Origin of the sequence: Streptomyces sp. NPDC049627, assembly GCF_044465645.1 — a bacterium.
In the GTDB taxonomy this organism is placed as follows: Bacteria; Actinomycetota; Actinomycetes; order Streptomycetales; family Streptomycetaceae; genus Streptomyces.
Genome location: NZ_JBITLW010000007.1, coordinates 1 through 55,026 on the forward strand (window position 1 = coordinate 1; position 55,026 = coordinate 55,026).

Annotated in this window: 54 protein-coding genes and 1 rRNA gene; 31 read left to right on the plus strand and 24 right to left on the minus strand. The window is 70.4% G+C overall.

Annotated features, from left to right (window positions below; genetic code table 11):
* From rrf to ACIBU0_RS19615, 10 genes are all read left to right on the plus strand, one after another.
* Window positions 1–82 (plus strand): 5S ribosomal RNA (rrf, locus tag ACIBU0_RS19570); the annotation flags it as partial.
* A gap of 60 nt (window positions 83–142) precedes the next feature.
* Window positions 143–787, plus strand: coding sequence for an HAD family hydrolase (locus tag ACIBU0_RS19575; RefSeq protein ID WP_398819663.1), 645 nt, complete (start codon window positions 143–145; stop codon window positions 785–787).
* Window positions 788–856: 69 nt separating this feature from the next.
* Window positions 857–1,597 (plus strand): VC0807 family protein, encoded by a 741-nt coding sequence (locus ACIBU0_RS19580; protein WP_398819666.1) that lies wholly within the window; start codon window positions 857–859, stop codon window positions 1,595–1,597.
* A 93-nt stretch (window positions 1,598–1,690) separates the two neighbouring features.
* On the plus strand, window positions 1,691–2,950 hold the full coding sequence (locus tag ACIBU0_RS19585; protein WP_398819668.1) for an MFS transporter: 1,260 nt from the start codon (window positions 1,691–1,693) through the stop codon (window positions 2,948–2,950).
* Complete coding sequence (locus tag ACIBU0_RS19590) at window positions 2,901–4,073, plus strand: acetoin utilization protein AcuC (RefSeq protein ID WP_398819671.1); 1,173 nt, start codon at window positions 2,901–2,903, stop codon at window positions 4,071–4,073. The genes ACIBU0_RS19585 and ACIBU0_RS19590 overlap by 50 nt, the downstream gene beginning before the upstream one ends.
* 308 nt (window positions 4,074–4,381) lie before the next feature.
* Window positions 4,382–5,197, plus strand: coding sequence for a phosphatase (locus ACIBU0_RS19595; protein ID WP_398819674.1), 816 nt, complete (start codon window positions 4,382–4,384; stop codon window positions 5,195–5,197).
* 129 nt (window positions 5,198–5,326) lie between these two features.
* A complete protein-coding gene (locus ACIBU0_RS19600) occupies window positions 5,327–5,539 on the plus strand; it encodes a helix-turn-helix domain-containing protein (RefSeq protein WP_004984898.1) in 213 nt (70 codons plus the stop codon).
* A gap of 156 nt (window positions 5,540–5,695) precedes the next feature.
* Window positions 5,696–5,794 (plus strand): 30S ribosomal protein bS22, encoded by a 99-nt coding sequence (locus ACIBU0_RS19605; RefSeq protein WP_003948845.1) that lies wholly within the window; start codon window positions 5,696–5,698, stop codon window positions 5,792–5,794.
* A gap of 256 nt (window positions 5,795–6,050) precedes the next feature.
* Window positions 6,051–7,112, plus strand: coding sequence for an NAD-dependent epimerase/dehydratase family protein (locus ACIBU0_RS19610; RefSeq protein ID WP_398819677.1), 1,062 nt, complete (start codon window positions 6,051–6,053; stop codon window positions 7,110–7,112).
* 14 nt (window positions 7,113–7,126) lie between these two features.
* Window positions 7,127–8,179, plus strand: coding sequence for a lysophospholipid acyltransferase family protein (locus tag ACIBU0_RS19615; RefSeq protein ID WP_398819680.1), 1,053 nt, complete (start codon window positions 7,127–7,129; stop codon window positions 8,177–8,179).
* Window positions 8,180–8,454: 275 nt separating this feature from the next.
* Here the strand turns inward: ACIBU0_RS19615 and ACIBU0_RS19620 are convergent, their stop codons facing one another.
* From ACIBU0_RS19620 to ACIBU0_RS19630, 3 genes are all read right to left on the minus strand, one after another.
* Window positions 8,455–9,693, minus strand: coding sequence for a DUF5667 domain-containing protein (locus ACIBU0_RS19620; RefSeq protein WP_398819682.1), 1,239 nt, complete (start codon window positions 9,691–9,693; stop codon window positions 8,455–8,457).
* Between the two features lie 260 nt (window positions 9,694–9,953).
* Complete coding sequence (locus ACIBU0_RS19625) at window positions 9,954–10,727, minus strand: ECF subfamily RNA polymerase sigma factor, BldN family (protein ID WP_398819685.1); 774 nt, start codon at window positions 10,725–10,727, stop codon at window positions 9,954–9,956.
* 1,246 nt (window positions 10,728–11,973) lie between these two features.
* Entirely contained in the window at window positions 11,974–12,909 is a 936-nt protein-coding gene (locus tag ACIBU0_RS19630) for an HAD family hydrolase (protein ID WP_398819687.1), read from the minus strand.
* Between the two features lie 184 nt (window positions 12,910–13,093).
* Here ACIBU0_RS19630 and ACIBU0_RS19635 point away from each other — a divergent pair, with 184 nt between their 5' ends.
* The 6 genes from ACIBU0_RS19635 (at window position 13,094) to hemB (ending at window position 20,154) form a co-directional block, all read left to right on the plus strand.
* The gene (locus ACIBU0_RS19635; RefSeq protein ID WP_398819690.1) at window positions 13,094–13,381 is read left to right on the plus strand and encodes a glutaredoxin family protein; all 288 of its coding nucleotides are present in this window, start codon (window positions 13,094–13,096) and stop codon (window positions 13,379–13,381) included.
* A 302-nt stretch (window positions 13,382–13,683) separates the two neighbouring features.
* Window positions 13,684–14,463 carry a redox-sensing transcriptional repressor Rex gene (locus ACIBU0_RS19640; protein ID WP_398819693.1) on the plus strand — a complete coding sequence of 260 codons (780 nt, stop codon included), beginning with the start codon at window positions 13,684–13,686 and terminating at the stop codon, window positions 14,461–14,463.
* Window positions 14,460–16,238, plus strand: coding sequence for a glutamyl-tRNA reductase (locus tag ACIBU0_RS19645; protein ID WP_398819696.1), 1,779 nt, complete (start codon window positions 14,460–14,462; stop codon window positions 16,236–16,238). Before ACIBU0_RS19640 ends, ACIBU0_RS19645 begins: the two co-directional genes overlap by 4 nt.
* Entirely contained in the window at window positions 16,235–17,194 is a 960-nt protein-coding gene (hemC, locus tag ACIBU0_RS19650; protein ID WP_398819699.1) for a hydroxymethylbilane synthase, read from the plus strand. Before ACIBU0_RS19645 ends, hemC begins: the two co-directional genes overlap by 4 nt.
* On the plus strand, window positions 17,191–18,897 hold the full coding sequence (locus ACIBU0_RS19655) for a uroporphyrinogen-III synthase (RefSeq protein ID WP_398819702.1): 1,707 nt from the start codon (window positions 17,191–17,193) through the stop codon (window positions 18,895–18,897). The genes hemC and ACIBU0_RS19655 overlap by 4 nt, the downstream gene beginning before the upstream one ends.
* Before the next feature lie 258 nt (window positions 18,898–19,155).
* The gene (gene hemB, locus ACIBU0_RS19660) at window positions 19,156–20,154 is read left to right on the plus strand and encodes a porphobilinogen synthase (RefSeq protein ID WP_398819704.1); all 999 of its coding nucleotides are present in this window, start codon (window positions 19,156–19,158) and stop codon (window positions 20,152–20,154) included.
* Window positions 20,155–20,174: 20 nt separating this feature from the next.
* Here the strand turns inward: hemB and ACIBU0_RS19665 are convergent, their stop codons facing one another.
* Window positions 20,175–20,495: a hypothetical protein gene (locus tag ACIBU0_RS19665; protein WP_398819707.1), complete on the minus strand. Its 321-nt coding sequence runs from the start codon at window positions 20,493–20,495 to the stop codon at window positions 20,175–20,177.
* Window positions 20,496–20,766: 271 nt separating this feature from the next.
* On the opposite strand from ACIBU0_RS19665, the gene ACIBU0_RS19670 reads away from it, so the two are divergent.
* Complete coding sequence (locus tag ACIBU0_RS19670; protein WP_398819710.1) at window positions 20,767–21,993, plus strand: PLP-dependent aminotransferase family protein; 1,227 nt, start codon at window positions 20,767–20,769, stop codon at window positions 21,991–21,993.
* A gap of 19 nt (window positions 21,994–22,012) precedes the next feature.
* Here the strand turns inward: ACIBU0_RS19670 and ACIBU0_RS19675 are convergent, their stop codons facing one another.
* Genes ACIBU0_RS19675 through ACIBU0_RS19690 form a run of 4 tightly spaced genes read right to left on the minus strand, consistent with a single transcriptional unit; the run spans window position 22,013 to window position 24,635 of the window.
* Window positions 22,013–22,798 (minus strand): DUF4253 domain-containing protein, encoded by a 786-nt coding sequence (locus tag ACIBU0_RS19675; protein ID WP_398819713.1) that lies wholly within the window; start codon window positions 22,796–22,798, stop codon window positions 22,013–22,015.
* 42 nt (window positions 22,799–22,840) lie between these two features.
* Window positions 22,841–23,779: a DUF2690 domain-containing protein gene (locus tag ACIBU0_RS19680; protein WP_398819716.1), complete on the minus strand. Its 939-nt coding sequence runs from the start codon at window positions 23,777–23,779 to the stop codon at window positions 22,841–22,843.
* Window positions 23,776–24,318, minus strand: a complete 543-nt coding sequence (locus tag ACIBU0_RS19685) for a peptidoglycan-binding protein (protein ID WP_398819719.1) — start codon at window positions 24,316–24,318, stop codon at window positions 23,776–23,778. The genes ACIBU0_RS19680 and ACIBU0_RS19685 overlap by 4 nt, the downstream gene beginning before the upstream one ends.
* Complete coding sequence (locus ACIBU0_RS19690; protein ID WP_398819724.1) at window positions 24,261–24,635, minus strand: helix-turn-helix transcriptional regulator; 375 nt, start codon at window positions 24,633–24,635, stop codon at window positions 24,261–24,263. The genes ACIBU0_RS19685 and ACIBU0_RS19690 overlap by 58 nt, the downstream gene beginning before the upstream one ends.
* A gap of 317 nt (window positions 24,636–24,952) precedes the next feature.
* On the opposite strand from ACIBU0_RS19690, the gene ACIBU0_RS19695 reads away from it, so the two are divergent.
* Window positions 24,953–25,417, plus strand: a complete 465-nt coding sequence (locus ACIBU0_RS19695; protein ID WP_398819726.1) for a peptidoglycan-binding protein — start codon at window positions 24,953–24,955, stop codon at window positions 25,415–25,417.
* Window positions 25,418–25,493: 76 nt separating this feature from the next.
* Here the strand turns inward: ACIBU0_RS19695 and argS are convergent, their stop codons facing one another.
* A complete protein-coding gene (argS, locus tag ACIBU0_RS19700) occupies window positions 25,494–27,257 on the minus strand; it encodes an arginine--tRNA ligase (RefSeq protein WP_398819729.1) in 1,764 nt (587 codons plus the stop codon).
* A 247-nt stretch (window positions 27,258–27,504) separates the two neighbouring features.
* On the opposite strand from argS, the gene lysS reads away from it, so the two are divergent.
* A complete protein-coding gene (lysS, locus tag ACIBU0_RS19705) occupies window positions 27,505–29,247 on the plus strand; it encodes a lysine--tRNA ligase (protein ID WP_398819732.1) in 1,743 nt (580 codons plus the stop codon).
* A 59-nt stretch (window positions 29,248–29,306) separates the two neighbouring features.
* Here the strand turns inward: lysS and ACIBU0_RS19710 are convergent, their stop codons facing one another.
* The 3 genes from ACIBU0_RS19710 to ACIBU0_RS19720 form a co-directional block, all read right to left on the minus strand.
* On the minus strand, window positions 29,307–30,602 hold the full coding sequence (locus ACIBU0_RS19710; protein ID WP_398819734.1) for a DUF2637 domain-containing protein: 1,296 nt from the start codon (window positions 30,600–30,602) through the stop codon (window positions 29,307–29,309).
* 194 nt (window positions 30,603–30,796) lie between these two features.
* Window positions 30,797–31,693 (minus strand): DUF3558 family protein, encoded by an 897-nt coding sequence (locus ACIBU0_RS19715; protein ID WP_398819737.1) that lies wholly within the window; start codon window positions 31,691–31,693, stop codon window positions 30,797–30,799.
* Between the two features lie 138 nt (window positions 31,694–31,831).
* Window positions 31,832–32,728 carry a DUF3558 domain-containing protein gene (locus ACIBU0_RS19720; RefSeq protein ID WP_398819740.1) on the minus strand — a complete coding sequence of 299 codons (897 nt, stop codon included), beginning with the start codon at window positions 32,726–32,728 and terminating at the stop codon, window positions 31,832–31,834.
* 215 nt (window positions 32,729–32,943) lie between these two features.
* On the opposite strand from ACIBU0_RS19720, the gene ACIBU0_RS19725 reads away from it, so the two are divergent.
* On the plus strand, window positions 32,944–34,137 hold the full coding sequence (locus tag ACIBU0_RS19725; protein ID WP_398819743.1) for an RtcB family protein: 1,194 nt from the start codon (window positions 32,944–32,946) through the stop codon (window positions 34,135–34,137).
* Between the two features lie 40 nt (window positions 34,138–34,177).
* Here ACIBU0_RS19725 and ACIBU0_RS19730 read toward each other — a convergent pair whose 3' ends face one another.
* The 3 genes from ACIBU0_RS19730 to ACIBU0_RS19740 are packed head-to-tail and all read right to left on the minus strand — an operon-like array spanning window position 34,178 to window position 36,407.
* Complete coding sequence (locus ACIBU0_RS19730; RefSeq protein WP_398819746.1) at window positions 34,178–35,461, minus strand: GNAT family N-acetyltransferase; 1,284 nt, start codon at window positions 35,459–35,461, stop codon at window positions 34,178–34,180.
* An 11-nt stretch (window positions 35,462–35,472) separates the two neighbouring features.
* Complete coding sequence (locus ACIBU0_RS19735) at window positions 35,473–35,631, minus strand: hypothetical protein (protein WP_398819749.1); 159 nt, start codon at window positions 35,629–35,631, stop codon at window positions 35,473–35,475.
* A complete protein-coding gene (locus ACIBU0_RS19740) occupies window positions 35,631–36,407 on the minus strand; it encodes an SDR family NAD(P)-dependent oxidoreductase (RefSeq protein WP_398819752.1) in 777 nt (258 codons plus the stop codon). Before ACIBU0_RS19740 ends, ACIBU0_RS19735 begins: the two co-directional genes overlap by 1 nt.
* 116 nt (window positions 36,408–36,523) lie before the next feature.
* On the opposite strand from ACIBU0_RS19740, the gene ACIBU0_RS19745 reads away from it, so the two are divergent.
* Window positions 36,524–36,949, plus strand: coding sequence for an ester cyclase (locus tag ACIBU0_RS19745; RefSeq protein ID WP_398819755.1), 426 nt, complete (start codon window positions 36,524–36,526; stop codon window positions 36,947–36,949).
* A 22-nt stretch (window positions 36,950–36,971) separates the two neighbouring features.
* Here the strand turns inward: ACIBU0_RS19745 and ACIBU0_RS19750 are convergent, their stop codons facing one another.
* Together ACIBU0_RS19750 and ACIBU0_RS19755 are read right to left on the minus strand one after the other, a co-directional pair.
* Window positions 36,972–37,307, minus strand: a complete 336-nt coding sequence (locus ACIBU0_RS19750; RefSeq protein ID WP_398819756.1) for a YnfA family protein — start codon at window positions 37,305–37,307, stop codon at window positions 36,972–36,974.
* Between the two features lie 65 nt (window positions 37,308–37,372).
* Complete coding sequence (locus ACIBU0_RS19755; protein ID WP_398819759.1) at window positions 37,373–37,780, minus strand: winged helix-turn-helix transcriptional regulator; 408 nt, start codon at window positions 37,778–37,780, stop codon at window positions 37,373–37,375.
* A gap of 124 nt (window positions 37,781–37,904) precedes the next feature.
* Here ACIBU0_RS19755 and ACIBU0_RS19760 point away from each other — a divergent pair, with 124 nt between their 5' ends.
* Window positions 37,905–38,795, plus strand: coding sequence for an NADP-dependent oxidoreductase (locus ACIBU0_RS19760; RefSeq protein ID WP_398819762.1), 891 nt, complete (start codon window positions 37,905–37,907; stop codon window positions 38,793–38,795).
* A gap of 93 nt (window positions 38,796–38,888) precedes the next feature.
* On the opposite strand, the gene ACIBU0_RS19765 is transcribed toward ACIBU0_RS19760, so the two are convergent.
* Entirely contained in the window at window positions 38,889–39,704 is an 816-nt protein-coding gene (locus ACIBU0_RS19765; protein WP_398819765.1) for a DUF6597 domain-containing transcriptional factor, read from the minus strand.
* Between the two features lie 62 nt (window positions 39,705–39,766).
* On the opposite strand from ACIBU0_RS19765, the gene ACIBU0_RS19770 reads away from it, so the two are divergent.
* From ACIBU0_RS19770 to ACIBU0_RS19800, 7 genes are all read left to right on the plus strand, one after another.
* Complete coding sequence (locus ACIBU0_RS19770; protein WP_398819768.1) at window positions 39,767–40,360, plus strand: TIGR03086 family metal-binding protein; 594 nt, start codon at window positions 39,767–39,769, stop codon at window positions 40,358–40,360.
* Between the two features lie 79 nt (window positions 40,361–40,439).
* Complete coding sequence (locus ACIBU0_RS19775; protein ID WP_398819770.1) at window positions 40,440–41,528, plus strand: LLM class flavin-dependent oxidoreductase; 1,089 nt, start codon at window positions 40,440–40,442, stop codon at window positions 41,526–41,528.
* A complete protein-coding gene (locus tag ACIBU0_RS19780) occupies window positions 41,525–42,127 on the plus strand; it encodes an FMN reductase (protein ID WP_398819773.1) in 603 nt (200 codons plus the stop codon). The genes ACIBU0_RS19775 and ACIBU0_RS19780 overlap by 4 nt, the downstream gene beginning before the upstream one ends.
* 143 nt (window positions 42,128–42,270) lie before the next feature.
* Entirely contained in the window at window positions 42,271–42,999 is a 729-nt protein-coding gene (locus ACIBU0_RS19785; protein ID WP_398819776.1) for a response regulator transcription factor, read from the plus strand.
* Window positions 43,000–44,451 carry an ATP-binding protein gene (locus ACIBU0_RS19790; protein WP_398819779.1) on the plus strand — a complete coding sequence of 484 codons (1,452 nt, stop codon included), beginning with the start codon at window positions 43,000–43,002 and terminating at the stop codon, window positions 44,449–44,451. It begins immediately after the preceding gene.
* 65 nt (window positions 44,452–44,516) lie between these two features.
* Window positions 44,517–45,782 (plus strand): ArgE/DapE family deacylase, encoded by a 1,266-nt coding sequence (locus ACIBU0_RS19795; RefSeq protein ID WP_398819781.1) that lies wholly within the window; start codon window positions 44,517–44,519, stop codon window positions 45,780–45,782.
* Window positions 45,783–45,952: 170 nt separating this feature from the next.
* Window positions 45,953–46,534, plus strand: a complete 582-nt coding sequence (locus ACIBU0_RS19800) for a hypothetical protein (RefSeq protein WP_398819784.1) — start codon at window positions 45,953–45,955, stop codon at window positions 46,532–46,534.
* On the opposite strand, the gene ACIBU0_RS19805 is transcribed toward ACIBU0_RS19800, so the two are convergent.
* The 5 genes from ACIBU0_RS19805 to ACIBU0_RS19825 form a co-directional block, all read right to left on the minus strand.
* Window positions 46,531–47,133 carry an ABATE domain-containing protein gene (locus tag ACIBU0_RS19805; RefSeq protein ID WP_398819787.1) on the minus strand — a complete coding sequence of 201 codons (603 nt, stop codon included), beginning with the start codon at window positions 47,131–47,133 and terminating at the stop codon, window positions 46,531–46,533. The genes ACIBU0_RS19800 and ACIBU0_RS19805 overlap by 4 nt on opposite strands.
* A gap of 155 nt (window positions 47,134–47,288) precedes the next feature.
* The gene (locus tag ACIBU0_RS19810; RefSeq protein ID WP_398819789.1) at window positions 47,289–48,932 is read right to left on the minus strand and encodes a glycoside hydrolase family 13 protein; all 1,644 of its coding nucleotides are present in this window, start codon (window positions 48,930–48,932) and stop codon (window positions 47,289–47,291) included.
* A 39-nt stretch (window positions 48,933–48,971) separates the two neighbouring features.
* Window positions 48,972–49,811 carry a carbohydrate ABC transporter permease gene (locus ACIBU0_RS19815; protein ID WP_398819792.1) on the minus strand — a complete coding sequence of 280 codons (840 nt, stop codon included), beginning with the start codon at window positions 49,809–49,811 and terminating at the stop codon, window positions 48,972–48,974.
* Entirely contained in the window at window positions 49,808–50,854 is a 1,047-nt protein-coding gene (locus tag ACIBU0_RS19820; protein WP_398819795.1) for a carbohydrate ABC transporter permease, read from the minus strand. Before ACIBU0_RS19820 ends, ACIBU0_RS19815 begins: the two co-directional genes overlap by 4 nt.
* A 10-nt stretch (window positions 50,855–50,864) precedes the next feature.
* Complete coding sequence (locus ACIBU0_RS19825; protein ID WP_398819798.1) at window positions 50,865–52,160, minus strand: ABC transporter substrate-binding protein; 1,296 nt, start codon at window positions 52,158–52,160, stop codon at window positions 50,865–50,867.
* Window positions 52,161–52,490: 330 nt separating this feature from the next.
* Here ACIBU0_RS19825 and ACIBU0_RS19830 point away from each other — a divergent pair, with 330 nt between their 5' ends.
* The gene (locus tag ACIBU0_RS19830; RefSeq protein ID WP_398820823.1) at window positions 52,491–53,516 is read left to right on the plus strand and encodes a LacI family DNA-binding transcriptional regulator; all 1,026 of its coding nucleotides are present in this window, start codon (window positions 52,491–52,493) and stop codon (window positions 53,514–53,516) included.
* Between the two features lie 24 nt (window positions 53,517–53,540).
* Window positions 53,541–54,131, plus strand: a complete 591-nt coding sequence (locus ACIBU0_RS19835; protein WP_398819801.1) for a DUF1349 domain-containing protein — start codon at window positions 53,541–53,543, stop codon at window positions 54,129–54,131.
* Window positions 54,132–54,133: 2 nt separating this feature from the next.
* On the opposite strand, the gene ACIBU0_RS19840 is transcribed toward ACIBU0_RS19835, so the two are convergent.
* Complete coding sequence (locus ACIBU0_RS19840) at window positions 54,134–55,024, minus strand: LysR family transcriptional regulator (RefSeq protein WP_398820825.1); 891 nt, start codon at window positions 55,022–55,024, stop codon at window positions 54,134–54,136.
* Between the last annotated feature and the right edge of the window lie 2 nt (window positions 55,025–55,026).

The following is a 55,026-nucleotide window of genomic DNA, read 5'->3' on the forward strand; positions in this document are numbered from 1 at the left end:
CATTCCGAACCCGGAAGCTAAGCCTTACAGCGCCGATGGTACTGCAGGGGGGACCCTGTGGGAGAGTAGGACACCGCCGAACAATTCTTGAGAAAGGCCCACGCCATTTGGCGTGGGCCTTTCTGCGTTTATGCTCCAAGGCATGCGTTATGACCTCGTCATCTTCGACAACGACGGTGTGCTCGTCGACAGCGAACCCATCTCCAACAAGCTTCTGGCCGCCTACCTCACCGAGCTCGGGCACCCCACCTCCTACGAGGACTCCCTGCGCGACTACATGGGCGCCGCCATGCACCGCGTACACGACCTGGTGGAGGAGCGGACCGGGCAGCGGTTGCCGGCGGATTTCGACGACGTCTTTCACGCGCGGGTGTTCGCTGCCTTCGAGCGGGAGTTGAAGCCCGTGGCCGGGGCCATCGACGTACTGGAGAAGCTGGCGGCGGACCGGGTGCCGTACTGTGTCGCGTCCTCCGGGAGTCATGCGCGTATTCGGGTGGGACATCGGGCCACCGGGCTGGACCGGTGGTTCGGGGAGGAGCGGATCTTCAGTTCGCAGGACGTGGGGCGGGGGAAGCCGGCGCCCGATCTGTTCCTGTACGCGGCCGAGCGGATGGGGGTCGCGCCGGAGCGGTGTGTGGTCGTGGAGGACTCGCCGTTGGGGGTGCGGGCGGCTGTCGCGGCCGGGATGGACGTCTACGGGTTCACGGCCATGACGCCCGCCGAGCGGCTCGCGGGAGCCACTCAACTCTTCGTCGGCATGGACGAGTTGTCAGGTCTGCTGCACTGACATTTGTCATGCCGAGCTCCGGACGATCGTTTCTACTGGAGGACCCCGCCCGGACGACAAGCTAAGGGCATGACGACGAACACGGTGTCCCAGGGCCAGAGCAGCAACCAGACCCCCAGCATGCTCGACAACTTCCGTCCGCTGATCGTGGATGTGGCGCTTCCGCTCGGTTCGTATTACCTGTTCAAGGACGCCTTCGGGATGAGCACCTTCGCTGCTCTCGCCTGGAGCAGTGTCGTCCCGGCGGTACGGACCGCCTGGAGCCTGGTGAAGGAGCGCAGGACGAACGGGCTGGCGGGGCTGATCCTCGCCGTCAACGTGGTCTCCCTGCTGCTGAGCTTCGTCTCCGGCGACCCACGGCTGATGCTCGCCAAGGACGGTGCGGTCAGCAGCACGGTCGGCATCGGCATCTTGGTCTCGGTCGCGCTCGGCCGGCCGATGATGACCGCCGGCATGAAGCCCTTCCTGGTGAAGGGCGACCGGGCGAAGGAAGCCGCCTGGCAGCGCCTGGCGTCGGGCCGCGCGGCCGCCTCGGCGGACTTCCTGCGCAGGGAGCGGGTGTTCTCCGTGGTGTGGGGCGTGGCACTGCTCGCCGAGTGTGTGGCACGGGTCGTCGGGGCGTACACGATCCCGGTGGACACCATGGTCTGGCTCGGCGGGGTCATGATGGCCGGTGTGATGGCGGTGACCTTTGTCGTCAGCGGTGGTCTGGCCGCCGGGCCGATGGAGGCGATGATCCGCGACGAGGTGAAGGCCCAGGCGGACGCCGAGGAGGCGGACACCCGGACCGAGGTCGCCACCGCGGCGTGACGATCGTCGGTACGCGCTCGTCAGAGAAGCTGAGGAGAATTCATCTTTGGCTGGATCTACCCACCAGTACGCCGGGGCCCTACGCTCGCCGCCATGACAGATGTGCTGCGGCGCGGTAGGGCCTCGTTGGCGTTCAGCTTCTTTGCTCAGGGTGTCGCCTTCGCGCTGCTCGTGACCCGGATTCCGGCCATTCAGGACCGGTACGGGGTCTCCGACGCGCTGCTGCCCGCGTTCCTCGCCGCCGTACCGATCCTGGCCGGTGTCGGGAGTGTGGCGACCGAGCGGCTGGTGCGGCGCATACCGCCGAGTCGGCTGCTGCGGTGGTCCCAGCCCGTCGTGCTCCTGGCGCTGCTCGGGGTCGGGGCGGGTGAGCGGCTGGTCGAGCTGGGGGTGGCGCTCGCCGCGTTCGGGCTGGCCGTGGGCGGGCTCGACGCCTCGATGAACATGCTCGGGGTGAGTCTGCAGCGGTCGTACGGGCGGAGCATCATGCTCAGCTTTCACGCCGCGTACAGCCTGGGCGGGATTGTGGGGGCCTCGCTGGCCTGGGTGGGGGCGCACTGGGATCTGGCGCTGGTCATGTCGTATCTGCCGGTCGTCGTGGTGTTGTTGCCGGCCGCGCTCGTGGGGAGTCGGTGGTACGTCGACGGGGGTGGCGGGGGTAGTGAGAGGGATGAGGGTGTCAGGGGCGATGTCGTGGCGGGGGCGTCGGGGGGAAGTGGGCCTTTCGTCTTCAAGGTGCTGCTGCCGTTCTGTCTCGTGATGACCTTCGCGTACATCGGGGACTCGACCGTCTCCAACTGGAGTGCGAAGTATCTGCAGGACGTGCTCGGGAGCTCGGAGCAGATGGCGACCGTGCCGTACAACGTCTACATGATCACCACTCTGCTGGGGCGGGCCATCGGGGACCTCGGGGTGCGGCGGTTCGGGGCGGTCGCGGTGGTGCGGATGGGGGCGCTGGTGGCGGCCGGTGGGTTCGCGGTCGTGGCCGGGGCGCCGGGGGCGTGGGTCGGGATGCTGGGGTTCACGCTGCTCGGGGTGGGGTTGTGCGTGCTGGTGCCGCAGACGTTCGCGGCGGCCGGGCGGCTCGCTTCTGAGAGGTTCGGTCCTGGGGCTTCGGATGCGGCTATTGCGCGGCTCAATGTGTTCAATTACGTGGGGTTTTTGATCGGTTCGCCTTTGGTGGGGGCGCTGGGTGATGCGTGGAACTATCGCGGGGCCATGCTTGTGCCGATGGTGTTGGTGCTGGTGACGCTTGTGTACGCCCGGTCGTTCGCCGCTCAACCGGACCGATACGGTGGCGGGCATGAGCGGCCGCGCACAGCTGATGTGGGACGAGGCAGTAACGGGCTATGACTTCGGCCGGGACCATCCGATGGACCCGGTCCGGCTCGCCCTGACCAGGAGGCTCGTCGATGCCTTCGGGCTGGACAAGGACGTCGATGTCGTGGCGGCGCAGCCGGCCGGGGAGTCGACGTTGCGGCTGGTCCATCGGGAGGACTACATCCAAGCCGTGAAGGCGGCCTCGGTGGATCCGGCGGCGGCGGACCAGTCGTATGGGATCGGGACGCTGGATGATCCTGCCTTCGCGGGGATGCACGAGGTCTCCGCGCTGATCGCGGGGCAGTCGGTGGGGGCCGCGGAGGCCGTGTGGCGGGGGGAGGCGCTGCATGCGGTGAACTTCGCCGGTGGGCTGCATCATGCGATGCCGGGGGGTGCGTCGGGGTTCTGTATCTACAACGATGCGTCGCTGGCCATCGCCCGGCTGTTGGAGCTGGGGGCTGAGCGGGTCGCCTACATCGATGTGGATGTGCATCACGGGGACGGGGTGCAGGCCGCCTTCTGGGAGGATCCGCGGGTCCTCACGATCTCCTTGCACGAGCATCCGCGGACGTTGTTCCCGCAGACCGGGTGGCCGGAGGAGACGGGGGCCGATTCCGCGGAGGGTACGGCCGTGAATGTGGCGTTGCCGGCCGGGACCGGGGATGCGGGGTGGCTGCGGGCGTTTCATGCCGTGGTGCCGGAGCTGATCGCCGATTTTCGGCCGCAGGTGCTGGTGACTCAGCATGGGGCCGATACGCATTTCGAGGATCCGCTGGCCCATCTCGCGGTGTCGTTGGATGCGCAGCGGGCTGTGCAGGTGGCTTGTCATGATCTGGCGCACGAGTACGCCGGGGGGAAGTGGGTCGCGCTGGGCGGGGGTGGATACGCCGTGGTGGAGGTTGTGCCGCGGTCGTGGACCCATCTGGTGGGGATTGCGGCGGGGCGGCCGATTGCGCCGGAGGCGATGATTCCGGAGGGGTGGCGGCAGGAAGTTTTTGCGCGGACGCGGCAGTTGGGGCCGGTGCGGATGACTGATGGGCGGTGGCCTGTGGGGTGGGCCGGGTGGGAGGCGGGGTACGACCCCGCGGATCGGCTTGATCAGGCGGTGCTGGCGACTCGTAAGGCGGTGTTTCCGTTGCGGGGGCTGTTGGCGTAGGTGGGGGTGCGCTCGGTTTTTCTCGCCCCCGCCGCCCCTACCCGTCCCATCCCTGAAGGGGCTCCGCCCATTCCACCCCGCCAGGGGGCTGCCGCCTCCTGGACCCCCGCTTCGGCCCCGAAAGGGCCTCGTCCTCAAACGCCGGACGGGATGAAATACCCGGACCGGCGTCGAGGAGCGGACGCCTCCTGTGGGTGGGTGGGGGATTGGGATGGCTGTGCTCGGTTCTCCCGGATTCATTAGCCCGACTGTGCGGTGTTTCCCTGTTCCCGCGTCCCCTTGCGGTTCCCTCCGTCAGCATCGTTCGCGTGGTGAGTAGCGGAGCCCTTCGTGCGCATCTTGTGGCCGTTCGGCTTGCGGGGACTGTGGCTACCTCTCGGGAGGAGAGTCTCAGGAGTTATCGGCTCTTTGCTGCTCGTGATCCGCGTGTGCTCATGGGGCTCGATCCCGAGGGGAGCTGGGAGCAGCGGGATTTGATCGCGTTGATGGCCGACAAGTGTGGGGTTTCGGCCGATCCGGCGTGCACTTCCGGACTTGATGTGATCGATCCTGGGCGGACTTTGAGAGGTCTGGATGCGTTTTCCGATCGGATCGGTGCTGCCGCCCAGCGCAGCGCACCCGTGCTGCTGGGTACCGGGCATCCCCATCGACTGCTCGGTTTCTACGCCGCCTTGGCGGACGCGCTGTCGGCGGCGGGGTGTGCCGTTCTCACCCCCGCGCATGGTCGCTGTGTCGACATAACGACCCGGTTCGGCCTACGTACGTACAACCTTGACTACGTACGAGGAGTCGCGTTGGTGCGGGAACCCGGCGCTCCGAGCACCGGGCGTGAGACCGGCGCACACACGCACTCGCCCCTCCCGGTTCGTACCGCGCTCGCCGCCGCCGCGGAGGCCGGCGGGCCGCTGCCGGAGCTGGTGATCGGGGACCACGGCTGGGTCTGCGGGGCAGGTCAGCTGGGGTTTGAGGCCATTGGTCTCGCCGATACGAATGACCCCGCGCTCTTTGTGGGGCAGGCGGAGGGGGTCGTGTCCGCCGTCGTTCCGGTTGATGACGGTGTGCGGTCTGTTTACTACCGGCCGCTTACCCGCTACGTACTCAATCGAGCGTGTCTGTCACAGTAGGCCGCCGATGGGTGCACCTCTTCCCCACTCGCATCACCCGCCCCTACATTGGGGAGTGAGCACGCAGCGACGAAGAGTCACCGGAAGGGGAAGCCGGTGGCCGTCGAGTGCGGAAGGTTCAGGTGTGTCATGGCTGCAGCTGGCGAGAGGCCTCTGAACGAGGTTCAGTTCCTTACCGTGGCGGAAGTCGCCTCGGTGATGCGAGTGTCGAAGATGACCGTGTACCGGCTGGTGCACAGCGGTCATCTGCCCGCGATCCGGGTGGGGCGGTCCTTCCGCGTCCCCGAGCAAGCGGTTCACGAGTACCTCCGCGAGAGTTATGTGGGGGTGGAAACCGCCTGACGGCGTGGGCGAGGGGGGATCCTCAGGGCTGTTCAGGATTCCCCCGCGCCCCCTCGATTACGACCTCAGCGCTCGGGCGGGTAGGCTAGCCCCTCGTAGGTCGTGTGGGCCCATGGCGCCCAAACACCGAGTGATGAGAAGTGAGCGAGGGTAGTCGTGGGCTCTGTTATCAAGAAGCGGCGCAAGCGGATGGCCAAGAAGAAGCACCGCAAGCTGCTCAAGCGCACGCGCGTTCAGCGTCGCAACAAGAAGTAAGCGACGCCGCGGAAGCGGCGGCGTGCTTGTGGCCCCCCACCACATCGGTGGGGGGCCACATGTATATCGAGGTGGTGTACGAGGGGGCGAACCCTGTGCGTATGCCTGGACAAAGCCCTGACCCGTCTGGTCGTACGCAGGGAATTCTCGTCACTTCATGCATTGGGTGGTCATCACAGCGCAACATCGACCCGCTAGGTTGGCCACACACGGGGAACTCGGCAGGGGTACGAGTGCTGGAAGGAAGGCGCTGATCTTGGGCAAGGTCGTGCTCGTGACCGGAGTGGCCCGTCAACTGGGCGGCCGTTTCGTACGACGGATCCAGCGTGACCCACAGGTGGACCGGGTGGTCGCCGTGGACGCGGTCCCGCCCGAGCATCATCTGGGCGGTGCCGACTTCATCCAGGCCGACATCCGGCAGCCCACCATCGCGCGGGTGCTGGCCGAGAGCGGCGCCGACACGGTCGTACACATGGACGTGACCGGAACCGCGCTGGGCAGTGGCAGCCGGACCACGGTCAAGGAGACCAACGTCATCGGGACCATGCAGCTGCTGGGTGCGTGTCAGAAGTCGCCCACCGTGAAGCGGCTCGTGGTCAAATCCAGTACGAATGTGTACGGGTCCGCTCCCCGTGACCCGGCCGTGTTCACCGAGACCACCCCGCCCAAGTCGCTGCCCAGCGGCGGCTTCGCCAAGGACACGGTCGAGGTCGAGGGGTATGTGCGGGGCTTCGCGCGGCGGCGGCCGGACGTCGCCGTGTGCGTGCTGCGGTTCGCCAACATCCTCGGACCGAGTGCCGACACTCCCCTCGCCTCGTACTTCTCGCTGCCCGTGCTGCCGACCGTCTTCGGGTACGACCCGCGGCTGCAGTTCGTGCACGAGGACGACGTGATCGAGGTGCTGCGCATCGCCTCGCACGAGCCGGAGCGGGGCACGCTCAACAGCGGTACCTTCAACATCGCCGGCGACGGCGTCCTGCTGCTCTCGCAGTGCTCCCGGCGCCTGGGCCGCCCCACTGTGCCGCTGCTGCTCCCCGCGGTCACCTGGGCGGGCTCCCTGGTGCGTACCCTGGGCATGTCGGACTTCTCGCCCGAACAGATCCGGTTGCTCACGCACGGCCGGGTCGTGGCGACGGACCAGATGCGAGAGACGCTCGGATTCAAGCCGAAGTTCACGACGGCGGAGACCTTCGCGGAGTTCGCGCGAAGCCGCGGACCGGGTCTGCTGCCGCCGGAGGCCCTTGCGGGGGCCGTCGACCGGATCGCCGCGCTGCCCGTCCTGGGCGGCGGTCACCCCCCGACGCCTAGCGCCAACTGAGGAGCGCATCAACGATGGCGGACGCCAAGGTCATTCCGTTCGACGACGACCGGTCCCGCGGGAGCGCCGTGCAACGGCCGTCGCGGCGCCGGAGTGCGGGGAGCCGGCGCAAGAACGGTGAATCCGCGCTGGTACGCGAGGTCCAGCCCCTCCCCGGACGGTCCTTCGCGCAGGATGATGTTCCTGTGACACGTGAGGAACAGCCGCCCCAGAAGACACAGGACGACGGCGGCCTGGAGCGGCGCATCGCGAGCGGCCTGGCCTTCCTGCGCCGCCGCCTCACCGGCGACTACGAGGTCGACGACTTCGGGTACGACGAGGAGCTCACCGACCAGGTCCTGATGTCCCTGCTGCGCCCGGTGTACGAGAAGTACTTCCGGGTCGAGGTGAAGGGCGTCGAGAACATCCCGACCGAGGGCGGCGCGCTGATCGTCGCGAACCACTCGGGGACGCTGCCGCTGGACGGCCTGATGATGCAGGTCGCCGTGCACGATCACCACCCGACGGGCCGGCACCTTCGCCTCCTCGCCGCCGACCTGGTCTTCATGCTGCCGGTGGTCAACGAACTCGCCCGCAAGCTCGGCCACACCCTCGCCTGTGCGGAGGACGCCGAGCGGCTGCTGGGCGAGGGCGAGTTGGTCGGGGTGATGCCGGAGGGCTTCAAGGGCATCGGCAAGCCCTTCAGCGAGCGCTACAAGCTGCAGCGCTTCGGCCGCGGCGGCTTCGTCTCCACGGCCCTGCGCAAGGGCACGCCGATCATCCCGTGCTCGATCGTCGGGGCCGAGGAGATCTACCCGATGATCGGCAACGCGAAGACGCTGGCCCGCCTGCTGGGCTTCCCGTACTTCCCGCTCACCCCGACCTTCCCGTGGCTGGGCCCCCTGGGCGCGATCCCGCTCCCCACCAAGTGGACGATCCAGTTCGGCGAGCCGATCCCGACGGACGGCTATCCGCCGGAGGCAGCCGAGGACCCGATGCTGATGTTCAACCTGACCGACCAGGTGAGGGAACAGATCCAGCACACGCTGTACAAGTTGCTGGTGCAGCGGCGGTCGGTGTTCTTCTGACGCCGACGGAAGAAACGTTTGTACGACGCGGGGGTGCCTTCCTCGGTCGGTGCCGCCGGGCGGAGTCCGGCGCAGCTGTCCGCGGCCTGCGAAGCAGTGCAAGGGCAGCAGACAGGAGGGGCCCAGTTGCTGGTGCAGCGGCGGTCGGTGTTTTTCTGACGCCGACGGGGTGGCGCTGACCGAAGAAACGTTTGTACGACGATGAGGGCGCCCCCTGTGAGAGGGGCGCCCTCATCGTCGTACTCATGGCCGTACGAGTTGCTGCTTTGCGGCGGCTAGTTCGCGTCCTCGCCCTCGATGCCGAGGCCGGGCAGGAGGCCCGGGAGGAGCGGGGGAAGGGTGACGGCGGGGTCGGTGCTCGGGGTCGATGTGGACGGGGACGTGCTGCTGGTGTCCTTCGGCGGGTCGAGCAGGCCGCCCGTGTTTCCGCCGAGCAGGCCCTCGCCCTGGCTGCCGGAGCCTTCGGTCGACCTGCTCGGGCTGCTGGACTGGTTGCGGTCGGAGGAGCCGCTGCCCTTGCTGGGGCCGGCCGACCGGTCGGAGCCGGAGCTGCCGGTCGACGCCGATCCGGAGCCGCCTCGCCGCTTGCCGTCGCCGCCCTTGGCCGGGGGCTGCGGGAGGAGGGACTCCAGCGGGGCGACCTCTTCGTCTATGGCGTCGAACACCGACGACACCTTGGTACTGACGTCCACGAGCTGAAGGGGAAGCCGCTCGCGGAGGTTGCCCCACGCGGCGCGGTGCGAGCGGGAGAAGGCGGAGAGGGCCTGGATGGGGCCCAGGGAGTCGGGATGGCGCTGGTACGCCTCGCGCAGCAGGCGATGCCCCTCGGAGGCGTCGTGCTGCATGCCGGACAGTGCGCGGCGGATCTCGGCGAGCGACTCGTGGTCGAGCTGTCCGCCGCGGCCGCGCTCCATCAGCCGGCGGGCCTCGCTCAGCCGGGTGGAGGCCTGGTCGAGGTAGGTGCGCCCGCGCTCGTCGTCGCCGTCGGCCAGGACGTTGAGCTTGAAGTCCTCGATGCCGCGCTTGAGGGGGTAGAGGGAGTCGCCGGGCAGGGCGTCGGAACTCGCCGCGGCCACTCCACCGAAGGCTCCCGCGGCGACACCGACGCTGAGTCCGCCCGCGGTGAGGCCCTTGGCAAGCCGTGAACGGGGTCGCAACTTCCCCAGCGGGGAGGCCCGATGGGCTCCCCGTGCCCGGTCCGAACGCTGCTCGGGCAGGGCGGCGCCCGCCTCGCCTCCCACCGCGCCCTCCTGCAGCATGGCCTCCATCGCGGCCACGAGCTGGGCTCGCTGGACGACCTTGACCTCGGGGTCGAGTACGGGCTTGGGCAGCTCGCCGAGGCTCTCGGTGAGGGCCAACAGGCGCCTCTGCTCGGTCTGTTCCGCAGCAGCCGGTGACGGTGCCGATCCATCGGGCTGCTCGGCCTGCTCGGCCGCCGAGCCCCGGTCGGTCAGCTCCTCCAGGGCCTGGGCGAAGGCGTTCGCCCGCCGGTGTGCCGATACGTTCGCGATCACTGGCGGCACCTCCTCTCGTGATGACGGTCGACTCCCCAGGGGGTCCTGAGGGTTGCACGCCCTGACCACATCCACGCGATCGAGTGAACGAAGTCGGCCAGGGAGTGACCACAGGGAGCCTGCATCCCGCACAACGAGTGGCTCGGCACTTGGGTTACGGACGGCGGATGAACGAACCGCGAAGTCAACAGACTTTCACTTACGGTGAGTTGGCGATTGCGGAGTGTGTTGATTCAAGGAGGGGCGGGCGGGCGGCGTGGTCAGCGCGCGTCGTCCGGGAGGAGCCGGGCGAGCGTACGGACGGCCCGGTACTGGAGGGTCTTGATGGCGCCCTCGTTCTTGCCCATGACGCGGGCGGTCTCGGCGACCGAGAGGCCCTGGAGGAAACGGAGGGTGACGCACTCCTGCTGCTGCGGGTTGAGTCGTCGTACGGCGTCGAGGAGGGCGGCGTTGGAGAGCGACTCGAGGACGGAGTCCTCCGGGGAGCGCTCGACCTCGTTGGCGTCGAGCATCTCGCCCGTGGTCACTTCCAGTCGGAAGCGGCTGGACTTGAAGTGGTCGGCGACGAGGTTGCGGGCGATGGTGACGAGCCAGGCGCCGAAGTCCCGGCCCTGCCAGGTGAAGGTTCCGATGCGTCGCAGGGCCCGCAGAAAGGTCTCGCTGGTGAGGTCCTCGGCGGTGGCCTTGCCTCCGACTCGGTAGTAGATGTAGCGGTAAACGGTGTCGCTGTACTGGTCGTAGAGCCGTCCGAACGCGTCGGCCTCGCCGGCCTGTGCGCGTTCTACGAGATCCATCATGCGAGCGCTGTCGCTGTCCGCGGCGGGCCGCCGAGCGGTCGCCGCGCCGGCCGCGCGCCCGCGTCTGCCGACGGCGGCGCCGCCGTCGGCGAGCGCGTAGCACGGGCCTACGGGCACGGTGGTTACGGCGAGGGCGGGGACGGCGTACGCGGTGGGGACGAAGCCGCGCAACAGGTCTTGGACCGTTGCGCGCAGCGTAGCCAGGCCCGAGGCGTCAACCCCGACGTGTGGGTACACGGGACTCCCAGAGGCAGAGCTTCCATCACGTGCAGTGCGGGACCGTTCACCCGTCGTAGCGACGGAGGGGTACCGGTTTGCGTCTGAGGAGAATAACGCTTCGTGCAGGCACTGCTACGCCCAGTTGCTCAAATCACCGATTGCGTCTCTTCTGTAACCGATTGACGGTCGATCAAGTGCCGCAGGGTGACCGGTTGTTGATCGAATTCGTCCGGGTTCCGGCTGACTCCGGGGCGTGTTGTGGCCGTGTGCAGCCAAGGGGACTGGACAGGGGGTTGTGGGGGTATGGGGTGCGGATTGGCCGCATGGCCGGGCGTGGTCAACCCGGCGCCCCAGGGATTCGCCCCCGCCGCCCCTACCCGTCCCATCCTCCAGGGGCGCTGCCCCTTCGACCCCGGTCCCTGGGGGCCGGCGGCCCCCAGACCCCCGCTTCGGCCCTGAAGGGGCCTCGTCCTCAAACGCCGGACGGGCTGAAAGACGCGGGCCGGCGTCGAGCAGTGGCTGACCGCAGCGGGTGGGTGGGGATCGGGATGGCTGTGCTCGTCGTTGAACGCCGGACGGGCTGGATGGTGCGGGTCGGTGTCGAGAAGTGGTCGACCGCAGTGGGTGGGTGGGGATTGGGATGGCTGTGCTCGTCGTTGAACGCCGGACGGGCTGGATGGTGCGGGTCGGTGTCGAGAAGTGGTCGACCGCAGTGGGTGGGTGGGGATCGGGATGGCTGTGTTCGTCCTCGAACGCCGGACGGGCTGGGATGTCTGGGCCGGTGTGGAGAGGTGGACGCCCTCGCGGGTGGGTGGGGGTCAGGGATGGTGGGGCTCGGCCCCTGCCCCCCGGCGAAAGTCGCAGGCACCACGTGCGCCCCCAGGCGGCTGCCTGGGTCGCCGTAGGCATACCGGCACCCCCCCCAGCCGCAGAAGGGCGCCGCAGAGTTGCCCGTCCATTCCCATCCGGCCTCAGTTGCACCAAGAGGGCCAGCACGCCCGCGTGCTCGCGCCAGTCGCACCGCTGTCCAGCTGTGTGGCTGAGGCCTGCCCTCACTCGCCCTGCTGTTCAGCCGCATGGCCGAGGGGTCCCCCGCTCAGCCGCACGGCGAGGTGCCGGTGTGCCCGCATTTCCCGCGCAGCTCTGCGGTGCCGGTCAGCAGCTGACGTCGCCCCTCCCCGCGCGCTTCGGCAGTCGCGCTACGAGGCAAGCGTGGGGACGGGCGTGCGGGTCACGCAGGCCCGTGGGCCCCAGTCTCGCCCCGCTATCGCCGGCGTCGGTGCAGCGCGATGGCCGCGGCCGTTCCTCCGGCCACTGCGCCCACGCCGGCGGCCGCCGGGATGCCGACCTTTGCTGCCTTTCGGCCCGTGCGGTAGTCGCGTAGGCGCCAGTCCAGTTGGCGGGCGTGTTTGCGGAGTTTGGTGTCGGGGTTGATGGCGTAGGGGTGGCCGACGAGGGAGAGCATGGGGATGTCGTTGTGCGAGTCGCTGTAGGCCGCGCAGCGGGAGAGGTCCAGGCCCTCTGCCGCTGCCAGGGCGCGGACCGCCTCCGCCTTTGCCGGGCCGTGGAGCGGTTCGCCGACCAGTTTGCCCGTGTAGACGCCGTCCACCGATTCCGCCACCGTGCCCAGGGCGCCCGTCAGGCCGAGGCGGCGGGCGATCACCTGGGCGATCTCCACGGGGGCGGCTGTGACCAGCCACACCTTCTGGCCCGCGTCCAGGTGCGCCTGAGCGAGTGCGCGCGTGCCGGGCCAGATGCGCTCGGCCATGTACTCGTCGTAGATCTCCTCGCCGATCGACATCAGTTCGGAGACGCGGTGGCCCTTGACGATCGACAGTGCCGAGTCGCGTGCGTCCTGCATGTGCTCGGGGTCCTCGACCCCGGCCAGCCTGAACCACGCCTGCTGCCAGGCGAACTTGGCGAGGTCGCGGGTCTCGAAGAACTTCCGCTTGTACAGGCCCCGCCCGAAGTGGAAGAGGGCAGCACCTTGCATCACGGTGTTGTCCAGGTCGAAGAAGGCGGCGGCCTTCTCGTCGCCGAGTACCGGGAAGTCCGGTTCCGTCGAGGAGGTCTCCGGGACCTCCGAGGCCGTCGCTTCCTGCGACGACTTGCGCGCTGCCTCCGCAGAGGCCTCGCCTGCCAACACACTCCGCGCCGTGGCGGAGCGCCTACGGGGAGTGAGCCATCCGAGAGCGGCCATGACCGTGAGCATAGCCAGTTTGTTCGGTGCAACCGGAGTCGAGAGGTTTGAACGCTGTGAACTCTCCGCGACCGTGTCGTTAAAGGAGCGATCCGGCGGGCCGTCGGCCTGGCGGGGTTCGCTGGTGGTTCGCTCGTGGTTCTGTGGATCTCCCTCACGCCCTCGGCGTCCTCGGCGCGCGAGAATGGCTGACATGAGCCCTCTCTTTCGTCGCGGCGCGGCCAAGTCGCCCCAGGACCGGCTGGTCACGCTCATCCGCAAGCCCGGGTGTCATCTGTGTGATGACGCACAGATCGTCGTCGAGAGGGTTTGTGGGGATCTCGGGGTTCCCTGGGAGGAGAAGGACATCACCGAGGATCCTCAACTGCACGACCAGTACTGGGAGCAGATCCCCGTCGTCCTCGTCGACGGAGCCCAGCACACCTTCTGGCGCGTGAACGAAGATCGCCTCCGCAAAGCCCTGAGTGAGTAGTCCCAAGTACTGACCGACCAGTCCAACTGGGCCGGAAACTGGCTTAGGATCGACGGCGACTTGGTCTCGGGGGCGGGGATCGTTGAGGAGAGTGTGCGGTTTTGCCCCCAGGAGAAGAGGAACGGTGGTGCGAATGCGCCGGTTCCATACGAGCGCGCCGGGCGTGCGTGAGCCCGGTCACGTTGGGCGGGCAAATCGGACACCATCTTTGTGCACGCGTTCACAAAGACATAGCCTGCATTCGACGGGGCGGTCTGAGCACGACTGACCGCCGGCAGTCCCGCTCTACCCGCAGGAGCACCGTGGCAACTGGCCGAACTCACCGACCGGCGACCCGTAGCCGAGGGATTCCCGAGGCCACCGTCGCCAGGCTTCCGCTGTACCTCCGTGCGCTGACCGCACTGTCGGAGCGCTCGGTACCCACGGTCTCCTCCGAGGAGCTCGCGGCCGCGGCGGGGGTCAATTCCGCGAAGCTGCGCAAGGACTTCTCGTACCTCGGGTCGTACGGGACCAGGGGTGTCGGGTACGACGTCGAGTATCTCGTGTACCAGATCTCGCGTGAGCTGGGGCTCACCCAGGACTGGCCGGTTGTCATCGTCGGTATCGGTAACCTCGGCGCCGCCCTCGCCAACTACGGCGGGTTCGCCTCCCGCGGCTTCCGGGTGGCCGCGCTCATCGACGCCGATCCGGCCATGGCGGGCAAGCCCGTCGCCGGGATTCCGGTGCAGCACTCCGACGACCTGGAGAAGATCATCCAGGAGAACGGCGTGTCCATCGGCGTCATCGCCACGCCCGCCGGTGCCGCCCAGCCGGTCTGCGACCGGCTCGTGGCCGCCGGGGTCACCTCCATCCTGAACTTCGCGCCGACGGTGCTGTCCGTCCCGGACGGCGTCGACGTGCGCAAGGTGGATCTGTCGATCGAGCTGCAGATCCTCGCCTTCCACGAGCAGCGCAAGGCCGGTGAGGAGGCTGCCTCCGACGGCGCCGGACCGGCCGCCGTCACCCGCGAGGAAGCCGCCGACGCCACGGAATCCGCCGACCAGGGGCCCGACGGGGACGTACCCGCCGTGATGCCGGCATGAGTCTCCTCGTCGTAGGGCTGAGCCACCGCAGCGCCCCGGTCAGCGTGCTGGAGCGGGCGGCGCTGAGTGCGGACGCCCAGATCAAGCTGCTGCAGGACACGGTCGCCGCCGAGCCGGCCGCCGAGGCCGCCGTGCTGGCCACCTGCAACCGCATCGAGCTGTACGCCGACGTGGACAAGTTCCACGCCGGTGTCGCCGAGCTGTCCACGCTGCTCGCCCAGCACAGCGGGGTGGGGCTCGACGAGCTCACGCCCTATCTGTACGTCCATTACGAGGACCGGGCCGTCCACCATCTGTTCTCGGTGGCCTGCGGGCTCGACTCCATGGTCGTCGGAGAGGGGCAGATCCTCGGGCAGATCAAGGACTCCCTCGCCAAGGCGCAGGAGCTGCACAGCGCCGGTCGGCTGATGAACGACCTGTTCCAGCAGGCCCTGCGGGTCGGCAAGCGCGCCCACTCCGAGACCGGCATCGATCGCGCCGGGCAGTCCCTGGTCACCTTCGGCCTGGAGCAGCTGGCCGCCGGGACGGACGTCACGGCGTGGGCCCGCGGCAAGAAGGCCCTCGTCATCGGCGCCGGCTCGATGTCCTCCCTGGCCGCGGCCACGCTCGCGCGTGCCGGTGTCGCCGAGATCGTCATCGCCAACCGCACCTACGACCGCGCCGAGCGCCTCGCCCAGATCCTGACCGAGGCCGGTGACCTGGACGTGCCCGCCCGCGCGGTACCGATGGAGTCGGTGCCGGTCGAGCTGACACGTGCCGATGTCGCCGTCTCCTGCACCGGCGCGACCGGCCTCGTCCTCACGGCCGAGGAGATCGCGTCGGCGGTGGAGGGCCGTACCGGGCGGCCGGTCGCCTTCGAGGAGGCCGCGAGCGGTAGTCGTACGACTGACAAGGCGCCGGCTCCCCGGACGAACGCCGACTCCGCCGACGTACGACAGACTCCGCTCCCGCCCACCAGCGTCGGCACCGACGAGAACTGCCCGCTGGACCTCACCGCCGTGCAGGGAGGTTTCTCTGTCCTCGGGGAGGCCGCCGTCGCCGGTATGGACGCGGCCACGCTGGAGCAGCACGCGGCCTGGGCGGCGGGCAGCGCCGTCGACCGGCGGGGTGGGGGTACCTCCCACGCCTTTAAGGCAGCGGGGGACGCCCGGCGCAGCCCCGAGGCCGACGCCGAGCTGATCACCGCGCTCGCCGCGACCGTGGCCACCGTCGGCCGGATCCCCGAGCGCCGCAAGCCCGAGCCGGTCGCCGAGGCGCCCCGCCTCACGCCGGTCCTCTCCCTGCTCGACCTCGCCATGCCGCGCGACATCGACGCGGCCGTGCACCGGCTGGCCGGCGTGCGGCTGGTCGACATCGAGTCGCTGGCCGACGCTTCCGCCGACGCTCCGATGGCGGCCGACGTCGACCAGGTCCGCCGTATCGTCTCCGACGAGGTCGCGGCCTTCGGGGCGGCGCTGCGGGCCGCGCACATCACGCCCACCGTCGTCGCGCTGCGCACCATGGCCGCCGACGTCGTGGCCAGCGAGATCGCCCGTCTGGAGGGCCGCCTCCCGGGCCTCGACGACAAGCACCGCAGTGAGATCACGCAGACCGTGCGGCGCGTGGTCGACAAGCTGCTGCACGCCCCGACCGTCCGGGTCAAGCAGCTCGCGGCCGAGCCCGGCGGCGCCGGATACGCGGACGCGCTGCGCACCCTGTTCGACCTCGACCAGGAGACGGTGGCCTCCGTCTCCCGGGCCGAGGACAGCACCGAGAAGAACCGAGGCCCACGATGACTCAGCAGCCACTACGCCTCGGCACCAGGCGCAGCAAGCTCGCCATGGCCCAGTCCGGGCAGGTCGCCGACGCCGTGCGCCGGGTGACCGGACGGCCCGTCGAACTCGTCGAGATCACCACGTACGGCGATGTCTCCCGCGAGGCGCTCGCGCAGATCGGCGGCACGGGAGTGTTCGTCACCGCGCTGAGGGATGCGCTGTTGCGGGGCGAGGTCGACTTCGCGGTGCACTCCCTGAAGGACCTGCCGACCGCACAGCCCGAGGAGCTGATCCTCGCGGCCGTTCCCGAGCGGGAGGATCCGCGCGATGTGATCGTCGCGCGGGACGCACTGAAGTTCACCGACCTGCCGCGCGGGGCGCGCATCGGTACGGGTTCGCCGCGCCGGATGGCGCAGCTGAACGCGTATGCGCGCGCCCACGGGCTCGATATCGAGACGGTTGCGATTCGCGGCAACGTGGATACACGGATCCGGTTCGTGCGCGATGGTGAGCTGGATGCGGTGGTGCTGGCTGCGGCCGGGCTGAACCGCATCGGCCGCATCGAGGAAGTGACCGACTTCCTGTCGGTCGACACCGTTTTGCCCGCCCCCGGCCAGGGGGCTCTGGCGATCGAGTGCACCGCGGACAACGCGGACCTGGTCGCCGCGCTGGGCGAACTCGACGACCCGTTCACGCGGGTCGCCGTGACCGCCGAGCGGTCACTGCTCGCCGCCCTGGAGGCCGGTTGCAGCGCCCCCGTGGGCGCGTTGGCCGACCTGTTGGCCGACGGGCAGATTGTCAAGGAAATGCGCCTGCGCGGCGTCGTCGGCACGACCGACGGCACCCGCATGGTGCAGCTGTCCACCACCGGTCCCGTGCCCGAGACGCACGACCAAGCGCTGGCGCTCGGTCGCGAACTCGCCACCGAGATGCTTGCCCAGGGCGCGGCCGGTCTGATGGGGGAGCGAGCACAGTGAGCCCCACCACCCTTCCCGCCGGCCTCGATCACGGGCACGTCACCTTCCTCGGTGCCGGACCCGGAGATCCGGGACTGCTGACCCTGCGCGCCGTCGAGGCGCTGGCGAACGCGGACGTACTCGTCGCCGAGCATGAGGTGCTCGACGTCGTACGCCGGCACGCCAGAGCCGGTGTCGCCGAAGTGCACACGGACACGGGTCCCGATTCGGACGCCGCTCCGGGCACAGGCACGCCTCAACTAGCGGTTGTTGACGGCGCGTCAACGACCGCTGGGCTACCCGCGGTGCGGGATGCCGCACATCTTGTCATGGAGGCCGCGCGCAGCGGCAGGCGGGTCGTGCGTGCGGTGTCCGGGGATCCCGGGCTCGACGCGTACGCCGCCGAGGAGATGCTGGCGTGCGCCGCGGCGGGCGTGCCCTTCGAGGTCGTGCCGGGTGTGGCCACGGCCGTGGGCGTGCCCGCGTATGCCGGTGTGCCGCTGCGGGACGCGCAGGGCGCCGATGTGCGGTTCGTGGACGCGCGGACGGCTTCGGACCGGTGCTGGACCGAGGTCGGGGCGTCGGACGGGACCGTGGTCGTGTCGACGACGCTGGATTCCGTGGGCGCGGCCGCGGGTGAGCTGGTGTCGGCGGGGCGCAAGCCCGATACGCCGATGACGGTCACCGTCGCCGGTACGACGACTCGGCAGCGGACGTGGACCGCGACGCTCGGGACCATCGCCCAGACGCTGAAGCAGGCCAAGGTGCTGCCCTCGCCGGAGGGCGGGCGGCCGGTGATAGCCGTGGTCGGTGAGCGTTCCGCCGCCGCTCAGCGTGAGCAGTTGTCGTGGTTCGAGTCCAAGCCGCTCTTCGGGTGGCGGGTGCTCGTGCCGCGGACCAAGGAGCAGGCGGCTTCGCTCTCCGACCAGTTGCGGTCGTACGGGGCCGTTCCGCACGAGGTGCCGACCATCGCCGTCGAGCCGCCGCGGACGCCTCAGCAGATGGAGCGGGCGGTCAAGGGCCTCGTCACCGGGCGGTACGAGTGGATCGCCTTCACGTCGGTGAACGCGGTCAAGGCCGTGCGGGAGAAGTTCGAGGAGTACGGGCTCGATGCTCGGGCGTTCGCCGGGATCAAGGTCGCTGCGGTGGGGGAGCAGACCGCCAAGGCGCTGATTGCCTTTGGGGTGAAGCCGGATCTGGTGCCCAGTGGGGAGCAGTCGGCGGCCGGCTTGTTGGAGGACTGGCCGCCGTATGACCCGGTGTTCGATCCGATCGACCGGGTGTTCCTGCCGCGGGCCGATATCGCCACGGAGACGCTTGTGGCCGGGCTCATCGAGCTGGGCTGGGAGGTCGACGACGTCACGGCCTACCGGACCGTGCGGGCCTCGCCGCCGCCGGCCGAGACTCGGGAGGCGATCAAGGGGGGTGGCTTCGACGCCGTTCTCTTCACGTCGTCTTCGACCGTGCGGAATCTGGTGGGGATCGCGGGGAAGCCGCACAACGTGACGGTGATCGCCTGTATCGGGCCCGCCACCGCGAAGACTGCCGAGGAGCATGGGCTTCGGGTGGATGTCATGGCGCCGGAGCCGTCTGTGCACAAGCTGGCGGAGGCGCTTGCCGACTTCGGGATGCGGCGGCGGGCGGCTGCGGTGGAGGCCGGTGATCCGGTGACGCGGCCGAGTGAGCGGCGGCCGGGGGCTCGGCGGCGGCGGTCCACGACGTAGGTGGGGTGGCGGTGGGGGTTCTCGCCCCCGCCGCCCCTACCCGTCCCAGCCTCCAGGGGGCTCTGCCCCTTCGACCCCGGTCCCTGGGGGCCTGCGGCCCCCAGACCCCCGCTTCGGCCCTGAAGGGGCCTCGTCCTCAAACGCCGGACGGGCTGAATTGCGCGGGCCGGCGCTGGGAAGTGGTCGCTGGTTGTGTGGCGTGGGGTGCCGACGGATCGTCGGCAAAGGTGCTGCCGGGGCGGGCGTAGCGTAGGTGGCATGACGACGTACGGATCCTTCCCCGGCACGCGGCCGCGGCGTCTGCGGACCAGCCCCACCATGCGGCGCATGGTCGCCGAGACCAGGTTGCACCCCGCCGACTTCATCCTCCCGGCCTTCGTGCGCGAGGGCGTCAGCGAGCCGGTGCCGATCGCCGCCATGCCGGGCGTGGTCCAGCACACGCGGGACAGCCTGAAGAAGGCGGCCGCGGAGGCCGTCGAGGCCGGTGTCTCCGGGATCATGCTCTTCGGGGTGCCGGAGGAGGCGAAGAAGGACGCCCTCGGGACGCCGGGGACCGATCCGGACGGGATTCTTCAGGTCGCCATCCGCGATGTGCGGGCCGAGGTGGGGGACGACCTTCTCGTCATGTCCGACGTGTGCCTCGACGAGACCACCGATCACGGGCATTGCGGGGTGCTCGACGCGCAAGGGCGCGTCGACAACGACGCCACCCTGGAGCGGTACGCCGAGATGGCCCAGGTGCAGGCCGACGCCGGCGCCCATGTCGTGGGGCCCAGCGGGATGATGGACGGGCAGATCGGGGTCATCCGGGATGCCCTTGATCAGATCGGGCGGGAGGATGTCGCCATCCTCGCCTACACCGCCAAGTACGCCTCCGCCTTCTACGGGCCCTTCCGGGAGGCCGTCGCCTCCTCGCTGAAGGGTGACCGCAAGACGTACCAGCAGGACCCGGCGAACGCGCGGGAGTCGCTGCGGGAGCTCGCCCTCGACCTCGAAGAGGGCGCCGACATGGTGATGGTCAAGCCGGCCGGGCCCTACCTCGACATCCTGGCGCGGGTCGCCGACGCCGTGGACGTGCCGGTCGCCGCCTACCAGATCTCCGGCGAGTACTCGATGGTCGAGGCCGCTGCCGAGAAGGGCTGGATCGACCGGGACCGGGCGATCTTGGAGACCCTGACCGGCATCAAGCGCGCCGGTGCGCGCAACATCCTCACGTACTGGGCCACGGAGGCGGCGCAGAAGCTGGGGCGCCGGTAACGGCCGTACCCGTCGTCTCGTCACCGTCCGTCCGACGCCGTGGCCGTGGGGCTGGTCGGGGTGGAGGGGCCCTCGTCGCGCAGGCCCTTGCCGTCCTCGCACGCGGTGAGCGTGAGCACGGCGATGGCCACCAGGGTGGCGGCGAGCAGCCGGGGTGCTCCGCTGGTGATGCCGCGATTCGAAGTGCCGCGATGTGTTGTCGGGCGACCGCGGCGCCGTTGTGGTTGGTCGCGCCCACGCGGCGGTAGCCGCACATCGATGACAGCCCCGCGCCCCTTGAGGGCGTGGCAGTGCAGCGGCGTTTGTCCGACCTGCTCAGTGGGGTGTGCGGACGCGGACATGGGGCGGCCCTCTCCTTTGGGTGGGGTTGGGGTCGGTCCTCAGCCTGCTTGATCGTCCGTGCCGGGTGCCACCTTCTGCCGGGAATTCGGGACGCCCGGGTGGGGGGACCGTCGCTGACCTGCGGGGTTGGCATGTCCCGCAGGCTCGGTGTGGGACGCCGGACGGTGATGTCCGTATCCCGGAAACCTGCTTGTAGGTGGCATGTAGTTCTCTAGGCTGCCCGGCACGAGCTGTCACCCCCCTCGTCGTCGTAGCCGAAGGAGCCGTGCCATGACCGTCGTTGAACCCGCGCCCCACCCTCATCCTCACCCTCGCCCCCACACCGCCGCCCTGCCGTCGCCGGCCGCGCGGACCGGTGCGGTCGCTGGGTCGCCCGTGCGGGAGATCCTGGCCGTCACCGCCCGGCCCGAGGTCATCAACTTCGCGGGCGGGCTGCCGGCGCCGGAGCTGTTCGACCGGGAGGGCATCGCGGCCGCCTTCCGTGACGTGCTCGCCGAGACGCCGGCGCAGGCCTTGCAGTACTCCACGACGGAGGGCGAGCCGAGCCTGCGGGCGGGGCTCGCCGGGCGCATGTCGGCGCGGGGGCTCGCCACCGACGCCGACGACCTGCTCGTCACCACCGGCTCCCAGCAGGGCCTGTCGCTGCTCGCCACCGCGCTGCTGGACCCCGGGGACACCGTCCTCGTCGAAGACCCCTGCTATCTGGCGGCACTTCAGGCCTTCGGGCTCGCCGGCGCGCGGGTCGTGGCGGTCCCGGGGGACGCGGACGGGGTGGATCCGCGGGCGCTGGAGGAGCTGGTGGCGCGGGAGCGGCCGAAGCTCTTCTACACCGTGCCGACCTTCCAGAACCCGACCGGCAGAACCCTCCCCGCCGAGCGCCGGGCGGCCGTCGCGGAGGTCGCCGCCCGGTGCGGGGTGTGGATCGTCGAGGACGACCCGTACGGCGAACTCCGCTACGACGGTGAGCGCGTGCCCTGGATCGCCTCGTACCCGGGCGCCGAGGACCGTACCGTGCTGCTCGGCTCCTTCTCCAAGGTGATGGCACCCGGTCTGCGGCTGGGCTGGCTGCGCGCACCGGCCGCGCTGCGGCGTGCCTGTGCCGTCGCCAAGCAGGCCGCCGACCTGCACACCCCTACCGTCAACCAACTCGCCGCCGCCCGCTGCCTCACCGGCCTCGACGCCCATGTGACCCGCGTCAGGGACGTCTACCGCGAACGCCGCGACGCCATGCTGGCGGGGCTGGCCGAGGCGCTGCCGGACGGCTCGACGTGGAACCGTCCGCAGGGTGGCATGTTCCTCTGGGCCCGCCTGCCGGGGTCGTACGACACGACTGCCCTGCTCCCGAAGGTGGTGCAGCACAACGTGGCCTACGTCCCCGGCGCGCCCTTCTACGCCGGTGAGCCCGACCGGTCGACGCTGCGGCTGTGCTTCGTGACGCAGACGCCGCAGGAGATCGCGGAGGGGCTGAGGAGGCTGGGGGAGGGGTTGCGGGGCTGAGGGAGCCCCTCAGTGCCCGTCAGTCCCACCAGAAGTGCCAGGCGGGCTGGTTGAGCAGCTGGTGTGCGGCGTACGCGGTGAGAGTCGGGTCGCTGCCCTGCCAGATGTTGTCCGGGCAGAACGCGAAGTGCTCGACGGCCAGGGCCTCCGCCTCGGCGAGGGTGGTGGGCGGGGCGGCGACGGACACCAGCAGGGTGTCGAAGCCGAGCGCCACGACCCGTATGCCGAACCGGTCCTCCCAGGAGCGGAGCACCGCGGACAGACGGCCGGTGTCGTTCTCGTGGTTCGCCGGGCCCATCCAGCCGATCGCCGTGGGGATGTCGGCGCTGCGGCGGGCCGGGACGAGGGCGAGACGGGGGTCCTTGAGGGGGCCGCCGCCGTCGAGGAGGGAGTCCACGACGGCGGAGGCCGCGGACTCGGCGGATTCGGGGTCCGGGTCGTCGCCGGCGCCCTCGGTGCCGGACAGGCCGGGCCAGTCCGCGTCCTCCTCCGCGTACTCGTCCCAGAACTCCTCCAGCACCTCCTCGGCGTCGTGATCCCCCGGGTACGACATCTCGCCGGGCATCAACTCCCACAGCTCCGGCCCGCCGTGACCGGCGCCGACGTCCAGCACGACCGGGAGCAGACCGACGGACGGTGCCGTCCGCCGCAGCGCGGCCCAGTCGCCGGGAGCCGCCCGGCCGTCCGCCAGCCACAGCAGTGGCTCGTGCCACGGCCCGTCGTCCGTCGTATCGACCAGTCCGCCGGGTGGGAGCCGCAGACCGAGGGACGCGAGCCTCGGCAGCGGGTTGGGAAGAGTCGCCATGCCGGGGACTTTAGGCGGTGCCACTGACAATGAGCGGCCCGCTCACCCGGCCACCCGGCCGTCGAAGCACTCCCCCTCGCCGCCCGCCGCGGGACGGAAGCAGGCCCGCACGACGGTTCCCGGGCGGGCCCCGGTCATGGGGGTGTAGACGTAGGAGTCCGCGTCGACGGCGTCCTGGACCTCCGCGCTGCGGACGGGGCCCGCGGGATCCTCAGGCCCGTCCCGCCCCACCGCCGCCATCTCGATCCGGTCGCCGATCCGCGTCCCCCACATCCGAGCCCAACTCGCCCCGCACTCCTCGCTGTAGCGCAGTTCCATCAACGCCCCGCCCGCCGTGCGGTGCTCGGCGAGAGTCGTCGGCGCCGCCGCGCACTTCATCCTCATCGGGTCCTTGCCCTCACAGACCGCACCCCGGCAGCGCGGCTCGGCCGCGGCCGGAGGCGGGGACAGGGACGACCGCGGCTCGCCGTCCCGGTGCGGCAGCAGCAGAGCCACCGCGGCCACGCCCCCGACCGCCAGGGCACACACGGACGCGAGCACGGCCACGGCCACCGCGGTCCGGTGCACGGCACCGGCATGCGCAGCGCCACTTGCAGACGTGACCTCCAGGAGAGAGGGGGACGGAGCCGGTGGGGCGGGCGGAGGGGGAGATCCGGTGGGAGGCGGAGGTGCGGGCGGGGACGCGGGCGGGGTCCCGGGCGGAGACCGTCTCGCTTCCGGCGGCCGTCCGCCGCGCCCGCTCCCCTCCGCCTCCGCGATCTCCCACAGCGCCACGCAGCGCCCCTCCGGCTCGCCGGCGAGGCGGCACAGCTCCCGCACCGCGTCGCGCGGTGGCAGCGTCCTGCCGTGGAGGTAGCGGTCCCAGGAGGACTTGCTGAACGCGGTCTTCGCCGCGAGGCCGGCCAGGCTCAGACCGGTGCGGGCCTTCAACTCCCCCAGCGCGGCGGCCAGTCGGGCCCGTTCCGGTGACGGTGTCGTCATCGCCGCAGAGCCTTCCAGGTGTGCGGCCCGACGATGCCGTCCACGACCAGCCCCGCCCGCTCCTGCAGCTGTCTGACCGCGCGTTCCGTCAGCGGACCGAAGATCCCGTCGATGCCGCCCGGCGAGATGCCCGCCCTGCGCAGCAGGCATTGCACCTCGGCCACCTCCTGCCCGGCGTGGCCGTGCGCCAGGACGGCGTTCCGGGTGCGGCTGTTGCCCGCGTACCAGCGGCCGTCGATCCGCTCGATGCGGCACCGGTACGGCGGCTCCGAGGGCGAGTCCCCCTCAGGCACCGACGCGGCGGACGTGACGGGCCCGGCGGGCGCGACGACAGGAGCCGCCGCTCCCAGGCCCCCGCCGCCGGCCAGCCGTACGACGAGCAGCACCGCCGTGCAGACAGCCAGCACCAGTGCCACGGACCCCGCCACGAGCGCGACGCGCAGCGAACCGCCAGGGATCCGCACCCGGTTGACCTCGACCGTCAGGAGCTCCGGCCCAGTCGAGGCCGGTTCCGGCTCCGTCGTTCCCGGTGCCGCCATGTCGGGCATCGAAACGTCTCCGGGCCCGCCGCCGTCACGCCCCCGCGTCTCCTCGACCACGCCTCCGCGGCGACCTCGTGCAGCGCCAGCAACCGGGTCGGATCCTCGCCCCCCACCCGGGCCAGCGCCTCGACGGCTGCCCTCGGTGGCAGCGACCTGCCGCCCAGATACCGTTCCCAGGACTTCGGGCTGTACTCCGTCCTCCCCGCCAGCCCGCGCAGGCTCAGCCCGCTGTGGTCCTTCAGCCGGCGCAGCCGTACCACCAATTGCCGTACGCGCGGATCCAGTTCCGCGGGCAGCGCTGCCCAACGCGACATGTTCCCCCCACTCGCGTTCACGGTCCGGGCCCCTGGTCCGTGGTCAGCGGTCCCGCGCCCGGTCGCATTCTGCATCAGCATCCGCGGCCCCGCAGCGGAAGCGAGTTCCCGCCCGGGTAAGAAATCGGCCACCGTACGCCACAGCCGTCCCGCCGTGACGTCCCGGAGGGCGGCGTTCGCACAGCTCATCGGGTGGGACGTCCCGCGATGACGTCGGTTGTGCGGCACCTGTGGCGACCCCCACCGCCCGCCCCGCACTCTCGTCTCGCCAGCCGGCGGCAGGGACCGCCACCCGACCCGGAGCGAGAGGGAAACGCATGCGACCCAATGTCTGGACGAGGACCCTCGTCAGTGTCGGCGCCGTCGTCGGCCTTGCCGCCGGAGGCATCGCGACCGCGGGCACCAGCTTCGCCGCGCCCGCATCGAAGCCCGCCGCGAGCTCCGGGCGCTCCGGCGTCAGCGTCCTCGCGGTGAACAACCTCGGCCTGAGCACCACGGAGGCCAAGTATGTCCAGTGCTGGATCCAGGACTACTGGGGCTACACCGGCGCCCTCGACGGACAGCTGGGCACCAACAGCTGGAAGGCGCTGCAGCGCTGGCTGAAGGCGAACTGGGGCTACAACGACGACATCGACGGGATCGTCGGCCCCAACACCATCAAGGCCCTGCAACGTGACCTGAAGGCATACCACGGATACACCGGCGCGATCGACGGCATCGCCGGATCGGGAACCAAGGCGGCGTTCAAGGACTTCGCGGCGGACTCCAGGCAGTACTGCTGAGGGGCCGGCCCGAACCGACCGCGGCCCGTCCGCTCCCCGCGGGGAGCGGACGGGCCGCGCGCGTTTCCTCGGGCGCTCAGAGCCGCTCGGGCGTCCGGATGCCCAGCAGGGCCATGCCCTGGTGCAGGGTGCGGGCCGTGAGGTCCACCAGGAACAGGCGGTTCTCCGTCTGCTCCGGGGTGTCGGCCTTCAGGACCGGGCACTGGTCGTAGAACGTCGTCAGGTGCGTCGCCAGCTGGTACAGGTACGCGGCCAGCTTGTGCGGTGCGTACTCCGCGGCCGCCTCGAAGACCGTGTTGCCGAAGGCGTCCAGGTGCAGGCCCAGTGCCCGTTCCGCCGGGGCGAGTTCGAGGTCCGGGTGCGCGGCCGGGGCAGTCCCCTCGGCCTTGCGCAGGATCGACTTGATACGGGCGTACGCGTACTGGAGGTAGACCGAGGTGTCGCCGTTCAGCGAGACCATCTGGTCCAGGTCGAACTTGTAGTCCCGGTTCGGCGAGGTCGACAGGTCCGCGTACTTCACGGCGCCGATGCCGACGTACCGGCCGTTCTCGACGATCTCCTCCTCGGTCAGGCCCACCTTCTCGGCCTTCTCGCGCACGACCGCGGTGGCCCGCTCGACAGCCTCGTCGAGGAGGTCCTCCAGCCGGACGGTCTCGCCCTCACGGGTCTTGAACGGCTTGCCGTCCGCGCCGAGCACCGTGCCGTAGCCCATGTTGTGCGCGGTGACGTGCTCGCTCAGCCAGCCGGCCCGGCGGGCCGTCTCGAAGACCATCTTGAAGTGGAGCGACTGACGTACGTCCACGACGTACAGCAGCGTCGTCGCGTGCAGGTCGAAGACGCGGTTGCGGATCGCGGTCAGGTCGGAGGCCGCGTAGCCGAAGCCGCCGTCCGCCTTCTGCACGATCAGGGGCACCGGCTGGTCGTCCTTGCCGCGGATGTCGTCGAAGAAGACGACGAGCGCACCCTCGGAGCGCACCGCGACACCCATCTCCTCCAGGAGGCGGGCGGTCTCGGGCATCCCCTCGTTGTACGCGGACTCGCCGACAATCTCCTCGTCGCGGATCTCCATGTCCAGCTTCTCGAAGACGGAGTAGAAGTAGACCTTCGACTCGTCCACGAACTGCTGCCACAGTTCGAGCGTCTCCTTGTCGCCGGACTGCAGGGCGACGACCCGCTTGCGCGCCCGCTCCTTGAACTCCTCGTCCGCGTCGAAGACCGCGCGCGACGCCTTGTACACCCGGTTCAGGTTGCTCATCGCCTGCTCGCCGTCGACGTCGTCGGCCGGGGCCAGCTCGCCGGGGTGCTCGAACAGGTACTGGATGAGCATGCCGAACTGGGTGCCCCAGTCGCCGATGTGGTGCCGGCCGATCGTCTTCTCGCCGGTGAAGTCGAGCATGCCGCGCAGGGCGTCGCCGATCACCGCGGAGCGCAGGTGGCCGACGTGCATCTCCTTCGCCACGTTCGGCTGGGCGTAGTCGATGATCGTGGTGCCCGCGTTCTCCTTCAGCGGCACGCCGAGGCGCTCGCCGTCGGCGTACCGCGCGGCCAGGTTCTCGGTGATCGCCCGGTCGGAGAGCGTGATGTTCAGGAAGCCGGGCCCGGAGACCTCGACGTCCTTGATCACGTCACCGGTGACGACCTCGGAGACGACCTGCGTCGCCAGCTCCCTGGGGTTCGCCTTCGCCTTCTTGGCCAGCGCAAGGATGCCGTTGGCCTGGAAGTCGGCCCGGTCGCTACGTCGCAGCAGCGGGTCGACTCCGTCGGCTTCCGGGAGGGCGGAAGCGAGGGCGTCGGCGAGCTGCTTGTTGACGGAGTCGCTGAGGGATGTGACCGGGGCCATAGGAATGGGTGCCGTTCTCCTCGGGGGGATGGATAGACACGGTCAGTATCCCATGGGGGGTAAAGGGGTTTTTGCGGCTGCGAGCTCGGGGGGTGCTGTGCATGGCCGGGTGCGGGACGGTGGGGGCTTGTCGCGCCCACGCGGCGGAGCCGCATATCGACTCGTCCCGCGCCCCTGGTTGGCGGCTGCGCCGCCTAAACTGGGGGCGCCAGCCGTTGACCGTACGGCTGCCTGGAGAAAGAAGGACGTGCCGATCGTGGCTCAGAGCACCGAGACCACCGACTGGGTCTCCCGTTTCGCGGATGAGGTCATCGAGGAATCGGAGCGTCGGGCCCCGGGCAAACCGGTCGTCGTCGCGTCCGGGCTGTCTCCCTCCGGGCCCATCCACCTGGGCAACCTGCGCGAGGTCATGACCCCGCACCTCGTCGCCGACGAGATCCGGCGGCGCGGATATCAGGTCCGGCACCTGATCTCCTGGGACGACTACGACCGGTACCGGAAGGTGCCGGCCGGGATCGCAGGGGTCGACGACACCTGGGCCGAGCACATCGGCAAGCCGCTGACCTCCGTGCCCGCGCCGAAGGGCTCCGCGCACCCGAACTGGGCCGAGCACTTCAAGGCGGCGATGATCGAGTCGCTCGCCGAGCTCGGCGTGGAGTTCGACGGGATCAGCCAGACCGCGCAGTACACCTCCGGCGTGTACCGCGAGCAGATCCTGCACGCCATGAAGCACCGGGGCGACATCGACGCCGTTCTCGCCCAGTACCGCACCAAGCCCAAGGCCGGTGCCAAGAAGTCGCAGAAGCCGGTCGACGAGGCCGAGCTGGAGGCCGCCGAGGGGTCGGGCGCGGCCAGTGAGGACGACGGCAGCTCCGGGTCCGCCGGGTACTTCCCGTACAAGCCCTACTGCGGCAACTGCGAGAAGGACCTCACCACCGTCACCTCGTACATCGACGACACCACCGAGCTGTCGTACACCTGCAACGAGTGCGGCTTCGCCGAGACCGTCCGGCTCAACGAGTTCAACCGCGGCAAGCTGGTCTGGAAGGTCGACTGGCCCATGCGGTGGGCGTACGAGGGCGTCGTCTTCGAGCCCAGCGGCGTCGACCACTCGTCGCCGGGGTCGAGCTTCCAGGTCGGCGGGCAGATCGTCGGGATCTTCGGCGGCCAGCAGCCCATCGGGCCCATGTACGCCTTCGTCGGGATCTCCGGCATGGCGAAGATGTCGTCCTCGCGCGGTGGGGTGCCCACCCCCGCCGACGCGCTGAAGATCATGGAGCCGCAGCTGCTGCGGTGGCTCTACGCCCGGCGCAGGCCCAACCAGTCCTTCAAGATCGCCTTCGACCAGGAGATCCAGCGGCTCTACGACGAGTGGGACAAGCTGGACGCGAAGGTGGCGGACGGGTCCGCCCTCCCCGCCGACGTCGCCGCGCACTCCCGTGCCGTGCGCACGGCCGCCGGTGAGCTGCCGCGTACGCAGCGGCCGCTGCCGTACCGGACGCTCGCGTCCGTCGCCGACATCACCGCCGGGCACCAGGACCAGGCGCTGCGGATTCTGAGCGAGCTGGACCCGGAGAACCCGCTGAGCTCCCTGGACGAGGCGCGGCCCCGGTACGACAAGGCCGAGGCGTGGATCAACACGCACGTTCCCGCCGACCAGCGGACCATCGTGCGTGACGAGCCCGACGCCGAGCTGCTGAAGTCCCTCGACGAGGCGTCCCAGCAGTCGGTGCGGCTGCTGCTCGACGGGCTCGCCGAGCACTGGTCGCTGGACGGGCTGACCCACCTGGTGTACGGCGTGCCCAAGGTGCAGGCCGGGTTCTCCGCGGACGCGACGCCCAAGGAGCTGCCCGCCGAGATCAAGACGGCTCAGCGGTCGTTCTTCGCGCTGCTGTACCACCTGCTGGTCGGGCGGGACACCGGGCCGCGGCTGCCCACGCTGCTGCTGGCGGTGGGGCAGGAGCGGGTGCGGCGCCTGCTCGGCGAGTAAGGCTGTAAGCGGTACGGGAAAGGGGCCCTCGGATCGAGGGCCCCTTTCCCATGTACCGGTCAGGCGATGTGTTCGTCCGTCAGTTCCGCGTTGAGGCGGTTGGAGAAGCGGTTCACCATGCGCTTGGCCTCGGACTCGTCGAGCGTGACGCCGTACGTCGCCTCCACGTCGGCCATCAGGCCGCGCGGGGTGGGCGCGCCGTTCCCGCTCTTTATCGACTCACGGAAGACCAGGTAGTAGTCCTCCTCGGTCGGCTCCGGAGTGCCTCCGCCCTCCCCGAGCTCACGGGTGCGGCCGGGAGTCACCGGGATGGGAAAGGTGCCGGTCTCCTCCGGAGCGGGCTCCTGGACCGGCGGCTCCTCCTGGTACTGGTCCTGGTACTGCTCCGCCTGGAGCTGCTCCTGGTACCAGTCCTCGTAGTGCTCCTGGGGCTCGTACGTCGGGTTGTAGCCGCCGTGGTACTCGACCTGGCGGGGGGTGTTGAACCAGTCCTGTACGTATTCGGGCTGTTCGGCGTCCTGGCTGCCGGCCAGCTGGGGGCGCTGCTCGCCGGGAGGTGCCGCCCTCTGCGGGACGGGCGCCGCCCCAGCGGCACGACTGCCCGCAGCGGGAGCGGCCACGGCCGCATCGGCCATCTCGGCCGCAGGCGCCACGCTCAGGGCCTGCTTCGGTGCCGGGGGCAGCAGCGCGGGCTCGATGCCCGCCGCCGCGAGCCCCGCCGGAGCCGTCTCGGCCAGCGGGACGCCGTAGCGCGCCAGACGCAGCGGCATCAGCGACTCCACCGGTGCCTTGCGCCGCCATGCCCGGCCGAAGCGGGAGCGCAGACGGGCCTGGTAGACCAGGCGCTCCTGCTCCAGCTTGATGACCTGCTCGTAGGAGCGCAGCTCCCACAGCTTCATGCGACGCCACAGCAGGAACGTCGGGACCGGCGACAGGAGCCAGCGGGTCAGGCGGACGCCCTCCATGTGCTTGTCGGCCGTGATGTCCGCGATACGGCCGATCGCGTGCCGGGCCGCCTCCACCGCCACCACGAAGAGCACCGGGATCACGGCGTGCATGCCCACACCCAGCGGGTCCGGCCAGGCCGCGGCGCCGTTGAAGGCGATCGTCGCCGCCGTCAGCAGCCACGCCGTCTGGCGCAGCAGGGGGAACGGGATGCGGATCCACGTCAGGAGCAGATCCAGGGCCAGCAGGACGCAGATGCCCGCGTCGATGCCGATCGGGAACACATAACTGAAGTTCCCGAAGCCCTTCTTGATGGCCAGCTCCCGGACGGCCGCGTACGAACCGGCGAAGCCGATGCCGGCGATGACTACGGCGCCGAACACGACCACGCCGATGAGAACGCGGTGCATCCGAGTCAGCTGCGGTGGCGCGGCCACTCGTACTCCCCTCCCAATGCGTGTTGTTGCGCGCAACAGAGTGGCACATCCGTGCGGCGAACGGATTGCCGGTACGGCACGAGCCCGGTCCCTGGTGGAGACCGGGCTCGTGCGACAGACGGGGCTGAGCTGCGCGTTGTGACGCAGTGGTGGGGCAGGTGTGACGGTCAGCTCTTCTTCGACGCTGACGTGGACGGGGACTTGGACGCCGTCTTCGAGGGGCTGCCGGACGGGGACTTCGAGGGAGACTTCGAAGCCGACTTCGAAGGGGTGCTGCTCGGCGTGCCCGCGCTGCCGCCGCCGCTGCCGTTGGCCTTCGTCACCGCGGCCACGGCCTCCTTGGCCGCCTTCTGCGCCAGCTTGTTCAGCGTGTCCGCGCTCGGGGTCTTGTCACCGGCCAGGCCGGCGCCGTTGTAGTCGAGGGTGACGACGACGTTCTCCACCCGGGCCACGACCGCCTGCTGCTTGAAGGAGCCCTCCTTCTTCTTCAGGTCGTAGCGCACCGCCGTCGCCTCGTCGCCCACCCCGGCGACCGGCTCCGACTTCACGTTCTTCGCGCCGCTCACCGACCGGGCGTCCTGGACCTGCGTCTCGTAGTAGTCCCGCGCCAGCTTGTCGGCCGACCCGCGCGTGACGTCCGAGTCGAAGCGCAGCAGGGAGACATTGAGCCAGCGGAACTGCGAGCCCTTCACGCCGTTGTTGTCGAGGCTGCTCCAGGAGCAGGAGCCACGCGACTGGCCGTCGTCCGACGAGCCCTTCTTGCCCGACTTCGCCTTCGGGACCAGGTCCTCCAGCGTCTTCTTCGCCAGCACCTTGCACGGCTCCGGCAGCGCCGCGTACGCGGCCGCCTGCACCGTCGGCGACGGGCTCTCGGACGCCGACGCCGAGGTCTTCGCGCTGCTGTCGGTGGTGCCCTCGTCCGAACCGGAGTCCGACGAACAGGCCGCGGCCATCAGCATCACGGGGACGACGCCTGCGCCGACAAGGACCCGGTGAAGGCCCTTCACCCGCCGCTCACGCTGCTCACGCCGGTCACGCTGCTCTCGCTCTGCTGCTCGCTGCATGGTTCCTTCACTCATGACTGACACTCGTGGTTCCTGCGGTCGGATCGGGGTCCGAGGGGCCACGGTACGCGGTGAAGAAGCTGTGTGGTCTCGTTTCGGTTACGCCGCATGCGGGTGCACGAGGGCTGCCGCAAGGCGCTACTCGGCCAGCGCGTCCGCCAGTTGCGCGGCCAGATTCCGGGCGCTGTCCTGCATTTCCTCGCTGTCCGGGACCGCGCCGACGGTCGCCGGCTGCTCCTCGTACACGATCCTCACGATCACGTTGGACGTGCGGAACGCCACAGTCACCGTGCGCTGCTGCGCCGTGGAACCGGAGCCGCCGAGCTCGTCGTCGAGGAACGCCTCGTCCCCGAGATCGTCAAGGACGCGGGGCTGAAGCTCGGCCGAGGTCACGCCGTCGGTGGAGCTGGAGGCGGAGGGAACGGAGGAGGTGGAGGAGGAAGAGGGCGAACCGGATGAACCGGATGAAGTGGATGAAGTGGACGTGGATGCCGAAGCCGAGGCCTTCGGGGAGGGCGATCCGCTCGGACCGGCGGACGAGCCCCCCTCGCCGCTGTCGGCGTCCGCGGCGACGGAACTCGTCGGCACCGGAAGGTCGGCCGCCTCCTGCTGCTTCGCGAAGAGCTGCTCGGCCTCGCTGTCGTCGCTGACCGTCTTGTCGTACGACACCACACGCTCGAAGTCGACGAAGAGGTGATCCGTCGCCTCCGTCGACTCCACCTTCCAACGGCAGCCGACCTTGCGGTCCGTGTCGAAGGTCAGCGTCGGCGTGCCCTCGTACGCCTTCTCCTGCTGCTCCGCGTCCGGGATCTGCTTGATGCCGGGCAGCAGCGCGTCGAGCGTGTCCTCGTCGATCACCCCGCACGGCTCGGGCAGTGTGCGGTACCGGCCGGGCTCGGCCGCCGCGGTCGCCGTACCGGCGTCGCCGGGGTTGGAGTCGTCCGTCGCGCCGCCGTCGTCGGAGCCGCCGGTGCAGCCGGCCAGCAGCGCCGCGAGGAGCGCGGCGACGCCGGTTACGTACGCCTTCCGCTGCACGGTCAGGCTCCTCTCGACGGTGGTCGTATGGCCGGTGCGTTGCCGGTCTCCCAGTGTCCCCGCTGGTTATTCGCTTGCTGCGCGGGGGCGCTCCCTGGAGACAATGTGTATCGCACGCACTGCCGTGGACGCCGGTCCGTTGTCCCATTTCGCCGACCTGGCGCCGGTTTTGCGATTTCAGACTTGTGTTTTGTTTCCGGGGGATAGAGGACGATATGTCGTACGTGGAGATGCCGGGCGCCAAGGTCCCGATCCGTATGTGGACCGACCCGGCGACGGTCGAGGACGTGGCCCTGCAGCAGCTGCGCAACGTCGCGACCCTGCCGTGGATCAAGGGCCTCGCCGTGATGCCGGACGTGCATTACGGCAAGGGGGCGACGGTCGGGTCCGTCATCGCCATGCAGGGGGCCGTGTGTCCTGCGGCGGTGGGGGTGGACATCGGATGCGGGATGTCGGCGGTCAAGACGTCCCTTACCGCGAATGATCTGCCGGGGGATCTGTCCCGGCTGCGGTCGAAGATCGAGCAGGCCATTCCGGTGGGGCGGGGGATGCATGACAGTCCCGTTGAGCCGGGGCGGTTCCATGGGGTGGCCACCGGGGGGTGGGATGACTTGTGGGGGCGGTTCGACCGGGTCGCTGAGGCGGTCAAGTTCCGGCGGGAGCGGGCCGGTTTGCAGATGGGGACGCTCGGATCCGGGAATCACTTTGCAGAAGTAAATGTATGTGATTCTGGATCTGTGTGGCTGATGCTGCACTCCGGTTCCAGGAACATCGGCAAGGAACTCGCCGAGCATCATATCGGCGTAGCCCAGAAGCTCCCGCACAACCAGGGTCTGGTAGACCGTGACCTCGCTGTCTTCGTGGCGGACACTCCGCAGATGGCGGCGTACCGCAACGACCTGTTCTGGGCGCAGGAGTACGCCAAGTACAACCGCACGATCATGATGGCGCTCCTGAAGGATGTCATCCGCAAGGAGTTCAAGAAAGCAAAGCCGACCTTCGAGCCGGAGATCTCCTGTCACCACAACTACGTGGCGGAGGAGCGGTACGAGGGCATGGACCTGCTCGTGACCCGTAAGGGCGCAATTCGGGCCGGCTCCGGCGAGTACGGGATCATCCCGGGTTCCATGGGAACGGGCTCGTACATCGTGAAGGGCCTCGGCAACGAGAAGGCCTTCAACTCGGCCTCGCACGGTGCCGGTCGGCGCATGAGCCGTAACGCGGCCAAGCGTCGCTTCACGACGAAGGACCTGGAGGAGCAGACGCGGGGCGTGGAGTGCCGTAAGGACTCCGGTGTCGTGGATGAGATTCCGGGTGCCTACAAGCCGATCGAGCAGGTCATCGATCAGCAGCGGGACCTTGTGGAGGTCGTGGCGAAGCTGAAGCAGGTCGTCTGTGTGAAGGGCTGACGAGTGAGGCCCCCGGCGGGAACCGGGGGCCTCACTCGTCTCACTGATCGCCTGTGAGGTGCGCGAGCCGCTTCTCCAGCAGCGTCACCGCGTACGGGCTGCCCAAGCCGTCCTCCTTCGCGCGCTGTTCGCCGGCGACCGTGTAGCCCGCCGCTTCGTAGTACGCGCGCAGGCGGGGGTTGGAGGCGAGGCAGTCCAGGCGGGCGTAGGGGCGGCCCGTTGACGCGATGCGCTTCTCCGCCTCGGCCAGCATCCGGCGGCCCGTTCCTGGCGGAGCCGTGTGCGGGGTCGTCATCAGGCGGTGGATGTAGCCCGCGTCGGGTGGGCGGGGGCCCCAGGCGGCCGGGTCGGTCCACCAGAGCTCCCAGGCGCCGGCCAAGTGCTCATCCGCGTAGGCCAGCCAGACTTCGCCCTCCTCCATGCGCCGGCGGAAGTGGGCCTCGTCCTTCTCGCCGGGGCGCCATTGGTCGATCCCGCGGGCGAGTTGCCACAGGGCCGCCGAGTCGCGGAGGTGGACCAGGAGGGCGGCGTCGGAGGGGGTGGCCTTGCGGTAGGTCAGGGGTGGCCAGGTCGCCGGGGCGGGTTCCAGGAGGTGGGTGCGGAGGGTTTGGGCGAGGGAGGGTGCGTCGAGGCCCAGGGTCTGGGTGACGTAGTCCTCGATCGAGCCGTGGTGCGTGGTGAGGGACGACAGGAACAGGCGCATCACCGACGCCGGAGCCCGGCCGAAGCCGAGCCATGTCGGCTCTCGGCCGCCGTTCTTCGCCCGCCAGTCGGAGAGGAGCGCCGGGGCCGCCAGCTCCGTGAGGGTGAAGTCCTCGACGAGCGTCGTCTCGTCGACGCCGAGCAGGGCCAGGACCAGCGCCGCCAGCAGGCCCGTGCGGTCCTTGCCGGAGGCGCAGTGGAAGGCCAGGGGTTCGTCCGCCTCCGCCGCTTCCGCCACGAGCTCCAGGGCCCTGCGGATCTCCTTCGTGCCGTCCTGTGCCACCTCCAGGTAGCGCTCGGCCAGGTAGGGGCCGACGTCCACCCCCGGGTCCAACGCCGCCTGGTTGTACGGGCGGTGCTCGATGCTGAGGTTGTGGTAGGTGAAGGAGGCGTCGTGCGGGATGCGGCCGTTCCTCTCGATCTCCCAGGGATAGCGCAGATCGATCACCGTGCGGATGCCCAGGGAGAGGAACCGGGACCAGTCCGGGGTCGCTTCCGCCAGCTTGCCCAGGGAGTCCGCGCGGTAGAGGCGGCCGGGGCGGATACGGCGGCCGTCCGCGGCCGGATAGCCGCCCAGGTCGCGGAAGTTGCGCAGGGCGTCGAAGCGTATGTGTCTGTCCACCCTGCGTGAGCCTACTTCTTCGGTGCGTGCGTCACCGCGTAGATCATCACGAACGCCACGATGTGGATGCCGAAGAGGAAGTAGCCGAGCCACCACCACATCTGGCGCTCGTTGTGCGGGTCCTTGCCTTCGCTCTTGGCCTTGTTGGCGTCTGTGCCCTTGTCCGGCATCACAACTCCCTGTGGACCTTCGTGTTGGACGCCTGGGCGCGGGGGCGGACGACGAGGAGGTCGATGTTGACGTGGTGGGGGCGGGTGACCGCCCAGGTGATCGTGTCGGCGACGTCGTCGGCCGTGAGGGGTTCGGCGACGCCCTGGTAGACCTTCTCCGCCCTCTCCTTGTCGCCGGCGAAGCGGGTGAGGGCGAACTCGTCCGTCCTGACCATGCCGGGCGCGATCTCGATGACGCGGACCGGCCGGCCGACGATCTCCAGGCGGAGGGTCTCGGCGAGGACGTGGGCGCCGTGCTTGGCCGCGACGTAGCCCGCGCCGCCCTCGTAGGTGGCGTGGCCCGCGGTCGAGGACACGACCACGACCGTGCCGTCGCCGCTCGCCTCCAGCTTCGGGAGCAGGGCCTGGGTGAGGTTGAGGGTGCCGATGACGTTCGTCTCGTACATCGTGCGCCAGTCGGCCGGGTCGCCGGTGGCGACGGGGTCGGCGCCGAGTGCGCCGCCCGCGTTGTTGACGAGGACGCCGATGGTCTTGAAGGCCGTGGCGAACTCGTCGACCGCGGTGCGGTCGGTGACGTCCAGCTGGTACGCCGTCGCCGATCCGCCGCTCGCGTCGATCTCTTCCGCCAGCGCCTCGATACGGTCCTTGCGGCGGGCGGTCAGGACGACGCGGTAGCCGGCCGCGGCGAGCTGTCGTGCCGTGGCGGCACCGATTCCGCTGCTCGCACCGGTGACGACGGCGATGCGGGAGGCGGCGGACGGGGCGGCGGTGGGCATGGCTGCTCCTGCGTGGTCGAGTCGAGTGTGGTCGGGTCGAGAGACTGTCTCGCCAGGATAGGCGGGCGCTGCGGTGGGACAATGAGACGGGTGATCGCCTGGAGCGGAGGTGGATCATGGGACAGGCACGTGAGGTCATGGACCGGCTCACGGACGTGATCACGCACCCGGATCTGAAGACCCTCGGCGAGCTGTATGCGGAGGACGCGGTCGCCGTCACCCCCGACGGCGGTGAGATCCGTGGGCGCGACGGCATCGTCGCGTACTGGCGTCAGATGACGGACGCGATTCCGGACGGGACGTACGAGTCGCTGCACGCGTACGAGGTCGGGGACACGGCCATCGACGAGGGGTTCTTCAGCGGACGGAACACCGGGCCCATTCAGTTGCCCACCGGGGAGACCCTTCCCCCGACCCAGAAGGAGATCAAGATCCGCGGGGTGGACCTCGCCACGGTCAAGGACGGCAAGATCGTGGAGTACCGGCTCTACTTCGACGAGATGGACTTCCTGGAGCAGCTGGGGCTGCTTCCGCCGTCCTGAGCCGTAGGGTCCGTGGGTTGGGTCAGTTGCCCCGTGGCGCGTACATGATCACAGCCATGCCCGCGAGGCAGATCAGTGCGCCCGCCACGTCCCAGCGGTCCGGCCGGTAGCCGTCGGCGATCATGCCCCAGGCGAGGGAGCCGGCGACGAAGACGCCGCCGTACGCGGCGAGGACGCGGCCGAAGTCGGCGTCGGGCTGGAGCGTGGCGACGAAGCCGTAGACGCCGAGGGCCATGACGCCCGCGCCGATCCAGAGCCAGCCGCGGTGTTCGCGCACGCCCTGCCAGACCAGCCAGGCGCCGCCGATCTCGAAGAGCGCGGCGACGACGAACAGGGCGGCGGACCGGAGAACGAGCATGGGGGCAGCTTCGCACGCCGGCCGGCGGGGCCCTGAGTCACCTGTCGGACGGCGCCTGCCGGCGGTCAGTCGTCGGGGTTCTCGCCGTCGTACCGCTCGCGAGCATCCCGGACCTGGTCGAAGTGCGTCTCCGCCCAGTCCTTCACCGCCGTCAGCAGCATGGCCAGGCTGTGGCCGAGCGGGGTGAGTTCGTAGTCGACGCGGACCGGGACGGAGGGGGTGACGGTGCGGGTGAGGAGGCCGTCGCGTTCCAGAGAGCGCAGGGTCTGGGTCAGCATCTTGGGGCTGACGCCGGCGATCTTGCGGCCGAGATCGCTGTAGCGCAGGGGGCCGGGGGCGAGGGCGGAGACGATGAGGCTGACCCACTTGTCGCTGATGCGGTCCAGGAGCTGGTTGGTGGGACAGCTCTTGAGGAACGCGTCGTACTCGACGCGGGCCTGTTCGCGCCGCTGGGCCGCCGTCATGGTCGCCATGGGCTCACCTCCGGGGTACGTACGCACTCTCAGGTAACTACTTACTGATAGATAGTAACTCTTCCTAGGGTTGTTGGCAGTCAACGGGAGAGCATCCCGAATGCCGACCATCAAGGAGAGCGCTGTGCGTGCTGTTGTGGTGAACTCGTTCGGCGGGCCGGAGGCCGTGGAGGTCGTGGAGACCGAGGTACCGGAGCCCGGTGCACGTCAGGTGCGGATCAGGGTCGCGGCGGCCGCGCTGAATCCCGTGGATGCGGGGGTGCGGGCCGGGGTCTTCGGGGGTGCGGGCAAGCAAATCGGGCTCGGGTGGGACGTGGCCGGGACGGTGGACGCGGTGGGTGTGGCCAGCTCGTGGAGTGTCGGGGACGAGGTGGTGGCGCTCGACCACGGCATGGTCAAGCCGCTCGGGACCCATGCCGAGTACGTCGTCGTGGACACGGATGCCGCGGCCAAGGCGCCGGCCACGGTGGACGCCGTCCATGCGGCGACGCTGCCGCTGAACGCGCTGACCGCCGTACAGGCTCTGGATCAGCTGGAGTTGGCGCCGGGGCAGTCGCTGTTGGTGACGGGGGCGGCGGGGGCGGTCGGTGGGTACGCCGTCCAACTGGCCGCGCATCGGGGGATATCGGTGACCGGACTGGCGCGGGAGGGGGACGAGGAGTTCGTACGGTCGCTGGGGGCGGTGGAGTTCGTGAGCGGCGCGGTGGGGGCGGGGAGCGTGGACGCGGTGCTGGATGCGGCGGTGCTGGGGGAGTCGGCGTTGGGGTGGGTGCGGGACGGGGGCGTGTACGTGGGGGTGATTCCGCAGACCCAGCCTGGGTCTGTGCGGGGGGTGCGGACCGGTGCGGTTGAGGTGAGTGCCGATGGGGGGCGGTTGGCGGAGTTGGTGCGGCTCCTGGATGGCGGGGTGCTGACTACTCGGGTGGCTGAGACGTTTGCGCTGGACGACGCGGCCAAGGCGCATGCGCGGCTTGAGGGAGGTGGCATTCGGGGGCGCCTGGTGCTGGTGCCGTGAGGCGGAGTGCCGTGGGTGGGTCGGGCCGGTCCGGGCCGGGTGCGCGGCGTTGTGGCCGGCGCTGGGTGGGGTCGCTGCGCCTGCCGCGTCGGCTCACCGCACCCCCTGCGCATAAGCCGTCGGCGGTACCCCCACCGTCCCCGTGAAGTCCCGGATGAGATGGGCCTGGTCGGCGTAGCCGAGGTCGGTGGCGAGGGTGGCCCAGTCGACGTTCTGCCGGGTGCCGGCGAGTTCCAGGGCCTCGTGGATGCGGTAGCGGAGGATGCACCACTTGGGGCTGACACCGACGTAGGCCGAGAAGAGCCGTTGCAGGGCCCGCACCGACAGGCCCTGTGCGCGGGCGAAGTCGCCGACGCGGCGCACGGTGCGGTCGGTGCGGATGCGCTGGACGAGGCCCTTGGCGAGGTCGGCCTGCGGATCGGCGGCCGGGTCGAGGGACAGCAGGAAGGCGTCGAGGGCGGCCACTCGGGCGGCGTCGTCCGGGTGGCTCACGACGGTCCGGGCGATGTCGGGCGTGGCCTGCGGGAACGCCTCGTGGGCGGGCAGTGCGCGGCCCGTCCAGTGCGACACGGGTGCCTGCGGCGCGTACGGCCGGAACGCGCCGGGCCAGAACTTCGCCCCGCACACCCGCCCCCGCCCCGTCAGCTTGCGGGTGTACAGGCCGAGCGCGACGCCGGTCAGCTCCCCGTAGGGCGGGCCCTCGTCCTCGTCCCATTGGAAAGTGAGGTTGACCGAGGGGTGCGGGACGATGTGCGAGGCGTAGGGCTCGGGCAGGTCCCAGTCGATGAGCCAGTACCACTCGACGTACCGGCGCAGCGGCTCGGCGGGCTCGTGGCGGCGGAACCGCACGCGGCTCAGCAGCGCGGACGGGTCGACGATCCCGCGGGTGTCGTGGCGGGGTGCGGCCATGGCCGGATCGTACGTCGCGTTTCTTCAAGAGGGGCAGGCCTGTGCGTCCCTACGGTCGGGGTATGGACACGAACGATGTGAAGACGTACGGCATCGGTGAGCTGCTGGGCATGGCGCGGGAGCGGGCGGTTCCGGTGGTGCGGGGCGTTCCCGACGAGGCGCTCGCCGCCCCCACGCCCTGCGTCGAGTATGACGTGAAGGCCCTGGTCAATCACCTCTTCCAGGTGATCGTGCAGTTCCAGAAGCTGGCCGTGAAGGAGGCGTCGGACTTCGGTGAGACCCCCGACCGGGTCGCCGAGGGCTCCGAGTGGCGTGAGCGTCTTGTGGCTGAGGCGGACCGGCTGGTGGCTGCCTGGTCCGCGCCCGGCGCCGAGGACGGCAGGACCGGCGGGATGAACATGCCCGCGCGGCTCGTCGGCTCGATGGCGCTGCTCGATCTGACCGTGCATGTGTGGGACCTGGCGCGGGCGACGGGCCAGGACTACCCGGGCGCCGACGAGGCCGTCGTGGCGGAGCTGGCGGGCGCGGTGGACGAGCTGGCGCCGACGGCTCGCAAGATGGGCGTGTTCGGCGACGCGGTGCCGGTGGCGGAGGGTGCGTCGGCGTTCGAGCGGCTGCTCGCGCAGACCGGGCGGGACCCGCACTGGAAGGGGTGAGCGGGAGCGGAATAGTCGTGGGGCGGTCACGGTTCTCCGGGTATAGTTGAACGGTCAACAACCTGGAGGGTGAGCGACCATGCAGTTCGGAATCTTCAGCGTCGGCGACGTCACGCCGGACCCCACGACGGGCCGTACGCCGACCGAGCGCGACCGCATCAAGGCCATGGTCGCCATCGCGCTGAAGGCCGAGGAGGTCGGCCTCGACGTCTTCGCGACCGGCGAGCACCACAACCCGCCGTTCGTGCCGTCGTCCCCGACGACGATGCTCGGCTACATCGCGGCACGGACCGAGCGGCTGGTCCTGTCCACCTCCACCACACTGATCACCACCAACGACCCGGTGAAGATCGCCGAGGACTTCGCGATGCTTCAGCACCTGGCCGACGGCCGGGTGGACCTGATGATGGGCCGCGGCAACACCGGCCCGGTCTACCCCTGGTTCGGCCAGGACATCCGGCAGGGCATCAACCTGGCCATCGAGAACTACGCCCTGCTGCACCGGCTGTGGCGCGAGGACGTCGTGGACTGGGAGGGCAAGTTCCGCACGCCGCTGCAGGGCTTCACGTCCACCCCGCGCCCGCTGGACGGCGTACCGCCGTTCGTCTGGCACGGCTCGATCCGCTCGCCGGAGATCGCCGAGCAGGCGGCCTACTACGGCGACGGCTTCTTCCACAACAACATCTTCTGGCCGGCCGACCACACCAAGCGCATGGTCGAGCTCTACCGGACCCGGTACGCCCACTACGGCCACGGCACGCCCGAGCAGGCCATCGTGGGCCTCGGCGGCCAGGTGTTCATGCGGAAGAACTCCCAGGACGCGATCCGCGAGTTCCGGCCCTACTTCGACGTCGCGCCGGTCTACGGGCACGGGCCCTCGCTGGAGGACTTCATGGACCAGACGCCGCTGACCGTGGGCTCCCCGCAACAGGTGATCGAGAAGACGCTGTCCTTCCGCGAGTACGCCGGTGACTACCAGCGCCAGCTGTTCCTGATGGACCACGCCGGGCTGCCGTTGAAGACCGTGCTGGAGCAGCTCGACCTGCTCGGCGAGGAGGTCGTGCCGGTGCTGCGCAAGGAGTTCGCGAACGGCCGTCCGGCGGAGGTGCCGGAGGCGCCGACTCATCAGTCCCTGCTCGCCGACGCCACGAAGGAGGTCGTCGCATGAGGCTCGTGGTCGTGTCCGCGGGACTGAGCGTCCCGTCGTCCACCCGGCTGCTCGGCGACCGGCTCGCCGCAGCAGTCGGCCGGCAGGCCTCCGGTCCGGTCGACGTCCAGGTCGTCGAGCTGCGAGACCTCGCGGTCGAGATCGCGCACAACTTCACCAACGGCTTCCCCGGGAGGAAGCTGGCCGTCGCGATCGAGGCGGTGACCTCGGCGGACGGCCTGATCGTGGTCACGCCCGTGTTCTCGGCGTCGTACAGCGGGCTGTTCAAGTCGTTCTTCGACGTGATCGACAAGGACGCCCTGACCGGCATGCCGGTGCTGCTCGCGGCGACCGGCGGCACGGCCCGGCACTCCCTGGTCCTGGAACACGCGCTGCGTCCGCTCTTCGCCCACCTGCGAGCCGTGATCGTCCCGACCGGTGTCTACGCCGCCTCGGAGGACTGGGGCGCCGAGGGGCTGGACGGTCGTATCGAGCGGGCGGCGGGGGAGCTGGCCGGACTGATGGCCGGGCTGTCGGCGGGGCGGAGGGTGAAGGACGACCTTGCGGTGGTGCCGTTCGCCGAACAGCTGGCGGCGCTTTCCAGCCCGTCCGGCGCTTGAGGACGAGGCCCCTTCAGGGCCGAAGCGGGTCTGGGGGCGGCAGCCCCCGGAGACGGCCCTGTGACGGTGAGAGCCCAGTAAGAAGGGTGACCGTAAGCCCCCTCACACGGCCGAACCGCCGGAGGCCTTGGCACTATGAACCCGTGCCCCAGACTGTGCTCCTCGCCGAAGACGACCGCGCCATCCGCAACGCCCTGGAGCGCGCGCTGACCCTGGAGGGCTACCAGGTCACCGCGGTCGCCGACGGGGTGGAGGCGCTCGCGCAGGCCCACAAGACGCCCCCGGACGTGCTCGTCCTCGACGTGATGATGCCCGGCATCGACGGGCTGCAGGTCTGCCGGGTGCTGCGCGCCGAGGGCGACCGCACCCCGATCCTGATGCTGACGGCGCTCGTGGAGACCCAGGACCGGATCGCCGGCCTGGACGCGGGCGCCGACGACTACGTGGTGAAGCCCTTCGACGTCGAGGAGGTCTTCGCCCGCCTGCGCGCCCTGCTGCGCCGCACCACGGAGACGAACGACGCCCCCGTCGACGTACCGAAGCAGGCCCCCGACGCTCCCGCGGCGTCCGGCCGGCTGATCGAGGCGGCCGGGCTGCGGATGGATCCGCAGGCGCGGCGGGCCTGGCGGGGCGCGCGGGAGCTGGAGCTGACGCGGACCGAGTTCGAGCTGCTGGAGCTGCTGGTCCGCAACGCCGGCATCGTCCTGGACCACTCCACCATCTACGACCGCATCTGGGGCTACGACTTCGGCCCCGGCTCCAAGAATCTCGCCGTCTACGTCGGCTACCTGCGCCGCAAGCTCGACGAGCCCGGCGCCCCGCAGCTGATCCACACGGTCCGCGGGGTGGGTTACGTGCTGCGGGAGGACTGAGTGCGCCGCGTCCGCCACCGTCTCGGGCGGCTGCTGACCGGGCGGCGCAGAAGCGGGCTCGGCACGACCTTCGCCGTGTCGTTCGCGGCCGTGACCGCCGTCGTCACCGTCCTGGTCGGTCTGCTGTCGTACACCGCCGCCGCCCGGCTGGTGCGGGTGGACCAGGAGTCCGTGTTCGACCAGGTCGTGCAGGACCTGCGCGGCGAGGTGCGGCAGCGTCCGATGACACCGGAGGACTTCTCGTCCTCCGCGCCCGGCCACGATCTCGTACGGCCCGCCCGGACCGATGTGCAGGTGCTGGCCTCGGACGGTGCCGTGGCCGACCCGGGCCGTCCCGGGCTGCCGGTCACGGCCGCGGACCGGCGGATCGCGGGTGACGCGACGGCCGGGCGGATGGTCCAGTACAAGGACATCGGCGTCGGCAGCGACGTCTACCGCATCGCGACCGTCGCGCTCGGCGGCGGGCGGGGCGCGGTGCAGGTGGCCCAGGAGTTCAGCGACACGGAGGACCTGCTGCGGGCGCTGCAGCAGCGGACCCTGCTGCTGATGGCGGCGGTGGTCACGCTCGCGGGACTCTTCGGCTGGTGGCTGGCCCGGCGCATCACGCGCCGCCTGGTCGTCCTCACCGCCGCCGCCGAGGACGTCGCCCGCACCCGGCGGCTCGGCATCCAGGTGCCGGTCACCGGACACGACGAGGTCGGCCGGCTGGGCCGCGCCTTCGACCGCATGCTGGGCCGGCTGGCCCAGTCGGAGGAGGACCAGCGGCGCCTGGTGCAGGACGCGGGCCACGAGCTCCGCACCCCGCTGACGTCCCTGCGGACGAACATCTCCCTGCTGCGCCGCATCGACGAGCTGCCGCCCGCCACCCGGGAGGAACTGGTGGCGGACCTCAGCCAGGAGGCGCGCGAACTGACCGACCTCGTCAACGAGTTGGTCGACCTCGCGGCCGGGCAGTCCGACACCGAGCCGGCCCAGCGGGTGGACCTCGCCGACATCGCCGAGGACGTGGCGGGGCTCGCCCGGCGGCGCACGGGACGGCGGATCGAGGTCCGCGCGAGCGGCGACACGACGACGGACGGGCGGCCGGGGATGCTCCAGCGGGCGCTGACCAACCTCGTCGAGAACGCCGCGAAGTTCGACCGCGCCGGCACGGCACCGATCGAGATCAGCATCGCCGGGCCCGCCCGTCCCGGGACGGTCCGGGTGGAGGTCCTCGACCGGGGGCCGGGCATCGCCGACGACGACCTGATCCGCGTCTTCGACCGCTTCTACCGCGCCGCCGACGCACGGTCGCTGCCGGGGTCGGGGCTGGGGCTGTCGATCGTGCGGGAGGTGGCGCTGTCACACGGGGGAGCGCCCTTCGCCTTCCGGCGGGACGGGGGCGGGACGGTGATCGGGTTCACGGTGGGCGGTTCCGTCCAGGCCCTGTCGACTCCCCTCGGGTATGGGTGACGATCGGTCCGGCGTGCCGCGCGCGGCGGCCCGTGTCCGTCCGGGCGAGGGGGAGGGGCGTCATCGTGCTCAGTGACGTGGAGAGCGCCGTCCTGGCGGAGATCGACGAGGCCCGGATCGGGCGGACGCTGCTGGAGCTGATCGCGGTGCCGAGTGTCATCGGCAGCGCGGCCGAGTCCGAACTGCAGCATCTGCTGGCGGGGCGGCTGGAGCGGCTCGGGCTGGACGTCGACCTGTGGTCCATGGACCTGGAGACTCTGCGCGCGGACCCCGAGTTCCCGGGGACGGAGGCGGAGCGGGACGAGGCCTGGGGCCTGGTGGGTGTGACGGAGGACGGCGGAGACGGGCCCGCCTTCATCCTGCAGGGGCATGTGGATGTCGTCCCGCCCGGGGATCCGGAGGCGTGGGCCGGGGATCCGTTCGTGCCGAGGGTGACCGGGGATGTCGTACACGGTCGCGGTGCCTGTGACATGAAGGCCGGGCTGGTCGCCCACCTCGCCGCGCTCGCCGCGATACGGGCCGCCGGGGTGCGGCTGCGGGGACGGGTGGGCGTGCACTTCGTGGTGGGGGAGGAGGACGGCGGGCTCGGTGCCTTCGGCACGTTGCGGCGGGGGCACGGGGGTGATGTGTGCGTCATCGCGGAGCCGACGGGGGGCGCGCTGGTCACCGCCAACGCCGGGGCGTTGACCTTCCGTCTGGCCGTGCCCGGCAAGGCGGCTCATGGCAGTGCGCGGGATCAGGGGGTGAGCGCGATCGATGCGTATGTGCCGCTGCACCGGGCGCTGGGGCGGTTGGAGGCCGAGCGGAACCGGGATGCGCATCCGTTGATGGCCGAGCATCCGATTCCCTATGCCCTGTCGGTGGGGACCGTGCGCGCCGGGGACTGGGCCAGCAGTGTGCCCGATCTGCTGGTGGCGGAGGGGCGGTTGGGGGTGCGGCTGGGGGAGGATCCGGCCGAGGCGCGGGCCGCCTTTGAGCGGTGCGTGGCGGAGGCGTGTGCTGGGGATCCCTGGTTGCGGGAGCATCCGGCGGTCGTGAGCTGGCCGGGCGGGCAGTTCGCGAGTGGGCGGTTGCCGGAGGGGCATCCGCTGCCGGGCGTGATACGGGGTGCGTATGCCGACGCCGTGGGCGGCGGCGGGTTGCGGAAGTGCGGGGCGCCGTACGGGAGTGATCTGCGGCTGTATGCCGGGGCGGGGATTCCTGCGTTGCAGTTCGGGCCGGGGGATATTCGGGTGGCGCACAGTGCGGGGGAGCGGGTTTCGCTGGGCGAAGTGGTGGGGGTGGCGCGGGCGTTGGCGGTGACGGTGTTGCGGGCGGTGGGGACGAAGTAAGCGAAGCCGGCGAAGCTCGCCGGGTACGACCTCGCCCTCAAGGCCCCCGCACCCCCGCCGACGACACCCGTGTGCATTACTCACCGCGCATGATCCATTGCCGAATGTTTGGCTGAGCCGAGGGCGCCGCCCTTGGCACCCTCTCCCGAAGCAAGGAGAGAAGCGCAAGCATGAAGATCGCGAAGTGTTCTCTGTTGCGTACGGCCGCTCCGGTGCTGGTCGCGAGCGTGTCCCTGGCCGCGTTCGCCGTACCGGCCGTCCCCGCCGCCGCGCAGGAGACTCCCGGCTCCGTGGTGGACCGGGTCGACGGCACCGTGCGGATCCTGGCCTTCCCCAACGCGGCGAACAGCATGAGGGTCAGCGTCGCCACCGACGGACCACGGCAGGGGCATCTGATCGTCGAGGACGACGCGCACATCCTCGCCCGCCCGGGCTGCACGGCGGTGCCCGGCACCGACGGCACCGCCGCCGACTGTGGCATCGCCTACGGGACGGGCGGCGTCACCCGCATCAACGCCGCGCTGGGCAACTTCGGTGACAGCTTCTTCTCCACGGCCCCCATCAGCACCGTCATCAACGCCGGAACCGGCGGCGACTTCGTCCGCACCGGCGGCGCCAACGACACGATCGACCTCCGCGACGGCGTGGTCGGCAACGACTCGGCGGACTGCGACGGCGGCGGCAACGATGCCGTGGTCGCCAACCTCCGCGACCTGATCGCCGCGAACTGCGAGCGGCGGGTGAGGGTCTAGTCGGGGCGGTCCGGCATGGGCCGCGTGCGCCGGGCGTACGCACGTGCCGCGCGGGCGCGGTCGCCGCAGCGGGTGGAGCACCAGTGGCGGCGGCCGTGCCGGAGCAGGTAGCGGTTGCAGGGTGCGGAGCCGCAGGCCGTGAGGCGTTCGGCGTCGGGCGAGGTGAGCAGGTCGGCGGCGTCGGCGGCGAGGGTGGCCAGGGCGTGGTCGACGATCGCGGTGGTGGGGTGGGGCGCCGCCCGATAGGGGCCGTTCTTGTCGTCCCACTGGAGGAGCGGGGCCGTGGGGACCCTGGTCAGCGCGTCGTTCACCGCGGACAGGGCGGCCGGGAGGGCGGGGAGCGCCGCGACGCGCGAGTCGAACAGCGACCGGATCTGTTCCCGCAGCGCACGCAGCTGCGCCGCGCACATCTCCCGCATTCCGGCGTCGACGGGAGCGAGCCCGAGGCCGACCAGCCAGCGGTTCGCGGCGGCCGGGGTGCCGAGCAGATCGACGTAGTGGCCGCCCGGCAGCGCGATGACGCTGTTGACGAGGGCGAGCGACGGGTACTGCTCCGCGCCCGGCGCGGGCGGCAGTGGCGGCTCGACGGGCTCCTTCATGGCTGTCATGGTACGGAATGCCGGCATCCGTGAGAAAGCCGCAGTAAGTCGCGGTAAGCCGCGGTGATGTCCCTTGGGCGCCCCGAGGCCCAGGGGGGCGAGGCACACCCCGCCCCCCTTCTCGCCGACTCTCGCCGATCGTGGCTCGCCGATCGCTAGACCGCCAGCCACGCCGCCTGGTCCGGCGCCAGTACGCCGCCCTCGACGGGCCCGCTGGCCAGCAGGACGGCCCTGTGGCCGGGCAGCCGGTACGGCTCGGCCGACAGGTTGACCACGCACACGAAGCCGGGCTCGCGGCGGAAGGCGAGCACCCCGTCGGGGGCGTCCAGCCAAGCCAGGGTTCCCTCACCGAGGGCAGGTGTGTCGCGGCGCAGGCGCAGAGCCGTGCGGTAGAGCTCCAGCATCGAGGCCGGGTCGCCGGTCTGGGCGGCCACGCTGCGCCCGGCCCAGTCGGCCGGCTGGGGCAGCCAGGGTGCGGCGGTCGCGTCGTCGGGGCTGAAGCCGTACGGCGTGCTCCGCCCGGACCACGGGATCGGCACCCGGCAGCCGTCACGGCCGCGCTGGGTGTGGCCGGAGCGCTCCCATATGGGGTCCTGCAGGACGGACTCGGGCAGGTCCTCGACCTCGGGCAGGCCGAGCTCCTCGCCCTGGTAGACGTAGGCGCCGCCGGGCAGGGCCAGCATCAGGAGGGCCGCGGCACGGGCGCGGCGGGTGCCCAGGTCGAGGTCCAGGGGGCCTTGGGGGCGGTAGACCTCGTTGGCCACCCAGCGCCGGGCGGGGGTCGGGCGGCCGTAGCGGCTGGGGTGGCGTACGACGTCGTGGTTGGACAGGACCCAGGTGGCCGGCGCGCCCACCGAGCCGAGCATGGCGAGCGAGTCGTCGATGACCGTGCGCAGCTCCTTCGGGTGCCATGTGGACATCAGGAAGTCGAAGTTGAACGCGGTGTGCAGGCCGTCCGGGCGGACGTAGGCGGCGAGCCGTTCGGGGGTGTCCGCCCACGCCTCGGCGACGAAGCACCGGTCGCCGGGGAACTCGTCGGCCACCTTGCGCCAGGCACGGTAGATCTCGTGGACCTCGTCGCGGTCCCAGTGCGGGTGGTCGACGTGCTGCCAGGGCCGCCCGTCGACCGGGTCCTGGCGGGGCGGCAGGTCGGGGAGTTCCGGGTGCTTGATCAGCCCGTGGGCGACGTCGATACGGAAGCCGTCCACGCCCCGGCTGAACCAGAACCGCAGGATCGACTCGAACTCCTCGCGCACCTCGGGGTGTTGCCAGTTGAGGTCGGGCTGCTCGGGCGCGAACAGGTGCAGGTACCAGTCGCCGTCGGGCAGCCGGGTCCAGGCCGGGCCGCCGAAGCTGGACACCCAGTCGTTGGGCGGCTCGGAGCCGTCGGGGCCGCGCCCCGGCCGGAAGACGTAGCGCTCGCGCTCGGGGCTGCCCGGGCCCGCGGCCAGCGCCGCCCGGAACCAGGCGTGCCGGTCGGAGGTGTGGTTGGGCACGATGTCGGGGATGACGCGGATGCCGTGCTCGTGCGCCTCGGCGATGAGCCGCTCCGCCTCGGCCACCGTGCCGAAGAGCGGGTCGATCTCGCGGAAGTCGGCCACGTCGTAACCGTGGTCCGCCATCGGCGACTTGTACCACGGGTTGATCCAGACGGCGTCCACGCCGAGGGACTTGAGATACGGCAGCCGGGAGCGCAGGCCGGCGATGTCGCCGACGCCGTCGCCGTTGCCGTCGGCGAAACTGCGGATGTAGACCTGGTAGATGACGGCGCTGCGCCACCACGGTGCGGTGGGGGACACGGGTGTGTTGCTCCTCGGGAGTCGAAGGGGTGGGCGTGTCTACTTCGCCGCGCCGGCCGTGAGCCCGGCGACGATACGGCGCTGGAAGACCAGCACCATGACCACCAGCGGCACCGTGACGAGGACGCCCGCGGCCATCTGGCTGCCGAACGGGGTCTCGTACGTCGTCGCGCCGGTGAACTTCGAGATGGCGACCGGTGCGGTCTGCATGCCGGGCTTGTTGGTCATCGACAGGGCGATGAGGAACTCGTTCCAGGCCGCGATGAACGTGATGATCGCGGTGGTGAAGATGCCCGGCGCCGCGAGCGGGATGATGACCTTGCGGAACGCCTGGCCTCGGGTGCAGCCGTCGACCATCGCGGCGTGCTCCAGCTCGTCCGGCATCTGGCGGAAGAAGGTGGTCAGGTTCCACACCGCCAGCGGCAGCGCGAAGGACATGCTCGGCACGATCATCGCCTGGTAGGTGTTGATCCAGCCGATGTCCGTGAACAGCTTCAGCAGCGGGACCACGATCGACACCACCGGGAACATCGAGGTGGCGATGATCAGGGTCAGGATCAGCCGCTTGAAACGGAACTCCAGCCGCGCCATCGCATACGCCGTGAAGGTCGCCAGCAGCAGGGCCAGCACGGTCGTGATCCCGGCCACGACCAGGCTGTTGAGCAGCGCGCGGCCGAACCCCTGCGCGGGGTCGAACACGGCGCGGTAGTTCTCCAGCGACACCACGGAGGGGAAGAGCGAGGTGTCGAAGATGTCCGAGGTGCGGCGCAGGCTGGAGACCAGCATCCAGTAGAACGGGGCCATGCAGTAGGCCACGACCGCGATGACACCCGCGTACAGCAGGCCGCTGCGCCACTTCGCCGTGAAGGTCGTCGTCATGCCGTCACCTCCGTACGCCGGCGCAGGGCAGCCGGGATGCGGCTGCCTTTCCGCTTACGGCCCCCCGCGCCGACGTCACCGATCAGGTCGGCCCCGAGCAGCCGTACGAAGGCCAGGGCGACGAGGAAGACGTACAGGAAGAGGAGCACCGAGTACGCGGAGGCCGGTCCGAAGCGGACGTTGGACGCCTCGTTCTGCGCGAGCATCGACAGGGTCTCCACCGAGTGCTTCTGCGCGCCGATGAGGATGTACGGCAGGTCGAACATCCGGAGCGCGTCCATGCAGCGGAAGAGCATCGCCACCAGCAGCGCCGGCTTCACCAGGGGCAGCGTGATGTGCCAGAACTGGCGCCGCGGACTCGCCCCGTCGATGCGGGCGGCCTCGTACACCTCCTTGCCGATGACCTGCAGCCCCGCCAGGACCAGCAGCCCGATGAAGGGCGCGGTCTTCCACACCTCGGCGACGATGACCGCGACCTTGGCCTGGAAGCCCTCGGTGGTCCACAGGACCTGACGGCCGATCAGCGCGTTGGCGATGCCGTCGCTGTTGAAGATCCACCGCCACAGCAGTCCGGAGATGGCCGTGGGCACCGCCCAGGGGATGAGGATGCCCGCCCGCACCAGGCCGCGTCCCCGGAACGCCTTGTGCATGATCAGGGCCATCGCCACCCCGATCAGCGTCTCCAGGGCGACCGTGACGACGGTGAAGAAGGTGGTGTTCCAGAAGGCGTTCCAGAACCGCTCCCCGGCCGCGCCGAAGATGCCGGCGTAGGTCCGCAGCCCGACGAACGGCTCGGTCGTGCGGATGAACCCGGTCTCCGGGTCCAGGCCCTTCGCCCCGTACAGCGACTCGTTCAGCGCCATGAGCGTCGGGTAGAGCACGACGATCGTCAGCACCAGCAGCGTCGGGGAGACCAGCAGGGCGGCCATCCGTGCCGTGCCCGCGGTCGCGCGGGACTGCCCCCGCGTACGGCGGCGGCCCGCCGGCTCCGAGCGCTCCCGGGTCACCACCGGCGCCGGGGGCGGGATCTTGGTGTCGGCCATGACCCGCTCCTCACTGCCCGGTGGACTTCTGCAGGGCTTCCTGCAGGTCCTTCAGCGCCTGGGCGCTGCTCTTGCTCCCGGTCAGCGCGGCGTACGCCTCCTGCTGGACCGCCGAGGTGACGTCGCCGTACTGCACGACGCGCGGGCGCGGCACGGCGCGCAGGATCGACTCCTTCAGCACCGGCAGATACGGGTACTGCTTCACCAGCGCCTTGTCGTCGTACAGGGAGGCGTACGGCGGGGCGAGGGAGGCGTCCTTGAGGAAGGTGGCCGTGCTCTCCTCGCTGCTGAAGAACTTCATGAAGTCCAGGGCCGTGGCCTTGTTCTTCGCGAAGGACGACAGGGCCAGATTGTGGCCGCCGAGGCTGGAGGAGCCGGGGCCGTCGAGGCCGGGCAGCGGGGCGACGGCGTACTCGCCCTTGATGTCGCTCTTGCCGGCCAGGGAGTACACGTAGGGCCAGTTGCGCAGGAAGACCAGCTTGCCGGACTGGAACGCCTGGCGGCCGTCCTCCTCCAGGTAGGTGATGCCCTCCTTGGGGATCGTCCCGTCCTCGACCGAGTCGACGAGGAAGTCCAGGCCCTTCTTCGCCGCCGCCGTGTCGACGTCCGGCTTGCCGTTCGCGTCGGTGACGACGCCGCCCGCGGAGTTCACGGCCTCGGCGAAGTTGACGGTCAGGCCCTCGTACTTCTGGAACTGCCCGGCGTAGCACGACATGCCCTCGGCCTCGGGCAGCTTCTTCACCTTGGCGCAGTCGGCCTTCAACTCGGCCCAGGTGGCCGGGGGTTGGGCTATCCCGGCCTTCTTCAGCAGGTCGGTGCGGTAGTAGAGCATGCCGCCGTCGGAGCTGGCCGGGACCGCGTACAGGCCGTCGCGGTACTTCGCCGTCTCCACGACCGGCTTCAGCATCTTGTCGAGGGGGAAGCGCTGCTCGGGCAGCTTGTCGATCCACTGGTGGGCGGCGAACTCCGACGTCCACACGACGTCGAGGGAGAGCACCGTATAGGCGTCGGACTTCGTCTCCGCGTTCTGGATCATCTGCTGGCGTTGCGCGTCCGCGTCCGTCGGCAGCTGGATGAAGGTGACCTTCTCCTTCGGGTGCAGCTTGTTCCAGCGGTCGAGCATCGGCTGGACAGACCCGGTGGTGTCCTTGCCCGCCACGTACGTGATGGGTCCGCGGCCCTCGAAGGTCCCCGGCCCGCCCTGTCCGGCGGCGCCCTCGTCGGACGAGCCGCAGGCGGTGAGGAGGAGGGAGCCGACGGCGAGCACGCCCGCCCACTGGGACGCTCTGGTGGTTGTGGTCTTCACGGTGTCTCCTGGTCGTGCGTGGTCTACGTCGTCCCACGTCGTCGTACGTAGTCGTCTGTCCCGGTTGCGAGACCGCGTTGTCACACGCGTTTCTGAGTGGAACATGCAGGTCAGACCCTGATTGAACGGCTCAATGGGCTGATGTGCGACCGCGTCGTGACAACGCTTGCAAGCTAGGGGGCGCTTTTGCTGGAAGTCAATGCGTTACCGCGCGGTAATGCGATGCGGCAGATGCTTTCCGCTGCATGAAAGCGCTGTCACAAACGCCGTTGAAAGCGGTGCCATCTGTGCTACCGTCCGCTCATGCCACCAGCTCAGCGGCACCCCACGATGGCTGACGTAGCCGAACGGGCCGGGGTCTCCACGTCCACCGTTTCGCGCACTCTGCGCGGCATGTCCACCGTCTCTCCGGAGGTCCGCACGCGCGTCGAGCAGGCCGCACGCGAGCTGAACTTCGCCGTGTCACGGCAGGCTGCAAGCCTTGTCACGGGGAAGACCGGGAACGTCGCCGTGATGGTGCCCACGCTCACCTCGTGGTTCATGGGCTCGGCCCTGACCAGCCTGGGGCCGATGCTGCGGGCGGCCGGCATGGAGATGAACATCTACGTGATCCCCGACATGGCCGAGCGCACCGCGTTCTTCGAACGTCTCCCGGCCCGGCGGAACGCCGACGCGCTGCTGGTCTTCTGCTTCGACCTCACCGAGACGGAAACCGCGCGGCTGGACGACCTCGGGATGCCGGTCATCTATGTCAGCCAGCACGTCGACGGCCGGCCCAGCGTCTACGTCGACGACGTGGCAGGCGCCCGCAAGGCCACCCACCACCTGCTCAATCTCGGGCACCGCCGGATCGCCTTCGCCCACACGGTGGGAGCCAGAGGCTTCAGCTTCAGCTCGCAGGAACGGCTCCTCGGCTACCGCCAGGCGCTCACCGAAGCGGGCATCCCCCTGGACGACGACCTGGTGGTGGGCGCGCCACCCCAGGACAAGCGCGGCGCGATGGAGGCGGTGGGACACCTGCTCGGGCTGCACGAGCCCCCCACGGCCATCTTCGCCGAACAGGACGAGCTGGCCGCCTCCCTCATCGGGGTCCTGCGCCGGACACGCATCGATGTGCCCGAGCGGATGTCCGTCCTCGGCTTCGACGACCAGCCGCTGGCGGACTGGTTCGACCTGTCCACCGTGGCCCAGTCACCCTCGGACATCGGCCGCGAGGCCGGCGAACTCGCCCTCGCGCTCATCAACGCCCCGGACGGCGACCACAAACGGCACGTACTCCTGCCGACCCATGTCATTCCACGGGCCACGACGGCCCCGCCGCCCGCTCCTCCGGGCGATGATGTCCGCGACGTCTGACATCCGCAGGCACGGGAGGGGCACATGGACCAGCTGAAGACGGTTCCCTGGCACGAGGCCACCTGGCTCAACGAACCCGAGCACGCCCGCACCGACGGACCCGATCTCCTCGTCACCGCCCGTGCCCGCAGCGACTTCTGGCGCACCACGAGCTACGGCTTCGTACGCGACGACGGCCACGCCCTGCTCCACGACTTCCCGCGGGACAGCGCCACCGAGGTGACGTTCCTCGTGGACTTCGGGACGCTCTACGACCAGGCGGGCCTGATGATCCGCGTCGACGCCGGGACATGGATCAAGGCCGGGGTCGAGATGTCCGACGGCCTCCCACAGCTGGGCGCGGTCGTCACCCGGGGTGTCTCGGACTGGTCGGTGGCGCCGGTTCCGGACTGGCAGGGACGCGAGGTGGCCGTGCGGGCCAGCCGCAGCGGGGACGCGGTGACGGTGCGCGCCCGATGCGAGGACGGCCCTTGGCGACTGGTCCGGCTGGCCCCGCTGGCTCCGGACGCCGCGGCGACGGCCGGTCCGTTCTGCTGCTCGCCCGAGCGGGACGGCCTGGAGGTGCGCTTCACGGGCTTCGCGCGGGGGGCGGCCGACAAGGCGCTGCATCTGTAGGGCTACGGCTGTCGTCCGACCCCGAGGACGTCGAGCATCGCCCGGGTGGCCGGGCTGGGGTTGAAGCGGCTCCACGCCAGATACTCGATGCGACGCGGCCCGTCCACGACCGGTACCAGCGCCAGTTCGGGGTCGGCGGCGGCCGGCGGCCGGATGTACGCCGACGGCAGGAGCGCGATGCCGAGCCCGCGCGCGACGAGGCGGGAGATCAGCTCGACGACGCCGGCCTCGTACGCGACGTCGCGGACCAGACCGGCGGCTGTGAACGCCTGGTCGGACTGGGCGCGGGCGGGGGTGCCGGCCGCGAAGTCCACGAACGTCTCGTCGGCGATCTCCCGCAGCGTGACCCGGGAGGCGCCCGCGAGGCGGTGCCCGGCCGGCACGACGAGCACGTGTTCGTCGTGGTCCAGGACGACGGTCTCCACCCCGGACGGCCGCTCGCCCTCCGGCAGGCCGAGGAACGCGATGTCCAGGTCACCGTCCCGGATCGCCCCCACCATCTCGTCACTGCGTCCGGAACGCAGGAGGACCCGGACGTCCGGGTACCGCGCGCGATACCGCTGCAGCAACTCGGGTACGTCCACGGCGGCCGCGGTCACGATCACACCGACGGCGAGCCGGCCGCGTACCACTCCGGTCGCGGCCGCGGCGTCGGCGGCCGCGCGGTCGGCGGCGGCCAGGCACTCGCGCGCGGCGGCGACGAACGCCTCACCGGCGCTGGTCAGTTCGACACGGCGGCTGGAGCGGGCGAACAGCTTCACCCCGAGCTCCCGTTCCAGACCGGCGATCCGGTGACTCAGTGACGACTGCACCACGAGGCAGCGCTCTGCCGCGCGGGTGAAGTTGCGGGTTTCGGCGACGGCGACGACGTAGCGCATCTGTTGGAGATCCACCC

Coding starts and splice junctions, on each gene's coding strand:
- ACIBU0_RS19585 (WP_398819668.1), top strand. CDS start 1,691: ATGACAGATGTGCTGCGGCGCGGTAGGGCCTCGTTGGCGTTCAGCTTC.
- ACIBU0_RS19675 (WP_398819713.1), bottom strand. CDS start 22,798: ATGGCGACTCTTCCCAACCCGCTGCCGAGGCTCGCGTCCCTCGGTCTG.
- ACIBU0_RS19800 (WP_398819784.1), top strand. CDS start 45,953: ATGAAGATCGCGAAGTGTTCTCTGTTGCGTACGGCCGCTCCGGTGCTG.
- ACIBU0_RS19835 (WP_398819801.1), top strand. CDS start 53,541: ATGGACCAGCTGAAGACGGTTCCCTGGCACGAGGCCACCTGGCTCAAC.
- ACIBU0_RS19820 (WP_398819795.1), bottom strand. CDS start 50,854: ATGGCCGACACCAAGATCCCGCCCCCGGCGCCGGTGGTGACCCGGGAG.
- hemC (WP_398819699.1), top strand. CDS start 16,235: ATGACTCAGCAGCCACTACGCCTCGGCACCAGGCGCAGCAAGCTCGCC.
- ACIBU0_RS19775 (WP_398819770.1), top strand. CDS start 40,440: ATGCAGTTCGGAATCTTCAGCGTCGGCGACGTCACGCCGGACCCCACG.
- ACIBU0_RS19575 (WP_398819663.1), top strand. CDS start 143: ATGCGTTATGACCTCGTCATCTTCGACAACGACGGTGTGCTCGTCGAC.
- hemB (WP_398819704.1), top strand. CDS start 19,156: ATGACGACGTACGGATCCTTCCCCGGCACGCGGCCGCGGCGTCTGCGG.
- ACIBU0_RS19580 (WP_398819666.1), top strand. CDS start 857: ATGACGACGAACACGGTGTCCCAGGGCCAGAGCAGCAACCAGACCCCC.
- ACIBU0_RS19670 (WP_398819710.1), top strand. CDS start 20,767: ATGACCGTCGTTGAACCCGCGCCCCACCCTCATCCTCACCCTCGCCCC.
- ACIBU0_RS19745 (WP_398819755.1), top strand. CDS start 36,524: ATGGGACAGGCACGTGAGGTCATGGACCGGCTCACGGACGTGATCACG.
- ACIBU0_RS19830 (WP_398820823.1), top strand. CDS start 52,491: ATGGCTGACGTAGCCGAACGGGCCGGGGTCTCCACGTCCACCGTTTCG.
- ACIBU0_RS19600 (WP_004984898.1), top strand. CDS start 5,327: ATGGCTGCAGCTGGCGAGAGGCCTCTGAACGAGGTTCAGTTCCTTACC.
- ACIBU0_RS19635 (WP_398819690.1), top strand. CDS start 13,094: ATGGCTGACATGAGCCCTCTCTTTCGTCGCGGCGCGGCCAAGTCGCCC.
- ACIBU0_RS19680 (WP_398819716.1), bottom strand. CDS start 23,779: ATGACGACACCGTCACCGGAACGGGCCCGACTGGCCGCCGCGCTGGGG.
- ACIBU0_RS19645 (WP_398819696.1), top strand. CDS start 14,460: ATGAGTCTCCTCGTCGTAGGGCTGAGCCACCGCAGCGCCCCGGTCAGC.
- ACIBU0_RS19630 (WP_398819687.1), bottom strand. CDS start 12,909: ATGGCCGCTCTCGGATGGCTCACTCCCCGTAGGCGCTCCGCCACGGCG.
- ACIBU0_RS19770 (WP_398819768.1), top strand. CDS start 39,767: ATGGACACGAACGATGTGAAGACGTACGGCATCGGTGAGCTGCTGGGC.
- ACIBU0_RS19615 (WP_398819680.1), top strand. CDS start 7,127: ATGGCGGACGCCAAGGTCATTCCGTTCGACGACGACCGGTCCCGCGGG.
- ACIBU0_RS19740 (WP_398819752.1), bottom strand. CDS start 36,407: ATGCCCACCGCCGCCCCGTCCGCCGCCTCCCGCATCGCCGTCGTCACC.
- ACIBU0_RS19715 (WP_398819737.1), bottom strand. CDS start 31,693: ATGCAGCGAGCAGCAGAGCGAGAGCAGCGTGACCGGCGTGAGCAGCGT.
- ACIBU0_RS19725 (WP_398819743.1), top strand. CDS start 32,944: ATGTCGTACGTGGAGATGCCGGGCGCCAAGGTCCCGATCCGTATGTGG.
- ACIBU0_RS19735 (WP_398819749.1), bottom strand. CDS start 35,631: ATGCCGGACAAGGGCACAGACGCCAACAAGGCCAAGAGCGAAGGCAAG.
- ACIBU0_RS19765 (WP_398819765.1), bottom strand. CDS start 39,704: ATGGCCGCACCCCGCCACGACACCCGCGGGATCGTCGACCCGTCCGCG.
- ACIBU0_RS19710 (WP_398819734.1), bottom strand. CDS start 30,602: ATGCACCGCGTTCTCATCGGCGTGGTCGTGTTCGGCGCCGTAGTCATC.
- ACIBU0_RS19590 (WP_398819671.1), top strand. CDS start 2,901: ATGAGCGGCCGCGCACAGCTGATGTGGGACGAGGCAGTAACGGGCTAT.
- argS (WP_398819729.1), bottom strand. CDS start 27,257: ATGGCCCCGGTCACATCCCTCAGCGACTCCGTCAACAAGCAGCTCGCC.
- ACIBU0_RS19755 (WP_398819759.1), bottom strand. CDS start 37,780: ATGGCGACCATGACGGCGGCCCAGCGGCGCGAACAGGCCCGCGTCGAG.
- ACIBU0_RS19690 (WP_398819724.1), bottom strand. CDS start 24,635: ATGTCGCGTTGGGCAGCGCTGCCCGCGGAACTGGATCCGCGCGTACGG.
- ACIBU0_RS19685 (WP_398819719.1), bottom strand. CDS start 24,318: ATGGCGGCACCGGGAACGACGGAGCCGGAACCGGCCTCGACTGGGCCG.
- ACIBU0_RS19805 (WP_398819787.1), bottom strand. CDS start 47,133: ATGAAGGAGCCCGTCGAGCCGCCACTGCCGCCCGCGCCGGGCGCGGAG.
- ACIBU0_RS19695 (WP_398819726.1), top strand. CDS start 24,953: ATGCGACCCAATGTCTGGACGAGGACCCTCGTCAGTGTCGGCGCCGTC.
- ACIBU0_RS19815 (WP_398819792.1), bottom strand. CDS start 49,811: ATGACGACGACCTTCACGGCGAAGTGGCGCAGCGGCCTGCTGTACGCG.
- ACIBU0_RS19750 (WP_398819756.1), bottom strand. CDS start 37,307: ATGCTCGTTCTCCGGTCCGCCGCCCTGTTCGTCGTCGCCGCGCTCTTC.
- ACIBU0_RS19780 (WP_398819773.1), top strand. CDS start 41,525: ATGAGGCTCGTGGTCGTGTCCGCGGGACTGAGCGTCCCGTCGTCCACC.
- ACIBU0_RS19665 (WP_398819707.1), bottom strand. CDS start 20,495: ATGTCCGCGTCCGCACACCCCACTGAGCAGGTCGGACAAACGCCGCTG.